This is a genomic window from Candidatus Enterococcus courvalinii, from assembly GCF_017315945.1.
GTDB lineage: Bacteria > Bacillota > Bacilli > Lactobacillales > Enterococcaceae > Enterococcus_B > Enterococcus_B courvalinii.
On sequence record NZ_JAFLWI010000015.1, the window covers coordinates 1 to 57671 of the forward strand.

Genomic DNA, 57671 nt, shown 5'->3' on the forward strand with positions numbered 1-57671 from the left:
CGACCTTTTCTTGTTGCTTTTGCTATATAATAAAAAAGAAGGATCCACAAAGATCCATTTCTCAGCGATGCAGGTGATGGGACTCGAACCCACACGAGCGAACGCTCATACGACCCTCAATCGTACTTGTCTGCCAATTCCAACACACCTGCCTAAGATAGAAATGCAAGACTACTAACGGTAAACGGCATGTCTGCCGTTCCATCACGTCTGCAAAATAAATAACAAAATAATCATAGCGATGATTGCATCAGATGTCAAGATAGAAAGTAGTGGAAAGCAAATGAAAAAATATGATGGTGAGTTTTCTGGACTAGGAATGATAGCCGGACTTTTAATTGGGCTAGCAAAAGGAAATCTTTTATTTGGCTTAATGCTTGGAGTTGTTTGTGGTGTGGCAATGGATTGGGGTGCTAATTTGTGGAATGATTATCAGCAAAATAAAAAGAAAGATGAGTAAAAGAATCAAAGTTTATAAAGTAGATTTCTTGAAATTTGCTGGTATATTTATACGTGATAGAGTATGATATTGGATAACTTGGTAAATAACTATCGATGATATAGTCAGAAGTTTCTAACTTTTTGAAATGAGGGATCGAAGAAGATGAGAGAATTTGAAAAGTCCAACAAATTAGAAGGTGTCAGCTATGATGTACGTGGCCCAGTTCTTGAAGAAGCAGACCGCATGCAAGAAGAAGGAATCAGCATCTTGAAATTGAATACGGGAAATCCTGCGCCATTTGGTTTTGAAGCACCCAATGAAGTAATTCGTGACTTGATTATGAATGTGCGTGAATCAGAAGGGTATTCTGATTCAAAAGGAATTTTTTCTGCAAGAAAAGCGATTCAACAATATTGTCAATTAAAAAAATTTCCTAATGTCACGATTAATGACATTTATACAGGTAATGGTGTTAGCGAATTGATTTCTATGTGTATGCAAGGACTGTTAGATAATGGTGACGAAGTGTTAGTACCAATGCCAGATTATCCTTTGTGGACAGCATCCATTGCACTTGCAGGAGGAAATCCAGTTCATTATATTTGTGATGAAGAAGCGGAATGGTATCCAGATATTGCAGACATCAAAGCCAAGATCACTAGCCGCACGAAAGCAATCGTAATTATCAATCCAAACAACCCAACAGGTGCTCTTTATCCTAAAGAGCTATTAGAAGAGATTGTTGAGATTGCTCGTCAAAATGATTTAATCATTTATTCAGATGAAATTTACGATCGTTTAGTAATGGATGGGTTAGAACATATCTCCATTGCGACTTTAGCGCCAGACTTATTTGTTGTGACGCTAAATGGTCTTTCAAAATCTCATCGAGTAGCAGGTTTCCGCGTAGGGTGGATGGTACTTAGCGGAGACAAGTCGCGAGTTCAAGGATATATTGAAGGCTTAAATATGTTGTCTTCAATGCGCTTGTGTTCCAATGTTTTGTCCCAGCAAATCGTTCAAACTGCTTTGGGTGGTTATCAAAGCGTAGATGAATTATTGCTACCTGGTGGTCGGATTTACGAACAAAGAGAATATGTCTACAATGCAATCAATGATATTCCGGGATTATCAGCAGTGAAACCTAAAGCAGCATTTTATATTTTTCCCAAAATTGATACAAAACGTTTTAATATTTTTGATGATGAAAAGTTTGTACTTGATTTCTTGCATGAGCACCATATTTTGCTTGTTCACGGTGGCGGATTCAATTGGCATCAACCTGACCATTTCCGAATCGTTTATTTACCAAAATTAGATGATTTGAAGGTCATGGCTGGGAAAATGCGAGAATTTTTGACGACTTATCAACAAAAATAATGACAATTCTTAGTGAATTGTTTTGCTAGCCAAACAGTTTAGAAAAGTCTGTGGCATTGAAAATGTCGCAGCTTTTTCTTTGTTGTGAAAAAAGTTAGCAAAAAATAAGTGAGTAATTTTCTTTCCCAAGAAAAGATGAAACAGCCCTTTTCTTGAAGTTTACTCATTCGTAAAGTAAAATACTGATATCATGCGAGTGCGCATATTTTTGGGAGGATACATAATGGAAACGTTTGTCGATTCCTTTGGGACAATTATCAAGACAATACGAAAAGAACGAAACATGACACAAAAAATGCTTTCTCAAGGTATTTGTTCTCAAAGTGTTTTAAGCAGAATTGAAAATAATGAAGAATTGCCAAATGTTCTGGTAATGGCACAAATTTGTCAACGGTTGGGTGTGACCATTGATCATGTGATGACACTGTCACATGGAGATATTCGTAAAAATTTACAACAGTTAGACTTATTGGATTTTTACTTTCAAAGGCGTGACTATCGCAAATTAGCACAGCTTTTGAAAAATAATGAAGTCAAAAGTAGTCTTTACTCAGACGCTGATTACCAACGTTACTATTACTATCTAGGTGTATGTGAATTTTATCTAGAAAAAAATATTTCCCAAGCAGTCTGCTACTTAAAAGAAGCATTGACTTATTCGAGTCATAGTGACCATGTGCATGTTTCTGATACGGAAGTTCAGTTGATTAGTGCAATTGGTAAGATCTATGGGGTTGCAGGAAGACCAACGGAAGCACGCTATTATTTGAGTAAAAGTATCCAACTTTTTCAACAATCAGTTGAGACACGCGTCAAAAGTGAATTGTCACAAATCTTTTATAACTATGGCACATTTTTATTTCAACAAGGAGAAATTGATGTGGCACTTGAGCATGTTAATCGAGGTATTCGTTGGACACAAGAAAAAAACAGTTATTACTTTTTAAATGATTTGTTTGCACTAAAAAGTTTGATTTATAAAAAGAAAGATGAACCACAAAAAGCAGCTTTTTATGAAGAATTGGCGCAAGCTGTTCGAAAGATTTCAAAAAACTCATAAATGGTGTAGACCATTATTGACTTTTGATAGAAATAAGAGTACCTTAAGGGTAGAAAATCAAAGGAGCGAGTTAGAATGAGAACTTTTATTTATGCTGACAAATTCTTTTTATCGTCAGGTGTAAAAAATGCCGGTTACCTAGAAATTACGGATGGACTATTTGGTGTGTATTCACAAGAATTACCAGATGGAGAAGCAAAAGTAATTGATCAAAGTGGTAAATGGATTGCACCTGGTTTAGTTGATACACACATTCATGGGTACATGAATCACGACGTAATGGATAATGATGCTGAAGGTATCAAAGTTATGTCTGAAGGATTATTATCTTGTGGAGTAACTTCTTTCTTACCAACAACCTTGACTTCAAGTAAAGAACGCTTGAAAGATGTAGCAGAAACAATCGGAAAAATGTACCAAGAAGCTCCAGGAGCAAAAATCAAAGGAATTTACTTTGAAGGACCTTTCTTTACAGAAGAACATAAAGGTGCCCAAAACCCTAGTTACTTTGGTGATCCAGACTTGAATACTTTCCATGAATGGCAAGAAGCTTCAGGTGGATTAATTAAAAAAATCGCTTTAGCGCCTGAACGTCATGGTGTAGAAGATTTCGTTAAACAAGTAACAGATGAAGGTGTTGTTGTCTCATTAGGACACAGTAACGCAACAATTGACGAAGCTCAAAAAGCAGTGGAAGCAGGAGCTAGTGTCTTCGTTCATGCTTACAACGGAATGCGCGGATTGAATCATCGTGAACCAGGTATGGTTGGTGCATTGTTATCATTAGAACATGTCTTCTCAGAACTAATTTGTGATGGGCATCATGTGCATCCGAATGCTGCTGAAATTTTGATGGAAAAAGCAGGTCACGACCATGTTGCGTTGATTACTGACTGTATGATGGCAGGCGGAATGCCAGATGGAAATTACAATCTAGGAGAATTCCCCGTAGTTGTGGCAGAAGGAACAGCTCGTTTAGAATCAGGTAACCTAGCTGGTAGTATTTTACGACTAAAAGAAGCAATCAAAAACGTTGTTGACTGGGGAATCGCAACACCAGAACAAGCAGTTATGATGGCTAGTTTAGTACCAGCAATCAGCTGTAAGATTGATGATTCTTGTGGGAAAATCGCTCAAGGACGCGATGCAGACTTTATCGTATTGAATCCTGATATGTCACTTGAAGCAACTTATTTAGATGGTGTGGAACGTTACCACGCATAAAAATCTTTTAAGAAAAAAAGGTGAAACAAAACGTACATGCGTTTTGTTTCACCTTTTTTGTTTTTATTTGGAATATTTATTTTTTGAAAAAAGTTTCAATCGAATTTTTAGAATTTGCATACTTTATTATGAGAGAAGAAAATGTGTTGTCATAATACAAAATATCTTCTTTGACATGAGAATGAGGAATCATGATTACCTCTTGCTCACTTGCTAAGAGATAGTCACCATCAATTGTGCGAGCAACTAATTCGTAATGGTCGAGCATCTGCTGATACTCAGTGGGAGTTATCGTTAAAACAGATGGCGTTGCGGCTAGACTTTTTTGCAGATAGTCTGTAGATGGGAAAAGCACTAATTCGCCAATCGTTTCGACTTTTTCTTCTTGAAGCCATGCGATCGTTTTAGTTAATGTTTGGTTACGCAGAATTTCAAACATAGAATCACCTACTTCTGATTTGGAATTTCAACTTTGAAGTTGATCGTTGTATTTGGACTCAGTCCTTGGGCTTCGAGCGTTACACTTTCTGGAATCAATTCATTTTTTGTGTAGTTTGGTGTGACACGATAGCGAATGGTTTCACCTTTGTTAAGTGCTTGTCGAATTTCTAATTCATAATAATTCATGTACGGATCATTAACTGGAAATTGATAAAGGGTGACTAAGTTCTTTTTTTCATCACCACTTCCACCAAACTGTTTAGCAATCAAGTGACCTCTTGAATGATCATATTTTGGACCAGAAACAAAACCCGGTGGACGAATTTCTCGGTTGGCACCAGTACCAGTATTGATCATTTTTTTCTTGATTAGTGCGTCCGCACCTGTAGGACGGTTAAGACGATCAAGAGAGTGGTAGGTAATCCAACCATTCTGGTTGTCTTTTAACTCATCTGCTGAAAAAGTCGCATGACCTAATTCTTTTGGACCAGAATTATTTCCAGTAGGAGCTAGATCTTCTTTAGTTGGTAATTCATTTTGTGTATGCTGTTGGGTTACCTGCTCTTGCGTAGCAGAAGAAGGTGTTGATGGATCATTTGAAGAAGTTAGATCCAATCCCAGCCAGCTAGCAACTCCTACGATCAATAAGGTAAGTAGTGTACCTAAAAGTTTGTTCATATTTTTCATTTTTTCACCTCGCTTTTCAGTATAGGTGAAATAGATTGTTTAGAACAGTAAAATTTATTACTAGTGACAGTGAAAAGTCGTAAAGTGCTGTCTTGAAGTCATAAAGTACCGATTTTCAGTCACAAAATATGGTGTACACACTTATTGATAATTGGTATGATAGGAGATAAAAGGAGGCGCTTTATGTTTGGGGGGATCGCATTAGAAACGATTTATTGGTATACGCTACTTATTTGTGCCGGAATCGCAGTTCTTTTAGTTGTTTTTGGCGATATTTTTGATTTTGATGGCCCGCTAGATCCAATGCTGTTAGTACCTTGGTTAGCATTTACAAGTCTATTTGGTTATTTAGGCGAAAGCTTAACTGAATGGTCGTCAGTTTTGATTTTTGTGATTAGTGCTGCCATTTCAAGCGTATTGGTATTTTTACTAAATTTTTATATTTTGATGCCAATGAAGAATGCAGAAGCAACATTATCTTCGTCCGAAAAAACATTAGAGGGACAAGTTGCACAAGTTGTTACACCAATTCCAATCACAGGAATGGGCGAAATACAAATTCAAAGTGTAACAGGGTCAATCAATCGACCAGCTTGTTTTTATACAGAACAGGAAACAATGGCTCAAAGAGGAACAAAAGTGTTGATTATCGAAGTGAAAGACAGAGTATGTTACGTCATACCTTATGACGGAATGCTAAAATCTTAAGGGAGTGTGTTGAATGGTTATATCAGGAGCTTTTTTATCAGTTGCAATTGTTATCTTTATTCTATTGATGCTTTTAATCGTTTTCGTATCAAAGTATCAGACAGCAAAACCCGATGAAGCGTTAATTATCAGTGGTAGCTATTTAGGAAAGAAAAATGTCCATACTGACGAAAGTAATAATAAAATCAAAATAGTCCGTGGTGGTGGGGCATTTGTTCTACCTGTTTTCCAACGTTCTAACCGAATTAGTTTACTTTCTAGTAAGTTGGATGTCTCTACACCAGAAGTATACACAGAACAAGGTGTACCTGTTATGTGTGATGGAACATCGATCATTAAAATCGGTTCATCTGTGGAGGAAATTGCCACAGCAGCAGAACAATTTTTAGGAAAAACAACCGACGAACTAGAAAATGAAGCGAGAGAAGTTCTTGAAGGTCATTTACGTTCAATCTTGGGTTCGATGACAGTAGAAGAAATTTATCAAAATCGTGACAAATTCAGTCAAAGTGTTCAAGAAGTTGCTTCTGTTGATTTAGCAAAAATGGGTCTGATCATTGTGTCATTTACGATCAAAGAAGTTCGCGACAAGAACGGCTATCTTGATTCATTAGGGAAGCCAAGAATTGCTCAAGTGAAGCGAGATGCAGAAATCGCAGAAGCCGAAGCATTGAAAGAAACACGAATCAAAAAAGCACAAGCTGAAAAAGAATCACAAGCTGCAGAATTACAACGACAAACAGAAATCGCTGAATCAGTAAAAGAAAAAGAATTAAAATTAGCAACCTACAAACAAGAACAAGATGTTGCTAAAGCGAAAGCAGACCAAGCATATAACTTAGAAAGTGCCCGTGCACAACAACAAGTTATTGAGCAAGAAATGCAAATGAAAGTTGTTGAAAGACAAAAACAAATTGAATTAGAAGAAAAAGAAATCATACGTCGAGAAAAACAATACGATTCTGAAGTGAAGAAAAAAGCAGACGCAGACCGTTATGCGAAGGAACAAGAAGCACAAGCACAGAAAGTAAAAGAAGTAACGGAAGCAGAGGCGGAACGCTTTAGAGTGGAAGCTTTAGCAGAGGCGCAAGCAAGTCAAACTCGTTTGGCTGGTCAAGCCGAAGCCGAAGCAATCTTAGCAAAAGGGAAAGCTGAAGCCGAAGCAAAACAAAAAATTGCTGATGCCTTTAAAGAATACGGTGAAGCTGCCGTGTTAAGCATGGTGATCGAAATGTTACCACAATTGATGCGTGAAGCAGCACAACCACTAGGAAATATTGAAAAAATTTCTGTTGTTGACACAGGAAGTGGATCTGGTGAAAATGGTGGAGCGAATCGAGTAACAGGATATGCAACAAACTTATTAGCATCCACGCAAGAAACATTGAAAGCAACAACAGGTTTGGATTTAAAAGAAATTATTGAAAACCTTTCAACAAAAGGGACTTCAAGTCAAGTAAATTTGTATGAAGGCGACTCAAAACCAACAAATAGTGACGAAATATAGTTAATTAATCAAAGGACCACTGCAAAATGTTCAATCATTTTACAGTGGTCTTTTTGTGGACGAGTGTTTATTTTTTTTGTTTCTCGATTTGTTTTTCAATTTCTACTAAGTTTTTTCGTAAAGTACGCTCCTTTTTTTGTAACTCGACTAAGTCTTCAGCCAATTCCTTTTTCTTCTCATCTTCTGGTGGTCGGAGAATAAAATTGATTCCTAGAGCGATAAAGGTTCCGATAAAGGTATCGAATACTCGTTGTAATGCGTAGAGCGTGGATTCACCTTGTGGAATACTTAAAGAAATCATTAACAAAGTAGAAATAGCCGAAATGATTCCAGAATTGTTGTCAATACCATCTGAAACGACAATGGTTACGATGACCAACACAGGTAACAAGAATAATTCAACTAAAAAATCATTGTGAAAGTAGTGTTTAATGAAGAAAAAGATGATAGCTAAAACACCGCCAATGGAATTCCCAATGACCCGAGAGCGGCCAAATGAAACAGTAGATGTTAAATCTTGACGTAAAGAAAAAACGGCTGACAGCGCAGCAATCAAAGGATTGCCTCGCTGAAAGAAGTGAAAAACTAACATACAGATGAAAACAGCTAGTGCACTTTTTATAGTCCGCATACCGAGGCGGAAACGACCGATTTGCATAACTTTTTCTCCTTTAATCCCTTTTTTTAATCATAACGAATCTTCTGCGTGTTTGCTAGTTTTTAGCGTAGAGGTTTAGTATAATTGGATGAAAAAAGGGGGAAATGTATGCGGATTGGTATGCGAACGATAAAAACGGTAATTAGTGCAACACTCGCGATGCTGCTTGCCAGCAGCTTGCCTTTACTTTATTGGCCTTCAGCCGGGATTATCGCCGTTTTGAGTGTTGGCAATACGAGAAGGTCGACGATAATGACGGGTGTCGATCGTTTCATTGCTTTCATTTTAGCGACGGTCGTTGCTTTTTTTAGCTTTAAGTTCCTTGGTTTTTCTCCAATTGGGTTCGGCTTATTTTTGCTTCTTTTTATTCCGCTAGCAGTTCAATTTAAGTTAACTGAGGGAATCGTAGTGAACTCTGTTTTGGTTACGCAGTATCTAGTTGAGCGAAGCATGGCGATACCACTAATTATAAATGCATTAGGATTGATGGTGATTGGCGTAGGCTTAGCTTTAATAGCAAATATTTACATGCCTAATGCCGAAAAGCGGCTCCAAGAAAATCAATTAGTGATTGAGGTTGAATTTCGCCAGCTGTTACAAGAAATGGCTGATTCATTATTAAAAGAAAAGAAAGAACGACATATCGAAGAAGATTGCCAACAATTATTAGCGTTTATTCGAACAAGTCAGTTAGAGGCTCGAAATCATCATGAAAATGATTGGGTCAGACAAGAAGGGTATTATGAAACGTATTTTTCAATGAGACGAGCACAATTGAATGTGCTAAATAATATGATCCAGAATTTAGAGCGAATTGAGTCACCAAATCCATATAGTGAGCAAATTTATGGCCTACTAATTTACACAGCTGAAACATTCGCTGAAGAAAACGATGGTACGCTCATTATGAAAAGAATCCATGAAGTCTATGCTGAATATCGACAAATGCCTTTACCACAAAAACGAGCAGAATTTGAGAACCGTGCAGAGCTATTTCAGTTTTTACAATCATTTAAAAGTTTTATTGAAATCAAAGCAGAATTTGCCCAGCAAAACCAACAAAGTAACATATAAAAAGGTCAAGACAACTCTGTCTTGACCTTTTTGAATTGTTAAGCTTTTTGCCAATGCATTTGCATTTGATCCAAAATGTCAATGACATCTTTGGTTAAATAAAGTGAGCGATTAGGTAATTCACCTTCGATCATCTGTATCATGTTGGCAATTTCATAATTTAAAGCTTGTGAAGTGCTGCCACTTTCGATAAATTCTTTTGTACCATCGACATAAGTGATTTCGGCACGATCTGCACGTGGATAATCTGTAATTGTAATGTAGCCATTTTCATAAGCCACGATCCCAACTTTAGGCATTTTTGCTCTGAAAGTTAGGCTAACAGTTGCTAATTCGTCCTGATCATTTCGTAAAATCGTAACGGATTGTTCATCAACACCTGTTTCAAAAGGAATCATAGTCGAAGCAATTACTTCTGGTTGAGCGGTTAAAAAGAAGCGTGCAAACGAAACCGCGTAAGTGCCAATATCAAGCAAAGCACCTCCGGCCAGATCTGGATTGAAAAAACGATTAGTAGGATCTGGTTCTTTTGCACTACCAAAAGGAGCCTGGATCATTTTTAACTTACCTAATTTTTTGCTATCTACTAGTGAATGAAGACGTTGATAAAGAGGCATGTTAAAGATGGTCATTGCTTCAGCAAGAATTAATCCTTTTTCCTCTGCTAGCTTCATTGCTTCAGATAACTCTGCAGTATTCATTGTAATTGCTTTTTCGCATAAAACATGTTTTCCTGCTTCTAACGCTGCTAAAATATGTGAAATGTGTTGACGATTTGGCACCGCTATATAGATGATATCAATCTCGTCATCTGCCAGAAGATCTTGATAACTTCCATAAGCTTTTTCAATCCCATAATCTGTTGCAAATGCTTGCGCTTTGGCTAGTGAACGAGAAGCAACTGCAGTTAATTTGCTTGAATTTTGATTAAAATTTTCAGCGAATTCTTTTGCAATCGTTCCTAAGCCGATAATTCCCCATTGATATTTTTTCATGAGAGATATCTCCTTTTTCGATAGTTAAATAGGTGCAGCTTACTTATTAAGTATAGCAAAGTTTGCTTTGATGTTAAGAAAAAGTGTTTAATCGATAAAAAAAGTTGAAGGCGCAGTGAAAAAGATGATTTTTTTTCTGAATTTAAGTAAAATAAAATGAGGAGGGGATTCGGATGCATCAAGTATATATTGACCTTATTATAAGTGTGTTATTAGAACAATTTGAATCAGAGCAATTTTTCTTAGACGAGTACCTACTAATCGATAAAAAAGAATGGGACGCATGGAAAAAAGGTGAAAAGAATTTACCATCTGAAGCGATGCAAAAAGTAAAAAACCTTTTTACGGATTATGAATGGATGTTGACTCAAAAAATTTTAAGACAAACAATTATTTTTCCAGAAAAAAGAACGATTGCTGTTGCAGAGTACAAACAAATCAAGACACGAATTGCCCAGAAGTGGTTACACAGTGGTGTTGCTGACGTTGAATTGATCCCGTTAAAAAATGAACAACATCCTAGCAGATACCTTGACTTGAAAGTGAGTATTCACTATGATGAATGGGGCTATGACGATATTTTGAATTTCCGATTGCCAGCGGATATTCAACAACAAATCGAAGGCGAGAAAGTGGAACTTTTAGACTGGGTGAATGAAAATCTTGAAGAAACCTATGTCCACGAAGGAAACGCTGAGTATTAAGGGGAATGAAAGGATTTTTTAAGTGAAGAAAATTTTAGGTTTTGCTTCAGTCATTATTATGATTGGCGCGATGGGCTACATTTTTATGTCAGACCATAATGCTGGCGAAGTTGAGGCGACAAGACAAACAGAAGTAAAAAAAGCTGCTAAAAGTCCTAAAAAAGGGCTTGCCAGTATTACCGATACGACTGAAAGTTCATCAACAACGGAAAAAAGTAAACAAAAGACAAAGACAAAGACGACAGCAGAATTACCTGATGTTAGTCCGGATGACTGGAAGTTAGTATTGGTTGGACCAGAAAATAAGTTGGAAACCGAAGTCGATGAATCAAGTCAATTAACAGCATTATCAAATGGTTATTTGATTGACAAGAGAATTGAATCTGATTATCAAGAATTTGCCCAGGCAGCTCAAGATGCTGGTTATCCACTTGTTATGGTTTCAGCATTTCGTTCAGTAACATCACAAGAGCAAGTATTCGCGCAACATGTCCAAGAAGTAATGGCACAACAAGGAATTACTGAAGACGCAGCAACAAAAATCACGAAACAAACGATTACTGAGCCAGGTTATAGTGAACACCACACGGGTTTAGCTGTCGACGTAGTGGATGAGGATTGGTACAACAATTATCCTTCAACTGTTTTGGAAGCAAGTTATGGTGATCAACCAGGAGCAAAATGGATTGCAGAAAATTGTGCTAAATATGGCTTTATTGTTCGATACCCAAAAAATCGTGAGGATATTACAAAAATCACTTATGAACCTTGGCACCTTCGTTATGTAGGGAAAGAAAGTGCTGAATATATCACGAAAAATCAGTTGACGTTAGAAGAATATTTGAACGAATTAAATGAAAAGTAGGAACATAGATGGCAATTAAAAAATTCAAAAGTCGTCGACGGAAAAAAGCACGCTTCATCGTTTTATTGGCAGGTAGTTTGCTCATCTTATTTGCCTTTTTTGCTTCTTTAAGAGGATTAATGACGCCCCTTGTCGATCATTCGGCCGAGCAAGAAGCACAATCTCATCAGGAATTTGTCCAACAACTTGTTCCTCATGCACAAGAATTACAAAATGCTTACGGGATCTTGCCAAGTATTATTCTAGGACAAGCGATTCTGGAATCGAATTGGGGAAAAAGTACGTTAGCGAGCGAATACAAAAATTTATTTGGAATCAAAGCATACGGTGATCAAAAAAAAGTTAGTCTTGAAACGAAAGAATATGTCAATGAAGCATGGATTACGATTCAAGGTGAATTCCGTGTATATGATACATGGGAAGAATCCATGGACGATCATACGCAACTGTTTGTCCAAGGAGTTGATTGGAATCCAGCTTTGTACGAAAAAGTGATCACAGCAAGTAATTACCAAGAAGCTTCGCAAGCCTTACAAGATGCGGGATATGCAACAGATCCTACCTATGCACAAAAGATTATTCAAGTAATTGAGACTTATCATCTTGATCAATATGATCGTAGATAACGATAACGCGGAGAGGAAGTGGCAGGATGGCAGAATTTGTTCCTGAAATCATGACAGAATTAAGGAAAGATATTGTTCGTGTACCAGAAGTTATTTTACAAGCAAGTGGAATTAAAGTTTTTGGTAAAAAAATTCGATCAATTATTTTTACAACGGATATTGCGATTATTAGAAACACGAATGCGAATGCAGTAATCGCCGTTTATCCTTTTACACCGCACCCAGCAATAACAAAAAGTATTATTGAAGCTGCGGACATTCCGGTATTTTCTGGTGTGGGTGGCGGTTTGACGCAAGGAGCTCGTTCTGCTTATATGAGTATGTTTGCTGAAGCGCAAGGTTCTTTAGGAGTTGTCTTAAACGGACCAACACCATTAGAAACGGTTCAAGAAGTTTGTCGAATCGTTGATATTCCTGTGGTCAGCACGGTGACCTCTAAATATACAGAGCTTGATGAAAAGTTAGAAGCAGGCATTTCAATCATCAACATTAGTGCTGGTAAGGAAACTGCAGAAACTGTTCGTTATTTCCGAGAAAAGTATCCAGAACTACCAATTATTGCAACAGGTGGTCCCACAGAAGAAAGTATCTTGGAAACAATCGAGGCTGGAGCGAACGCTATCACTTATACACCACCAACTAACGGTGAATTATTCAGTGCGAAAATGGATAAGTATCGTCAGCTTGAAAAAGAAAATCATCAAGAATAAAAGAAAACTTGTAAAACGCGTAGCAAATAAAATTGTTTCGCGTTTTTCTTTTTTTTTTAGATGAAAGTGACTAAAAAGACGAACAAACCATGAAAATGATGAAAAAAGATTAGATTTTAGAAAATTTTTATTGAAAGCACATTGTCAGTTTCAGTAAGTAGTGTTAGACTATTTTCAATCTTTAATCAATCGAATTTTGTTTAAAAGGAAAACTTTTAGAAAAAAATGATTGATTTACCTGAGGAACCTGTTAAAAAAACAACTCCTCTGGCTTCAAACATCTTATCAAGCTATTGTATATTACTGACTTGTCAGTTCTACATACCTACTTATATATCGTCATAATATGGATGACAGTTTCTAGCCAATACCGTAAAAATTGGACTATAAGTAAAAGAGTGGACAACACACCCTTTTTTGCTTATTTTAAAAAGTAGAAGGGTGTTTTTCTATATCAGAATTTTTTATGATAGAAGTGTGGATGAAGAAGCTATTAATTGAACAAAAAATTAAGGAAAAGGGGCAAAAAAAGTGAAAGAATTAGTTGAACGCATCAAAAATGATGGGCGTGTATTGGGTGAAGGTGTGTTAAAAGTTGATAGCTTTGTGACTCACCAAGTAGATCCAGTTTTGATGGAACAAATGGGTCAACGTTTTGCAGAAGTATTTAAAGACCAAGGAATTACTAAGGTGGTAACGATTGAAGCTTCTGGAATTGCTCCTGCTTTATATGCTGCAAAAGAATTGGGCGTACCAATGATTTTTGCTAGAAAAGCAAAAAGTTTAACAATGGACGAGGAACTCTTAACAGCTTCTGTCTATTCTTTCACCAAACAAGTAACAAGTACGATTTCAATTTCACGAAAATTTTTATCAGAAAATGATAAAGTCTTGATTATCGATGATTTCTTGGCGAATGGACAAGCTGCCAAAGGATTGATTGAGTTATGTCAACAAGCTGGAGCAGAAGTTGAAGGAATCGGAATTGTCATTGAAAAATCTTTCCAAGATGGACGAGAATTACTTGAACAAATGGGCTTGCGTGTTGTTTCATTAGCACGTATCGCTTCCTTATCAGATGGTCAAGTTGAGTTTCTTGAGGAGGATGCATAACATTGGAAAAAGAAACGCAAAATGGGAAAGCAGCAGTCTTAGGGTTACAGCATCTATTAGCGATGTATGCAGGAGCAGTTGCTGTACCATTACTGATAGGAACAGGTCTTGGCTTTAATCAAGAGCAAATGACTTACTTGATTTCAATTGATATTTTTATGTGTGGGTTAGCTACTTTACTGCAATTGACTGTCAATCGTTTCTTTGGAATTGGTCTGCCCGTTGTTTTAGGTTGTGCAATTCAAGCAGTAGCTCCATTGATTTTGATTGGCACGGACAAAGGTGTTGGTGCAATTTATGGTTCGATCATCGCATCTGGAATTTTTGTGGTTTTAGCTGCAGGGTTCTTTTCTAAAATCAAAAAGTTATTTCCACCACTTGTAACGGGAACAGTCATTACAGTCATTGGCTTGACTTTGATCCCTGTAGCCATTGAAAAAATGGGTGGCGGTAGCGCTGCGGCTACAAATTTTGGTGATAAAACCAATTTATTGTTGGCCTTTGTAACGATTGGCTTGATCGTTGGTGTCCAAATGCTTGGTAAAGGATTTATTCGCTCTATTGCTGTATTGATTGGCTTAGTTGGCGGGAGTTTATTAGCTGGCTTGATGGGAATGATTAACTTAGACGCAATTGGTCAAGCACCGTTGTTCCATGTACCACAACCATTTTATTTTGGAAAACCAACCTTTGATATCTGGTCAATTTTGTTAATGATTATTATCTCGATCGTAAGTATGGTTGAGTCAACAGGTGTTTATTTTGCACTTGGTGATATTACTGGCAAAAAAGTTGGTGAAGAAGAGCTGAAAAAAGGTTATCGTGCTGAAGGATTAGCAGTTATTTTAGGCGGGATCTTCAATACATTTCCTTATACTGGTTTTTCTCAAAATGTTGGGTTAGTTCAACTATCTGGAATCAAAACAAGAAAACCAATTTACTTTTCAGCTGCATTCTTAATTATCTTAGGTCTGTTTCCAAAAATTGGTGCGATTGCTCAAATCATTCCTGAACCTGTACTTGGTGGTGGGATGTTAGTAATGTTTGGAATGGTAGCGGTGCAAGGGATTCGTATGTTATTAGATGTCGATTTTGACAATGATAAGAATTTATTGATTGTTGCTGTTTCAATTGGTTTTGGATTAGGTTTCAACATCATGCCTTCTTTATTCGGACAGCTTCCTGAAACAATCCAAATGTTCACTGGTAACGGAATTGTTATGAGCAGTGTTACAGCGATTGTTTTGAATTTGGTTTTTAATGGTATTAAAAAAGATGAAGCAATTATTGAAGAGGCATTCGAAAAATAAAAATAAAAATAAAAGTAGCAAAAAAATTAGTTTTTGTTGCTTTTATTTTTTTACCTAAAAACAAACACGAACGTTTAATGTTTATACTTCTATAATATTCGATTTTTGTTTGACGTTAGAAAAGTCAGTTGTTAAAATATGAATGTATTGTAGCAGAGAGGGGAAAAAAATCGTGGAAGTTTCAGTCATTATGGGAAGTATTTCAGATTGGGAAACAATGAAATTTGCTTGTGATATGTTAGATGAATTTGGTGTTTCATATGAAAAAAAAGTTGTATCAGCCCACCGTACGCCAGATTTAATGTTTCAATTTGCGAAAGAAGCAAGAGGAAGAGGAGTTAAAGTAATTATTGCAGGTGCAGGAGGTGCAGCCCATCTACCAGGAATGGTTGCCTCACAGACGACATTACCAGTCATTGGTGTACCTGTCCAATCACGAACATTAAATGGCTTGGACTCGTTATTATCTATTGTTCAGATGCCAGGTGGTGTACCAGTAGCGACGACAGCAATTGGAAAAGCTGGCGCAATTAACGCTGGACTACTTGCGATACAGATGCTTTCAATGTATGATTTAGAATTGGAAGCTAAATTGGCTGAAAGACGTTCAATGATGGCTGAAACTGTTATAGAAAGTAGTGATCAACTTGGTTAAACCATTACTGCCTGGATCAACAATCGGGATTGTCGGCGGCGGTCAATTAGGTCGAATGATGACAATTAGTGCAAAAGAAATGGGCTTTAAAGTAGGCGTATTAGATCCTGTGAGTGGTTGCCCAGCAGCTCAGGTAGCTGATTGGCATATCGAAAGTTCCTATGATGATACTTTTGCGTTAGAAGAACTTGCTAGACGAACAGATGTCATTACCTATGAATTCGAGAATGTAAGTGTGGAAGCACTTAATGCTATTTTACCAAAATCATTTATTCCTCAAGGAACGGACTTGTTGGCAATTACTCAAGACCGACTCTTAGAAAAATCATTTTTAGAAACAAATAATATTGTGATCGCACCTTATGCAACAATTGTGAGCCCAACAGATATTCAAGATGCAATCGACGGGATTGGTTATCCTTGTGTCTTGAAAACAACGCGCGGTGGGTATGATGGAAAAGGTCAATGTGTATTGTATAGTCGTGCTGACTTAGCACCAGCAATGGATCTATTACGAAAAGGAACGTGTGTGTTGGAAGCGTGGATTCCTTTTGAAAAAGAAATTTCTGTTATGGTGGCTGGTAATGGTCAAGGAGAGTATACAACATTTCCTGTGGTGGAAAATGTCCACCGAAATAATATCTTGCATGAGACAATTGCGCCAGCTCGTGTGCCTGCTGAAGTAGTGGAGGAAGCTGAGCGAATCGCAAAAGTAGTTGCAAAAGCAGTGAATTTATCTGGTGTTTTAGGTGTCGAAATGTTTTTGACTAAGACTGGTGGCTTATATGTCAATGAGCTAGCGCCAAGGCCACATAATTCTGGACACTATTCAATTGAAGCTTGTTCAATGAGTCAATTTGATGCACACATTCGTGGTATTTGTGGTTGGCCATTAAGTAAGATTCGCTTACTAAGCGACGCTGTCATGGTCAATGTGTTGGGCGAACAGCTGTTAGAAAGTTATCGTTTGATTGAGAAAAAGCCAGATTGGCAATTTCATTTTTATGGAAAAAGCCAAGCGCAAAAAGGACGGAAAATGGGTCATATCACCATTTTGACTGAAGATACGCATGAAACGCTAGAAGAAATCTATCAAACCAACATTTGGGACTAAAGGAGAAAGTTAAATGTTAGAACGTTATACACGACCTGAGATGGGAAATATCTGGACAGAAACAAATAAATATCAAGCTTGGTTGGAGGTTGAGATTTTAGCAGATGAAGCTTGGGCTGAACTTGGGGATATTCCTAAAGAAGATGTGAAAAAAATTCGTGAACATGCTTCATTTGATATCAATCGAATTTTAGAGATTGAAAAATCAACACGTCATGATGTTGTAGCTTTCACGCGTGCAGTATCTGAAACACTTGGTGAAGAACGTAAATGGGTACATTATGGCTTAACAAGTACAGACGTTGTTGACACTGCTTATGGTTATTTAATCAAACAGGCAAATGATATTTTGCGAGAAGATTTGAAACGTTTTACGGCGATTATTGGTGAAAAAGCAAAAGAACATAAATACACAGTCATGATGGGCCGAACACATGGTGTTCATGCTGAACCAACAACATTTGGCTTAAAACTAGCTACTTGGTATTCTGAAATGAAACGGAATATTGAACGGTTTGAACATGCAGCTAAAGGTGTAGAAGCTGGTAAAATCTCTGGTGCAGTAGGAACATTTGCGAATATTCCACCATTTATTGAAGAGTACGTTTGCGAGAACTTAGGCATTCGCCCACAAGAAATCTCAACGCAAGTTTTACCACGCGATTTACACGCTGAATACTTTGCAACAATGGCATTGATTGCGACAAGTATTGAACGTTTCGCAACAGAAATTCGTGGGTTACAAAAATCAGAAACGCGTGAAGTGGAAGAATTTTTTGCTAAAGGGCAAAAAGGATCTTCTGCAATGCCACACAAACGCAATCCAATTGGGTCAGAAAATATGTCTGGTTTGGCGAGAGTAATTCGTGGTCATATGGTTACTGCGTACGAAAATGTTTCTTTATGGCATGAAAGAGATATTTCTCATTCATCTGCTGAACGAATCATTTTACCTGATACAACGATTCTTTTAGATTACATGTTGAATCGTTTTGGAAACATCGTGAAGAATCTGACGGTCTTCCCAGAAAATATGAAACGTAATATGGATGCCACATTTGGCCTGATTTATAGTCAACGAGTATTGTTGAAATTAATTGATAAAGGAATGACTCGCGAAGAAGCGTATGATTTAGTTCAACCAAAAACTGCGCAAGCGTGGGATGAACAAACAGCATTCCGTCCTTTATTAGAAAATGATTCGAAAATCACTTCTGTTTTATCCGCAGAAGACATTGAAGATGCGTTTGACTATCACTATCACTTAAAAAATGTGGACACGATTTTTGAACGTGTTGGTTTAGCTTGAGATGATGAAATGCTGTAGCAAAAAAATGCTGCAGCATTTTTTTGTGCAAAGAAAAAAGAGGTCTGCCACTAGTCTGGCAAACCTCTTTTGTTTTTTTTGTTAGTAGAACATATGCAGACTACTTACGCAAGTGCTTGTGCATTTGTAAAGTGAAGTGAGTGAAGCAAGTTGAGTAAATAATCAATGAAATCATAATTGTATTCCTGAGTGTTGAAAACGACTTGGATACGATATTGATTTTTGAAAACTTTTTGTTCATGTATTTGATTGATCAACAATTCGTGATTGGAATTCGTTTGATAGTGTGCAGTTTTTTTTCGACATTCAGCATGACGTTTTGTTGCACGGCGAATTTTTCGGAAAGTATAAAAGCTTGTGTCTTTATTACACAGATAAACGTCTTTGATACCTAATAAATCATTGTATAAGCGAGCACGTTCTTCTGGTGTTAGTTCAGTTAGGAATTGTTGTGCAGTATAAGTTGAATCTTCCATATGCTAGTGCCTCCTTGAATAAACATGCGTGATAATTACACATTTACTATACCATTAAGTTTTTTTGATGTAAACGTTTCGATTAATGGCATTTTATCCAGCAATCATCTAAAAACGAACATTAGATGATTCTAATGCTTATAATGTACAGTAGTTGGTTGATTTACATAAAAAGTGTTGTTAAAATCAAAAGTGAAAAGACGAACAAAAACGACAGTTTGTTAATCGAATGTAAGTTTATAAGGGGAGAGACTTGTGAGAAAAGCGGGATTGTTATATGAAGGAAAAGCAAAAAAAATGTTTGCAACAGTGGATGAACAAGTGGTTTGGGTCGAATATCTTGACCAAGCAACAGCATTGAATGGGATTATGAAAGATCAAATTCAAGGAAAAGGCGAATTAAATAATCAGATCACTAGCCGAATTTTCCAATACTTAACAAAAAAAGGAATTGACAATCATTTTATTGATATTTTATCAAAAAACGAACAATTGGTAAAAAAGGTTGAAGTGATTCCTTTAGAAGTGGTTGTTAGAAATTTTGCAGCAGGCAGCTTTTCTAAGCGACTAGCAGTACCCGAAGGAACCATTTTACCTGAACCAATCATTGAATTTTATTATAAAGATGATTCGCTAGATGACCCGTTTATCAATGAAGCGCACATTTCATTCTTACAGCTTGCAACACCAGCTGAAATTCAAGAAATCAAATCAATGGCATTACAAGTCAACCATGCTTTACAGGTATTATTTACAGAAATTGACTTGCAATTGATTGATTTTAAACTAGAGTTTGGTCGATTAGCAGATGGACAAATCTTACTTGCTGATGAGATTTCTCCTGATACCTGTCGTTTATGGGATAGTGAATCTCATGAACACATGGATAAAGATGTGTACCGTCGAAAAATTGGCAACCTGGTTCCAGTCTATCAAGAAGTGTTGGCTCGTTTGAACAATTATTCATTCTAATAATCATTGCTACTTAAAAAACTTACTTTTAAAGGAGAAAATCAAATGTATTTTGTAAAAGTTTATGTGACGTATAAAGATTCTGTTTTAGATCCACAAGGAGAAGCTGTAAAACATGCAGTGCATCGTATGGGCTATGAAGAGATTGCAGAAATCCGTATGGGAAAATACTTTGAAATTCAAGTTGCGCCATCACAGGCACCTGTTGAAGAAACAATTGAACAAATTTGCGACAAATTATTAGCGAATGTCAACATGGAAACATATCGTTACGAAATTGAGGAAATGGAGGAAGTTTAGCATGAAGTTTGCAGTGATTGTTTTTCCTGGCTCAAACTGTGATGCAGATATGCTATGGGCTGTGCAAGAAATTATGGGCGTGGAAGCCGCATATGTTCGTTACGATGAAGATTCTCTTTCAGGATTTGATGGTGTGCTACTTCCTGGTGGTTTTTCTTACGGTGATTATCTTCGTTGTGGCGCAATTGCTCGCTTCTCGACCATTATGCAAGAGGTGATTCGCTTTGCTGAAGAAGGTAAACCAGTATTTGGAACATGTAATGGGTTCCAAATTTTAACTGAAGCTGGCTTGCTCCCTGGTGTTTTACGTAGAAATGAGTCTTTACAATTTATTTGTAAGACAGTTCCGTTACGAGTTGTGAATAATCAAACTGCGTTTACCTCAGAATATCGTGAAGATGAAGTGATTCAGTTGCCCGTCGCTCATGGTGAAGGCAATTATTTTTGTGATGAAGAAACGTTGCGGGAGCTAAAGGAAAATAATCAAATTGTTTTTACGTATGAAGACGAAAATATTAATGGCAGTGTGGAACGCATTGCAGGAATTACGAATCAAGCTGGAAATGTTCTGGGAATGATGCCCCATCCTGAACGTGCGATGGAACAGTTATTAGGTTCAGAAGACGGAAAACGTTTCTTTCAATCAATGATCAAAAATTTCGGGAAGGTGACTGTTTAGATGAAAACAATGATGGAGCCAACAGCACAAGAAATCAAAGAACAGAAAATCTACAGTGAATGGGGTTTGTCTGATGAAGAATACCGTATGATCGAAGAAGATATCTTGGGTAGGATGCCTAATTATACTGAAACTGGGCTGTTTTCTGTTATGTGGAGTGAACATTGTTCTTATAAGAACTCCAAACCTGTTTTACGAAAATTCCCAATTACTGGACCAAATGTTTTGCAGGGGCCTGGTGAAGGAGCGGGAATTGTGGATATCGGTGATGGGCAAGCAGTCGTTTTTAAAGCAGAAAGTCATAATCATCCTTCTGCTTTAGAACCGTATGAAGGCGCAGCGACTGGAGTTGGCGGGATTATTCGTGATATTTTCAGTATGGGTGCACGACCAATTGCGTTGTTGGATTCTTTACGCTTTGGTGAGTTGGATAATTCTCGCACAAAATATTTACTTGATGAAGTAGTTGCTGGAATTGGAGGCTATGGTAATTGTATCGGTATACCAACAGTTGGTGGCGAGATTGCTTTTGATGCTTGTTATGAAGGAAATCCATTAGTAAATGCGATGTGTGTTGGATTGATCGACCATAAAGATATTCAAAAAGGTCAGGCATCAGGTGTTGGCAATTCCATTATGTATGTTGGAGCTAAAACAGGTCGTGATGGTATTCATGGTGCAACGTTTGCTTCGGAGGAATTTAGTCAAGAAGAAGAACAACAACGTTCTGCTGTTCAAGTTGGCGATCCTTTCATGGAAAAATTGTTGTTAGAAGCTTGCCTTGAGTTGATCCTGAACCATGCAGAAATTTTAGTAGGTATTCAAGACATGGGTGCTGCGGGATTGGTGTCATCAAGTTCAGAAATGGCTTCTAAAGCAGGATCAGGTTTGATTTTAACACTAGATGAGGTACCTCAACGAGAAACAGGTATGTCTCCTTATGAAATGATGTTATCTGAATCTCAAGAACGTATGTTAATTTGTGTCAAAGCTGGCGCAGAGGAAGAAGTAAAAGCGTTATTCAAAAAATATGATTTAGATGCTGTAACAATTGGTAAGGTAACAGATGATGGTCAATATCGTTTGTATCATCACGGAAATGAAGTGGCTAACTTGCCAGTTGATGCTTTGGCAGAAGATGCACCAGTTTACGATAAGCCAAGAAAAGAACCAGCGAGACTGGCGGAGTTTCGAGAAATGCCCGCATATTTACCTGTTATTGGGGAGCCAAATAAAACATTTTTAGCGTTACTAGCGCAGCCAACGATTGCTTCAAAGAAATCCATTTACGAAACGTACGACTCTCAAGTTCAGACAAATACCGTTGTTCGTCCGGGAAGTGATGCAGCTGTTTTACGAATCCGTGGAACGAAAAAAGCTTTAGCAATGACAACTGATTGTAATGCAAGATACCTTTATTTAAATCCAGAAATCGGTGGACAGATCGCAGTTGCTGAAGCAGCGCGAAATATTGTCGCTAGCGGTGGAAAACCTTTAGCAATTACCGATTGTTTGAACTATGGTTCACCAGATAAACCTGAAGTTTTTTGGGAACTTTGGCATTCAGCAGAGGGCATAGCAGAAGCTTGCCGTACCTTTGAAACACCAGTGATTTCTGGAAATGTGTCACTTTACAATGAAACAGATGGCAAGGCAATCTATCCAACTCCGATGATTGGGATGGTAGGTTTGATTGAATCCCATGAACAGATTACTACACAAGAATTTAAGCAAGCAGGCGATCAAATTTATGTCATTGGTCAAACAGACAATGATTTTAATGGGAGTGAGCTTCAAAAACTTTTGACGGGAACAATTCAAGGTCAGTTAACTAATTTTGATTTAGCCGTTGAAAAGAAAAATCAAGATTTAATGTTAACTGCTATTCAGCAAGGCTTAGTCGCTAGTTCTCATGATTGTTCTGAAGGTGGCTTGGCGGTTGCCATTGCAGAGGCTGCATTTACAAATGAGTTAGGTGTCAACATTCAGACTGAGTTAACTATTGCAGAACTTTTCTCGGAAACACAATCACGATTTGTGGTCTCAATCAATCCAGAAAAACAGGCAGCTTTTGAACAACTGGCAGGAGAACAGGCCTATTTTCTGGGTGAAGTAACAGCTGATTCTCAGTTTCGAATGCAAGCAGTTGATGGCGAAATCAATCTAGCAACTCAAAAGGCTAAAGCAAGCTGGGAGGAAGCTATTCCATGTCTTGTGAAGTAAAAAGTTTAAATGAAGAGTGTGGGATTTTTGGTGTCTGGGGGCATCAGGATGCAGCAAGTGTTACTTATTTTGGTTTGCATAGCCTACAACATCGTGGGCAAGAAGGTGCAGGGATTGTTTCGAATGACGAGGGCAAGCTAAATGGACATCGCGATCTTGGGTTATTATCAGAAGTATTCAAAGATCAACGGAAATTAACTCAATTAACAGGAAATGCAGCAATTGGTCATGTGCGTTACGCGACTGCAGGAAATGGAAGTGTCGATAATATTCAGCCGTTTTTATTCAAATTTTATGATGTTTCGGTTGGTTTAGCGCACAATGGTAATTTAACTAATGCTCGCTCTTTAAGAAGAGAATTAGAGCAAGATGGCGCAATTTTTCATTCAAATTCGGATACAGAAATTTTAATGCATTTGATACGCCGAAGCGATGAAGAAACATTTCTAGCAAAATTAAAAGCTTCTTTGAACAAGGTAAAAGGCGGTTTTGCGTATTTACTAATGACAGAAGATGCAATGATTGCGGCGCTTGATCCGAATGGGTTCCGCCCGCTAGCGATTGGACAGATGAAAAATGGCGCTTATGTCGTTACTTCTGAAACCTGTGCTTTAGAAGTAGTTGGTGCAGAATTTCTCCGTGATGTGCATCCCGGAGAAGTAGTGATAATCAACGATGAAGGGTTGAAAATTGAAACGTACACACAAGATACACAGCTAGCAATCTGCTCAATGGAGTATATTTATTTTGCACGACCAGATTCAAACATCAATGGGGTCAATGTTCACACCGCTCGAAAAAATATGGGGAAAAATCTAGCCAAAGAGGCGCCGATTGAGGCAGATATGGTGGTAGGGGTTCCTAATTCTTCTTTGTCAGCTGCTAGTGGGTATGCCGAGGCAAGTGGAATTCCTTATGAAATTGGTTTGGTGAAAAATCAATATATTGCGCGGACATTCATTCAACCCACACCAGAGTTGCGTGAACAAGGGGTGCGTATGAAATTATCGGCTGTTCGTGGAGTAGTAGAAGGTAAAAAAATCGTGATGGTAGATGACTCCATTGTCCGAGGTACGACAAGTCGGCGAATCGTCCGGTTATTAAAAGAAGCTGGTGCAAAAGAAGTACATGTGCGGATCGCTTCGCCACCTCTAAAATATCCTTGTTTTTACGGAATTGACATTCAAACGAGAAAAGAATTGATTGCTGCTAATCATAGTATTGAGGAAATTCGGCAATGTATTGGAGCAGACTCTTTAGAATTCCTTAGTGAGGAAGGTCTGATTACTGCCATTGGGTTACAAGAAGAGGTGCCTTATTCAGGACTATGTATGGCTTATTTTAATGGTGACTATCCAACTCCTTTATATGATTATGAGGAGAAATACCAAGCATCTCTAAAAGAAAAAGTTTCGTTTTTCTAATAATAAAGGAGTGAATCATCGCATGAAAAATGCATATGCAAAAGCTGGCGTGGATGTGGAAGCTGGTTATGAAGTTGTTGAACGAATCAAAAAACATGTTAAAAAAACGGAACGTCTTGGTGTAATGGGTGCGCTAGGAGGTTTTGGTGGTTGTTTTGATCTTTCTTTGTTTGATGTAAAAGAACCTGTTTTAGTTTCGGGAACGGATGGCGTTGGGACAAAATTAGCGGTAGCAATTGAAGCAGATCAACATGATACGATTGGGATTGATTGTGTTGCAATGTGTGTGAATGATATTTTAGCCCAAGGTGCAGAGCCTCTTTATTTCTTAGATTACTTAGCTACTGGAAAGAACCAACCGGAAAAATTAGAACAAGTAGTTGCAGGTGTAGCAAATGGTTGTGTTCAAGCGAATATGGCGCTGATTGGCGGAGAAACTGCTGAGATGCCAGGAATGTATCAAGGTGATGACTATGACTTAGCCGGCTTTGCCGTTGGAATTGCCGAAAAGTCACAACTGATTACTGGAGAGTCGATTGAACCAGGAGATATTTTATTAGGATTGCCTTCAAGTGGGATTCATTCCAATGGGTATTCACTAGTAAGAAAAATTTTCTTTGAAGAACATCAACTGACAACTGATAGTATTTTGCCAGAGTTAAATGAGACATTAGCTGATAGTCTATTAGTTCCAACGAGAATTTATGTTGCAAGTCTTTTACCATTGATCAGAAAAAATCAATTGAAAGGCTGTGCGCATATCACAGGTGGCGGTTTTGTAGAGAACATTCCTAGGATGCTACCCGCTGGAGTCAGTGCAAATATCCAATTAGGAAGCTGGCCGATTTTACCAATTTTTGATTGTCTACAAAGCTATGGAAAGTTATCTTCGGCAGAAATGTATGAAATTTTTAATATGGGTATCGGAATGGTCGTGGTGGTTTCGCCAGAACAAGTAGCTGAAGTCACGGCTAATTTTGCAGAGCAAGGAGATGCTATCTACCAAATCGGTGAAATCGTAGCAGAAGACACACAGAAAATTATTTTTACTGGAGAAATGGCATGAGATTAGCCATTTTTGCTTCGGGTAATGGGAGTAACTTCCAAGCTTTGGTAACGAATTTAAGAGAAAAAAAGCTAGCTGTTACAGTTGACTGGTTATTTTGTGATCAGCCAGAAGCGTACGTGTTACAAAGAGCAGAAGAATTGGAAGTTCCTGCTAGTCAGTTTTCACCAAAAGATTTTGCAAATAAAGTAGCGTATGAACAGGAGATACTACGACAGTTACATGAACGGAAAATTGATTTAGTCATTTTGGCTGGCTATATGCGAATTGTGGGACCAACGTTGCTCACCGCATTTGAAAATAAAATGGTGAATATCCACCCATCGTTATTGCCGGATTTTCCAGGATTGCACGGGATTCGTGATGCGTATGAAGCGGGAGTAGCAACCACAGGTGTGACCGTTCATTTAATTGATGCAGGTGTCGATACAGGTCCTATCATTCGTCAAGAAAAAGTCGAGATTGAACCAACAGATACATTGGAAATCCTTGAACAAAAAATCCATGCAGTTGAGCATCGAATTTATCCAGAAATCGTCGAAGAAATGATCAAAAATGGAGGCTATTTAAAATGACAAGAGCGTTGATTAGTGTATCAGACAAAACAGGAATCGTTGACTTTGCTAAAGGCTTGATTGCTAAGAATATCGAAATTGTTTCAACAGGTGGAACAAAAAAAGCATTGGATCAAGCAGGTATTAAAACGATTTCTATTGATGAGGTCACTGGTTTTCCAGAAATGATGGATGGCAGAGTAAAAACCTTACACCCGAAGATTCACGGGGGACTTTTAGGGCGTCGAGATGTCGTTGAACATATGGAGGACATGGAGCGCGGTGAGATCTTGCCAATTGATTTTGTTTGTGTGAATCTTTATCCATTTAAGGAAACCATTTTAAAACCAGAAGTAACGGAGCAAGAGGCGATTGAAAATATTGATATTGGTGGCCTAAGTATGTTGCGAAGTGGTGCTAAAAACCACGAATTTGTCACAGTAATCGTTGATCCCTCAGATTATTCATTAGTCCTCCAAGAGTTAGAAGACCACGGGGAAACACAGTTAACAACTCGAAAACATCTAGCAGCGAAAGTCTTTCGTCATACGGCCGCTTATGATGCGTTAATTGCTCAATATTTGACAGAGATGGTGGGTGAAAAAGAACCAGAAAAATTAACGTTGACTTACGAGCGAAAACAAGATTTGCGTTACGGTGAAAATAGTCATCAAGAAGCAGCCTTTTATCAAGCTGCTTTGCCGGAAGACTATTCGATTGCTGCAGCAAAACAACTACACGGAAAAGAACTTTCATTCAATAACATTCGGGATGCAGATGCAGCGCTAAGAATTGCCCGAGAATATGAGGAACCAACAGTCGTTGCATTGAAACATATGAATCCGTGTGGGATTGGAACGGCACCAACGATTTTTGAAGCTTGGAATTACGCGTTTGAAGCAGATCCAGTCTCGATTTTTGGTGGAATTATTGTTTTGAATCGTGAAGTGGATGTGGCTACTGCTGAAAAAATGCATGAACTATTTTTAGAAATCATTATTGCTCCAGGATTCACTGAAGCTGCATTAGAAGTTTTGAAGAAAAAGAAAAATCTGCGTATTTTAACGATCAGTTTTGAACAAAAAACAGCCAGTATAGCGGATGAAACAGTTTCTGTTTTAGGTGGTTTATTAGTTCAAAGTCAAGATCTTGCAATGGAACACGAAGAAGACTGGACTGTAGTAACCGAGAAGCAACCAACAGCAGAACAAACAGCGGCGTTAGCATTTGCTTGGAAAGCCGTGAAACATGTTAAATCCAATGCTATTGTTGTGGCGAATGAACATCAAACTGTTGGTGTAGGGGCCGGGCAGATGAATCGCGTGGGTTCCGTCAAGATAGCGATTGAACAAGCCGGCGAAAAGCTGGAAGGCACAGTACTGGCGAGTGACGCGTTTTTCCCAATGGATGATTCAGTTGAATACGCTGCTACGCATGGAATCAAGGCAATCATTCAGCCAGGTGGCAGTATCAAAGACCAGGCTTCCATTGATATGGCTAATCGTCATGGCATTGCGATGGTCTTTACGAATGTACGTCATTTTAGACATTAATCTTCAGTGGAAAAGGAGTAACGCATGAAAATTTTGATTATTGGTGCAGGCGGTCGAGAACACGCAATTGGGAAAAAACTGGTTGATAGTCCGCTGGTTGAAGCAGTTTACTGTGCGCCGGGAAACCCTGGAATGAAAAAAGATGGCATTCAACCAGTCGCAATTGCAGATACAGATCATGAGGCACTCATTTTATTTGCAAGAGAAAAATGTATTTCTTGGACATTTGTTGGCCCAGAAATTCCTTTGTTAAATGGAATTGTCGATGATTTTGTAGCAGCAGATTTGAAAATTTTTGGACCAACAAAGCGTGCAGCGTTGATTGAGGGGTCCAAAAGTTTTGCTAAACAATTGATGAGAGAGTGCCAGATTCCGACAGCTGAATCACAAACATTTGATGATTATGAGATGGCTATAGCTTATATCCGAGAAAAAGGTGCGCCAATCGTTGTGAAAGCAGATGGATTAGCTGCTGGTAAAGGCGTTGTCGTTGCAATGACGATTGGAGAAGCAATACAGGCTGCCAAAGACATGTTAAAGAGTCATCGATTTGGTGAAAGCGGAAATCAAATTGTTGTTGAAGAGTTTTTGGCTGGAGAAGAATTTTCGCTATTAGCATTTGTTCGTGGCACAGAAGTTTATCCAATGGTGATTTCACAAGATCATAAACGAGCATATGACTTAGACAAAGGACCAAATACTGGGGGAATGGGTGCTTATTCGCCAGTCCCACAAATTTCGCAAGGGATGGTTGATGAAGCGATTGAAATGATTTTGAAACCAGCAGCGCAAGGCATGGTTGAACAAGGACGTTCCTTCACAGGAATCTTGTACGCTGGATTGATTGCAACTGTTGACGGCCCAAAAGTGATTGAATTCAATGCTCGATTTGGTGACCCAGAAACACAAGTTGTTTTACCAAGATTAGTGAATGATTTTGCTCAAGTGATAGATGATTTACTAGGAAATCGTTCAATTGAATTAGAATGGTCACAAGATGAGTTTCATGTGGGGGTTGTTGTCGCTGCTGAAGGTTACCCGGCAACGTATGAAACAGAAATGATGTTGCCGGATTTTTCTGATGAACCACATGTTCAAGTGTATTATGCAGGTGTGGCAGAAAAAGAAGGACGTTTAGTTGGAAACGGTGGACGGGTCTATTTAGTCGAAGCCAAAGCGGAAACGTTAGAGCAAGCACAAAAATTGATTTATGAAGTTCTTGAAAGGAAAGACACGACCAAAACATTTTATCGTCATGATATTGGAAACAAGGCGTTGGAAGCAGTCGAAGGAAAAGTATTGTCTAAAAGATAAAATATTTGAGATTTGATAAAGCCTTTTCATAAAAATTGTGCTACACTTTTATTGTGTAAAAAAGGAGGAATTTTTTATGAAACAGGTTCAATTTGGAACAGTAAATCACGCAGTTTCCGCAGTCATTCTTGGCTGTATGCGCATCAATAGTGCGAAAGATCCAGTTAAGGCAATCGAAACTGCTTATGACAATGGTATCAATTTCTTTGATCATGCAGATATCTATGGAAATGGTGAGTGCGAATCAATTTTTGCAGATGCCTTGGCAAAGACTTCTTTAAAGCGTGAAGATTTATTTATTCAGACAAAATGTGGGATCGTTCCAGGAGTGATGTTTGATTTTTCAAAAGAACATATTATTGCATCTGTCGAAGGCAGTTTACAACGCTTAAAAATGGATTATGTAGATGCTTTATTGCTACATCGACCAGATACATTAGTCGAACCTGACGAGGTTGCTGCAGCTTTTGATGAATTAGAAAAAGCGGGGAAAGTCCGTTATTTTGGTGTAAGTAATCAAAAACCAATGCAAATTGAATTATTGAAAAAATCGGTGCGTCAACCTTTAGCGGCTAACCAATTACAGTTTGGCTTGAAGCATTCAGAAATGGTTGATCAAGGAATTCATGTGAATATGACAGATGATGCTAGTATCGATCATGATGGCAGTGTACTAGATTATTCAAGATTGCATGATATGACAATTCAAGCGTGGTCTCCTTATCAATATGGATTCTTTGAAGGTGTCTTTATCGGCAATGAAAAATTCCCAGAATTAAATCAAAAACTGAACGAAATGGCTGAAAAATACAATACAACGCCAACTGGTTTAGCTTCAGCCTGGATCTTACGTCATCCAGCAAACATGCAAGTGATTGCTGGAACGATGAACCTTAGCCGGATTGAAGAAATTGCAAAAGCTTCTGAAATTATGTTAACAAGAGAAGATTGGTATGATTTATACATGGCTGCAGGAAATATTTTGCCATAGAACTTGGCGAACGGTATCAGCTATCTGACAGTAAAAAACAGGGATTGCTACTTTTGTAGCAATCCCTGTTTTTTACCTTTTTCCGAACATTCCTCTTTTTAATGGAGTAGTTTATTGAAAAAAGAATAAGAAAACGAATTATTCGTAAAATGTTCATGGTTTTGGCTTGATTTTTTTATTTAGTTGAGTTAAATTACATAGGGCGCTAAAAAATGCCTGAATAAAACGAAAAATGTTCGTGTTTTGCTGAACTGAACATTAGGAGGACAATTTGATGAAAGTATTTGATTACGAAGATATCCAACTAATTCCGAATAAATGTATCGTAAATAGCCGATCAGAGTGTGACACAACAGTGACTTTAGGTAAGCACTCATTTAAAATGCCAGTAGTACCTGCAAATATGCAAACAATTATTGATGAGTCGATTGCAGAATTTTTAGCAAAAAATGGTTATTTTTATATTATGCATCGTTTTGATGAAGAAGCACGTATCCCGTTCGTTAAAAAAATGAAACAAGAAGGATATATCTCATCAATCAGCGTTGGCGTAAAAGAAAACGAATATGCTTTCGTTGAAGAATTAGCACAAAAAAATCTAGTACCAGATTACATCACAATTGATATTGCTCACGGGCATTCCAATTCAGTAATTAACATGATTCAACATATAAAAAAACATCTTCCCGAAACATTTGTGATCGCGGGAAATGTTGGAACGCCTGAAGCTGTTCGTGAATTGGAAAATGCTGGGGCTGATGCAACAAAGGTTGGCATCGGACCAGGAAAAGTTTGTATCACGAAAATCAAAACAGGTTTCGGAACAGGCGGCTGGCAGTTAGCTGCGTTAAGATGGTGTGCAAAAGCTGCTCGTAAACCAATTATTGCAGATGGTGGGATTCGAACACATGGCGATGTGGCCAAATCAGTTCGTTTTGGTGCAACAATGGTTATGATTGGTTCATTATTTGCTGGACATGAAGAATCACCAGGTGAAACGAAAGTTGAAAACGGAGTTGTTTATAAAGAATATTTTGGCTCCGCTTCAGAATTCCAAAAAGGTGAAAAGAAAAATGTTGAAGGAAAGAAAATTTGGATTCAACATAAAGGCTCACTAAAAGATACATTAGTTGAAATGCAACAAGATTTACAATCTTCGATTTCTTATGCAGGCGGTCGTGACTTAGAAGCGATTCGTAAAGTCGATTATGTAATTGTGAAAAACTCTATTTTTAATGGAGATACTATTTAAAATAGCAGAGTGTTTTCACTCTCAAATAGTAGTAGGAAGAGTGTCAGATGGATCTTTGTCTGGTGCTCTTTTTTATTGGACAAGAAAATAGACTATGCAAAAACTTGTTATTTTTATTTCTTTTTTGTCAAAAATTCAGCTACAATAGAAGACGGAATGAAAAGGAGACTTGAAGTTATGAAAAAAATAAAAGTTTTATCCGTTTTTGGTACTAGACCAGAAGCGATTAAAATGGCACCATTAGTTAAAGCCCTTGCAAAAGATGAACGCTTTATTGGAAAAGTTGCCGTTACGGCGCAACATCGTGAAATGCTTGATCAAGTGTTAGAAGTATTTGAAATCACTCCTGATTATGATTTGAATTTGATGAAAGGTGGACAAACTTTAGCAGGAATTACTTCAAGAATTCTTGATGACTTAACCCCTGTTTTATTGGAAGAACAACCAGACATCGTTTTAGTGCATGGAGATACGACAACGACTTATGCGAGCGCAACAGCAGCTTTCTATCAACAAATCAAAGTTGGTCACGTGGAAGCAGGTTTGCGAACTTGGAATAAGTGGTCGCCATTTCCTGAAGAGATGAATCGCCAATTAACAGATGTCTTAAGTGATATTTATTTTGCACCAACAAGTCAAAGTAAAGAAAACTTAGAAAAAGAAAATCATCCAACAGACGCTATTTTTGTAACTGGGAATACCGCAATTGATGCAATGGGATACACTGTTGATGAAGAGTATCAAAGTGAACATCTACCAGTATCAAAAGAGGAAAAAATGGTCTTGGTGACAATGCACCGTCGCGAAAATATTGGTCAACCAATGCGCCAAGTATTCCAAGCAATTGCGCGTGTTGCTAATGAACATCCTGAAGTGAAATTTGTTTTTCCAATGCATCGCAATCCAAAAGTACGTGAAGAAGCAATGGATATTCTAGGAAATTTAGCTAATGTATCATTGATTGAGCCTTTAGATGTTGTTGATTTCCATAATTTTGCAGCACGTAGTTATTTGATTTTGACGGATTCTGGTGGTGTTCAAGAAGAAGCGCCATCACTTGGAGTACCAGTACTTGTCTTGCGTGATACAACAGAACGTCCAGAAGGTGTTAAGGCAGGTACTTTGAAAATGGTCGGGACAGACGAAGAAACTGTCTATGACGAAACAACTCGTTTGCTTGAAAACAAAGAAGCTCATCAGGAAATGGCGCATGCTTCAAATCCTTATGGAGATGGTCAAGCGAGCCATCGTATTTTAGACGCAATGGCGTATTACTTTAATATAGAAGAAACCCGACCAACTGATTTTGAATAAAGTTTATTTTTTCGTAAGTTTATCTATTCTTTTTTAAAAGATAAAAAGTAAGTGAGGAGATCTCATGTGGCAAAAAATAGATAAGGCACAAGGACCTGCATATCGACAAATGATGGATCAAATCGTGCAGAAAATCGAGCGAGGAGAATTAAATCCAGGTGAAAGACTTGCCTCGGAACGAAAGTTAGCAGAAGCTTTTGGGGTGAATCGTTCCACCGTAGTTCACGCATTGGAAGAGTTACGCGCGCTTGGAGTTCTAACAAGCAAACAAGGTAGTGGTCGCTATGTCAATCAAATGGAATGGGGCAAGTTTTCCATTCCAAGAATTGATTGGCGTCAATTGATTGCTCACCGGTATGAGCAATCAATCAATCATTATGAAGAAAAAATCAATCGTGGAAAAAGGCAAATGAGTGTATTTCTTGATTTATACTCGAGTGAAATGCCGAATGAGTTATTACCTGATTTTCAATTTCCCTCTTATTCATTAGCAGATATCTTAATGGAAGAAAAGAGGATGAATCGCTATGGCTACTTGCCTTTGAAAGAAAAAATCACGGGATACTTGAAAGAAGAACTTCAATTGACCTTTTCTGCGGACCAGCTTTTAGTCACTGGTGGTGGTCAGCAAGCTATTTTTTTGATTTTACAAACCATTTTATCATCAGGAGATGCAATTGCGGTTGAATCGCCGTCCTTTTTCTATCGTCTTCCTTTGTTTAAAGCAGCGGGAATTCGCCTTTTTGGAGTGACAATGGATGAGGAAGGGATCGATTTAAAACAGCTAGAAGCATCGATTTTAAAAAATCAGGTGAAAGCCGTCTTAGTCAATCCTAATTTTCAGAATCCAACAGGGAAAGTTATGAGCCAGAAAAGACGTGAAGCGCTTGTACAATTATGTCGTCGCTACCAATTACCAATTATTGAAGATGATGTTTTTACTGATTTTTCTTTTTCAGAGATGAATGAGATCCAACCGCTCCGCTTGCTTGATCCAGACAATGTCTTATATATTGGTTCCTTGTCACGTGTTTTGGGTCGAACAACAAAAATTGGTTGGGTATTAGGACCAAAAACTTTAATTGCTCGATTGGCCAATGCACAAGAAATGATGGAGTTTTCATTAAGTATTGTTTCACAAATGTTAGCAACAAGTGTGTTTGATGAAGCTTTTCTTTCAAAAATGTCCTTGGTGCGAAAACAATTAGCTCAGCGAAGCCAACAATTAGTTGATTGGTCGAAGCAACAATCTTTTTTTGAGTTGCATCCAATTAGAGGTGGCTATTATGCTTGGTTGACTTGGGAAGGCAAGCAATTATCAACGGAAATAGCAGATGAATTAATTGCGCGGGGATTGGGAATTGCTCCGGCACAATTATTTGGCGAAGAAGTAAACGGGCTGCGTTTGAATTTTAGCCGGTTATCCGAAGAAGAATTACCTAAATTTAGTGAATTGATGAACCAAGCCGCAGAAATGTTAAAAAAATAAAGAAAATTGTAACAGCATAGAAATTTTTCTATGCTGTTTTTTTGTTGATGAAATTTTTTACAGAAGTTCGGTATAACAGCTTCATTAGTTGTTTGTAAAATTGTGCACGAGCCTAGAATGTGTCAAGAATAAACTTTTATAAAAGTTGTAACAACAAGGTTTGTAAATAGAAACAGTTCGATGTTTTGCTGTTAAAATACGGAGGGTTTTTTCAAGTAAAATGTAAACCGCTTTCTTGTTTGTGATTTAATTCACTATCGTTGATGTAGCAAGGATTATTTTTATAAAAAATTATCGTGAATTTATGGGCTTATAACTTGTATTTCTCCATGATACATGATAATTTATGTATGAAGCCGGTTAAATAGTGATACAGATTCTATTACTGTTTCAATCGTAGCTAGAAGAGAATTTCTTATAGACGAGAGAGGAATGTGTGACAAATGGCAAACAAAAAAGCACCAATCGACTTCCAGGCTTTACTTGATGAAGTCAATTCAGATTTTCCAGTTTATCAAGCACTTGATCAAGATGGAAAAGTTGTAAATGAAGATTTGATCCCTGATTTATCAGATGATGAATTAGTTGAATTAATGACAAAAATGGTTTGGTCACGTGTCTTGGATCAACGTTCAACAGCATTGAACCGTCAAGGACGTCTTGGATTCTTTGCGCCTACAGCTGGGCAAGAAGCAAGCCAACTTGCAAGTGCATTTGCTTTTGATAAAGAAGATGTTTTATTACCTGGTTATCGTGATGTTCCCCAACTTGTTCAACACGGCTTACCATTAACGCAAGCGTTTTTATGGTCTCGTGGACACGTTGCTGGTAATTTATATCCGGAAGAATTGAAAGCTCTACCACCACAAATTATTATTGGTGCACAGTACGTTCAAGCTGCTGGTGTAGCACTAGGACTGAAAAAACGTAACAAGAAAAATGTTGTCTTCACTTATACTGGTGATGGTGGTTCTTCACAAGGTGATTTCTACGAAGCAATTAACTTTGCGGGTGCTTACCATGCAAATGCTGTTTTCTATATTCAAAATAACGGTTTTGCGATCTCCACACCTCGTGAAAAACAAACAGCTGCTAAAACATTAGCACAAAAAGCTGTTGCGGCTGGAATACCTGGTATCCAAGTTGATGGAATGGATCCATTAGCTGTCTACACTGTTTCAAAAATGGCTCGTGATTGGGCAATTAGCGGAAAAGGTCCTGTATTGATTGAAACATTGACTTATCGTTATGGTCCACATACTTTATCAGGGGATGATCCAACACGTTATCGTTCAAAAGAGATGGACGGCGAGTGGCAAAAGAAAGATCCATTGATTCGTTTCCGCAACTATCTAGTTGAAAAAGGATTATGGTCTGAAGAAAAAGAAGAACAAGTTATTGAACAAACAAAAGAAGAAATCAAAGCAGCAATTGCAGAAGCTGATAAAGTACCAAAACAAAAAGTTTCAGATTTCTTGAAGAATATGTTTGAAGAAGCACCACAAACAATCAAAGAACAAATTGCAATCTATGAAGCGAAGGAGTCGAAATAATCATGGCACAAAAAACAATGATTCAAGCAATCACTGATGCTTTAGCACTTGAACTAGAACATGATGAAAATGTCGTCATTTTTGGTGAAGATGTTGGTAAAAACGGAGGGGTTTTCCGTGCAACAGAAGGATTGCAAGAAAAATTTGGTGAAGATCGTGTGTTCGATACGCCTTTAGCAGAATCAGGGATTGCAGGTCTTGGATTTGGTTTAGCTTTAGAAGGTTTCCGTCCAGTTCCCGAAATTCAATTCTTTGGTTTTATTTTTGAAGCGATGGACGAAGTTGTTGCGCAAATGGCGCGTACTCGTTACCGTATGGGTGGAACAAGAAACTTACCAATCACAATTCGTTCCCCATTTGGTGGCGGTGTGCATACACCAGAATTACACTCAGATAATTTGGAAGGATTGATTGCGCAATCACCTGGTATTCGTGTAGTAATTCCATCAAATCCTTATGATGCAAAAGGTTTATTGATTTCTTCCATCAGAAGTAACGATCCAGTTGTTTTCTTAGAGCATATGAAACTTTATCGTTCTTTCCGTGAGGAAGTGCCAGATGAAGCGTATGAAGTACCTTTGGATAAAGCAGCAGTAACTCGTGAAGGCTCAGATGTTTCAATCATCACTTATGGTGCGATGGTTCGTGAAGCAATCAAAGCTGCGGATAAATTAGCGCAAGAAAATATTTCGGTTGAAATTATCGATTTACGGACAGTTGCTCCTCTTGACATTGAAACAATCATTCAATCTGTCGAAAAAACAGGTCGTGTAGTTGTTGTTCAAGAAGCACAAAGACAAGCAGGCGTTGCCGCGCAAGTTGTTTCTGAAATTTCAGAACGCGCGATTCTTTCTTTAGAAGCACCAATCGGACGTGTTTCTGCACCGGATACTGTCTTCCCATTTGGTCAAGCAGAAAATGCTTGGTTACCAAACGCTTCGGACATTGAAGCAAAAGTCAAAGAAATCGCAGAATTCTAAGAAAAGAAGGGGAAAATTCATGGCTTATCAATTTAAATTACCGGATATCGGTGAAGGAATTGCAGAAGGCGAAATCGTAAAATGGTTCGTTAAAGCAGGCGACACGATCAATGAAGACGATACACTATTAGAAGTTCAAAATGACAAATCAGTTGAAGAAATCCCATCTCCTATTACAGGGACGGTTAAAAATGTATTAGTTCCAGAAGGTACTGTAGCAAACGTTGGTGATGTTTTAGTAGAAATCGATGCACCTGGTTATGAAGATGACTCGCCAGCTGCACCAGCTAAAGAACAAACGCCTGAATCACCTGCTGCAATTCCAACAGCAGAAGGTTCTGGGGAAGGTGTTTTTGAATTTAAATTACCAGATATCGGTGAAGGGATCGCAGAAGGCGAAATCGTAAAATGGTTCGTTAAAGCGGGCGATACAATCAACGAAGATGACACATTATTAGAAGTTCAAAATGACAAATCAGTTGAAGAAATTCCGTCACCTGTTACTGGAACAGTCAAAAACGTATTAGTTCCAGAAGGTACTGTAGCAAATGTTGGCGATGTTTTGGTAGAAATCGATGCACCAGGACATAACACAAGTCAATCTTCAGCACCAAGTGCACAAGCGCAAGTTGCGGCAGCTCCTCAAGAAACAAAAACGGCTACGTCAACGGTTGTTGCTACAGCCGATGAATCTAAACGCATTCTTGCAATGCCTTCTGTTCGCCAATATGCTCGCGAAAAAGATGTAGATATCTCACAAGTAACTGCTACTGGCAAAGGTGGCCGTATCACGAAAGAAGATATTGATCAATTTGCTTCGGGTGGCGCGCCTGTTCAAGCAACTGCACCAGAAGCAGCGCCAACAGCTGCAAAAGCAACGCCAGAAACACCAGCTGCTGCACCAAAAGCAGAACCAGCTGCATTCAAGTCTGGTCAAGCAGAACGTGAAACTCGTGAAGCATTAACGCCAACACGTAAAGCAATTGCAAAAGCGATGGTTAATAGCAAACACACAGCACCACATGTTACTTTACATGATGATGTTGAGGTTTCGAAACTTTGGGATCACCGTAAGAAGTTTAAAGATGTTGCTGCTGAAAACGGCACAAAATTAACTTTCTTACCATATGTTGTCAAAGCATTGACAGCAACTGCGAAGAAATTCCCAGTATTGAATGCGTCAATTGATGACAAAACACAAGAAATCGTGTATAAACATTACTACAATATCGGTATTGCAACTGATACGGATCACGGGTTGTATGTACCGAATATCAAAGATGCAAACATGAAGAGTATGTTTGCGATTGCTGATGAAATCAATGAAAAAGCAGCATTAGCGCATGATGGTAAACTTTCTGCCCAAGATATGCGTGACGGCTCCATTACAATCAGTAATATTGGTTCTGTTGGTGGTGGCTGGTTCACACCTGTTATCAATTATCCTGAAGTAGCTATTTTAGGTGTTGGTACAATTGCACAACAACCAGTCGTGAATAGCGAAGGTGAAATCGTTGTTGGTCGCGTGATGAAATTATCATTAAGCTTTGATCATCGAATCGTTGACGGTGCAACTGCACAGAAAGCAATGAATAACATCAAACGTTTATTAGCAGATCCAGAATTATTATTGATGGAAGGATGAGTGGAAAATGGTAGTAGGAGATTTCGCCATTGAGTTGGATACAGTTGTAATCGGTGCTGGACCTGGCGGCTATGTAGCTGCCATCCGTGCCGCAGAAATGGGACAAAAAGTTGCCATTATTGAGCGTGAGTATATCGGTGGAGTGTGTTTGAATGTAGGATGTATTCCTTCTAAAGCTTTGATTTCTGCCGGACATCACTATCAAGAGTCATTAGATTCATCTTTATTTGGTGTGACAAGTAAAGATGTGGAGTTAGACTTTACGAAAACACAAGATTGGAAAGACAATCAAGTTGTTAAAAGTTTGACAAGTGGTGTGGGTATGTTGCTTAAAAAACATAAAGTAGAAATCATCGAAGGAGAAGCTTTCTTTGTAGATGACCACACATTACGTGTTATTCATCCCGATTCTGCTCAAACATACTCATTTAATAATGCAATCGTTGCAACTGGTTCTCGTCCAATCGAAATTCCAGGATTTAAGTTTGGTGGACGTGTGTTAGATTCAACAGGTGGGTTAAACTTGAAAGAAGTTCCTAAGAAATTTGTGATTATCGGTGGCGGTGTCATCGGTGCTGAACTAGGTGGGGCGTATGCAAACCTTGGATCAGAAGTCACAATTTTGGAAGGTTCACCTTCCATTTTACCAACGTATGAAAAAGACATGGTTAAATTAGTTACCGATGATTTCAAAAAGAAAAATGTTACAGTGGTCACTTCAGCAATGGCGAAAGAAGCAATTGACAATGGCGATAGTGTAACAGTGAAATATGAAGTAGATGGCAAAGAACAATCAGTTGAAGCGGACTTTGTTATGGTTACAGTTGGTCGTCGTCCAAATACGGATGATCTTGGTTTGGAACAAGCTGGTGTTGAAATTGGCGAACGCGGGTTGATCCCAGTTGACAAACAAGGCCGAACAAATGTTGCAAATATTTTTGCAATTGGTGATATTGTTCCCGGTGCAGCACTTGCTCACAAAGCAAGCTATGAAGCGAAAATTGCTGCGGAAGCTATTTCTGGTAAAAAAGTAGCTGTTGATTACAAAGCAATGCCTGCTGTTGCATTTACTGATCCTGAACTTGCAAGTGTTGGGATGACGATTGCAGAAGCAAAAGAGGCTGGGATTGAAGCTAAATCGTTCAAATTCCCATTTGCAGGTAATGGACGTGCTATTTCACTAGGCAAAACAGAAGGATTCTTGCGTCTAGTAACAACAATCGAAGATCATGTGATTATTGGTGCGCAAATTGGTGGTGTAGGAGCAAGTGATATGGTTTCTGAACTTGCTTTAGCAATTGAATCAGGCATGAATGCTGAAGACATTGCTTTAACAATCCATCCACATCCATCTCTTGGTGAAATTACAATGGATACAGCGGAATTAGCCTTAGGTTTACCAATTCATATCTAAAAAATTGATTCATGAATTTTAAGATGTACGACATCAACTGTCGTACATCTTTTTTGTTGTAGAAGGAAATTAGAGAGTTTTGTTATACATAACGCTTTTTTTATCGTAGAATGAAGAAAGATTATAGTAAACGGAGCGATTGAAATGTTGAAAGAAGAACGTTGGAATGCGATTGTAGCTTTAGTAGATCAAAAAGGCACGATTAAAGTGAGTGAAATTGTCGAACGTCTCTCGGTTTCTGACATGACTGTCCGCCGAGATTTGACAGAATTGGAAGAAGCTGGACGTCTCAAACGTGTTCATGGTGGCGCGCGAAGTCTAAATGTTTATCAGCATGCGGAGCTTTCGCATCGTGACAAACAAATTATTAATAGTGAAGAGAAAAAGGAAATTGCGAAAAAGGCTGTGCAACTAATTAAAGAAGAGGAAACGATTTTTCTAGGACCTGGGACGACTATTGAGTTATTAGCGGAAATTATGGAATTTGAACGTTTACGGGTGGTAACGAATTGTTTGCCGGTATTCAACACGTTGAGTAAAAAAGAAGGAAATTTAAAAGTGTACTTAGTTGGTGGCGAAATGCGGGAGTTGACCAAATCATTTTTTGGCGAAATTTCCAACAAAACGTTACAAGATATGCATTTTCATAAGGCGTTTTTTAGTAGCAATGCAGTGAAAGATGATGAAGTGATGACTGCGACAATCGAAGAAGGACAAACCCAAGCGATCGCTCTAGATAATTCGATCGAGCGCTACTTATTGATTGATTCATCCAAGGTGGGCAAACAAGATTTTTATTCTTATTATCGATTAAAAGATATTACAGCAGTTGTGATGAATAAGGATGATTATGATACGTATCAAAAACTGGAAAAAGAAGTTCAGGTGATTATTTAATTTTTTGTGTAAAATTTTTTTGCTAGATGAAAGATAAAGAGATTGTTATTAAGTTGTTAAACATCATAAAAGGAGAAGAACTCAACATTGAGTTCTTCTCCTTTTTGTATTATCTGTCTTTTACATAGCAGCTTTTTCAGCAGCGTAAACAGCATTTCTCTTTTTCATTTGGCGCGCATACCAAACAAAAATCAATAGATAAGCGACAAGTGCTAGAATCGCATAGAGAATAAATTCGATTTGACCTTGAGAAGCGTTACCGACTAGATAGCCTAAGAATTTTTCTACGGGGCCTTCCATCGTAGTGTGGGAAATCAATGAATCAGCGCTTAAGCCAGCGGGGAATGCGCCAACTTTTTTGGCAGTTTCGGTAACAAATGGAGCAATCAAGGTACCTGACCATAGGAATAGAGGTAATTCGATTGCACCAATGACGATCATACGAATCAATTTCCCGCGTGTCACAACTAATAAAGCTGGAGTAACTCCCATAGCGATAATACCACCTAAAGGTAATAATTTATTTCCTGGCAAGACAATTGCTTCAAGTAGCATGATTGGAGCTAACACATTAGCAGCTGCCCAAATTTCTGCGCGACCAGCAATAAAAGGCCAGTCTAAACCAATATTGATGGTGCGACCTTTTAATTTGTTAGAAGCAAAGTCGGTAATTCCTTGTGATAAAGGCTCAACAGCGGCAATGAACCATGCGCCAATCAATGAAAATAGTTCTAAACAGACTGCAGCAGTGAATGCGAGTGAGAAGATTTCAGTTGGTGTTTGCCCAGCTAGTAAGCCAACGAAGATACCTAAGTAAATCCCGATAGCGAATTTTGATCCCCAAAAACCGATTTTACTATTTAATTTAGCAGCATCGAAATCGTATTTATCTAACCATGGGAAGACTTTATCAAAAATCTTATCGAAAACCATGATGATTGGATTCATCATATAGTTCATATGTGTGGTTGTCATTGGGTTTGTATCAGGTGCATTCAACAAATCATTGAAGGTTGGTTTCATCAAATCAGAATTGATGATTTTTAAGACACCGATAAAGATAACTAATAATGTAGCAATCAACAGATTTGCTCCACAGAAAATGGCGAATAGACCGACAATTGATAAATGCCAAATATCAAAAATATCAACATCTAATGTGTTTGTCTTATTTAAAAACAACATAACGACATTGACAATAACCATAATCAATAAGAAATATAAAGTGTAAGGGGAGCCCCAAGTAATAGTTGCTAGAGGAGCCCAACCGACATCTGTGATATTCAATGAAATTCCGGTACGTTCGACAAAATCAGTCATCGCACCTGAAAATGCGGTGGTCAAAATCCCGATGATTGCACCAATCCCTGTCAAGGCAATCCCTAATTTTAATCCACCTTCAAGTGCGCGAGTGGGCTTGACTTTAAAGCATAGCGCAATCAGTGTCAAAACAATGGTCATCAAAGGTGCAGCCCCTAAATTGATTAGAGGCTGGAAAATCGTATTTGCGATATCAATAATTGCATTCATTCTCTTTTCTCCTTTATATCAAGTTGAAACTCTTTTTTACGTATCATTTTTGAATAGATTGGATTGCTTGTTCCATTTGTGAATAAACAGGTTCAGCCATTGCAGGAATGCGATATAAAATTGCGCCTGCGTCGACAACTGGGATGTTGACTGGGAAGCCAAGGTCGGTATTTGCGATTTGGGCAAAAATATCATAATGAGACAACATTTCTTGATTGATATCTTTGATCATAACAGCGTCACAAGAGACTTGATAACCGCGTTTGCTTAGTTCATTTTCTAAAGCAGATTTGATTTGGTGACTTGAATTAACACCAGCACCACAAGCAGCTAAAATCTTAATCATTTGAAATTCCTCTTTTCTTATTTTTGGATAGATTGGATTGCTTGTTCCATTTGTGAATAAACAGGTTCAGCCATTGCAGGGATACGATATAAAATTGCGCCTGCATCGACAACTGGAATGTTGACTGGGAAGCCAAGGTCGGTATTTGCGATTTGGGCAAAAATATCATAATGAGACAACATTTCTTGATTGATATCTTTGATCATAACAGCGTCACAAGAGACTTGATAACCGCGTTTGCCTAGTTCATTTTCTAAAGCAGATTTGATTTGGTGACTTGAATTAACACCAGCACCACAAGCAGCTAAAATTTTTACCATTTCAAAACACTCCTCTAATTAAAATTCTTTTCTAAAAAAGTATAGATTTCTTTTGGTTCCTCGCATGAGAAAAATTTTTTTAACTCTTTTTTATCAACGGAATTGATAAAGTCCATGATGTCCGCTAACATCCCTGCTTGTTCAGCGCCATTTTCATTTAAGATCATAAATAAAAAGGAAGCGTCCAAAGTGTCTGATGGACGAATCATATGATGAAATAAAATTGGATGCGTTAATTTAATCGGGACGATTCGAGTTGTTTTGACGAATTCACTCTCGGTATGGGGGATTGCGATATCCGGCAAAGATGAATCGATGGGTGATAAGTCTAATCCCGTTGGATAATTGGCCTCTCTTTCTATTAAATTATCGAAAAAGTCTTCAGTGACTAATCCTTTTTCTACTAAATCTAGATAAATTTCCTCGAACACTTCTGTTTGAGTTTGTTTATTTGAAACATAAATTGTTTCGGGGAAAAAGAATGTAGTAGTTGTTGACATATTTCCTCCTCCTTTGTTTAAAAATGTTTGAATAACTCAATTACACCTACAGTATAACCGCTTACATAAGAAAGTCAAGCGTCTTTTTAAAAGAAAATAAACATTTTTTTGCTTTTTTGTGTTGATATTTGTTTGTAAATGTTTTATTATGTCGTTGGAAAGGTGGTGCCTATGTTGAAAAGTGAACGGCAACGTTCTATTTTAGAATTGTGTGAGCAGTTTGGTGTCATTACGGTGAAAATGATCCAAAAAAATTTACCAGTATCAGAAATGACGATTCGCCGTGATTTAGATGAGCTTGCCCAGCAAGGAAAAATCGAACGTGTGCATGGTGGTGCACAGAGTAAGGGATATGCCGAATCTGCGATAACGATAAAAGAACAGCCACTGACAGGGATCGAGTTATCCCATACTGAGAAAAAAGCAATCAGTATAGAAGAAAAAAAGTATATAGCCAAAAATGCTGCCAAAAAAATTTCGGCAGGGGATACGATTTTTTTAGGATCTGGGACAACAATCGAATTGATGACCCGATTTATTCAAGAAGGTCCATTACGAATTGTTACCAACAGCTTGCCAGTTTTTAATTTGTTAGAGAAAAAAGAAGATCTCGAGTTGTATTTAGTAGGTGGTTCTTTTCGAAAGAAAACAGGTGCATTTGTTGGTTCCATGGCAAACGAGACCATTCAAAAATTAAGTATTGAAAAAGCGTTTGTCGGCGTAAATGGAATTTTGGATGAGCACGTCTATACTTTCAGCATTGAGGAAGGTAAATTCCAGCAGTTAGTCTTGGAAAAAGCGCACAAAAAATATTTAGTAGGAGATGCGCATAAATTTGGTCATAGCGACTTTTATAATTTTTATTCGCTAAATGAAGTGGATGGTTTTTTTACGGATTACACGATCCCAGAGACAATAAAAACACAATATGAACAGTATACTCAAATTTTTAATTGATTAGAGGAGGAGTAAAAATGAAGATCATTATTGGATCAGATAAACAAGGAATGAAATTGAAAGAGCCGATCAAAGAATACTTACTTAAAGAAGGTTTTGAAGTAGTTGATAAAAGTGAAACTGCTTCGACTGATTTTATTGAGTCAACATTGGCTGTAGCAACGGAAGTTTTAGCCGAAGAAGGAAGCCTTGGGATTGCATTTGATGGCTATGGTGCAGGAAGTTTCATGACGGCGACGAAAGTCAAAGGCATGGTAGCAGCGGAAGTATCCGATGAACGTTCAGCTTACATGACTCGAGAACATAATAACGCGCGAATGATTACGATTGGCTCAGAAATCGTTGGTGAAGGATTAGCCAAAAATATTGTCAAAGAATTTTTAGCAGCTGGTTATGATGGTGGACGCCACCAAATCCGCGTGGATATGTTAAATAAAATGGCTTAAAAAAGAAAAGGATGGTAAGTACTCATGAAAATAGCTATTGGTTGTGATCACATTGTTACGGATGTAAAAATTGCCGTTTCAGATTTTTTAAAAGAAAAAGGACACGAAGTCATTGATATGGGAACCTATGATTTTACACGGACACATTACCCGATTTATGGCAAAAAAGTTGGTGAGGCAGTTGTTAGTCATGAAGCAGATTTAGGCGTGTGTATATGTGGAACTGGTGTGGGGATCAATAATGCAGTCAATAAAGTTCCAGGCGTTCGTTCCGCTTTAGTTCGAGATATGACAAGTGCGATTTATGCGAAAGAAGAATTGAATGCGAATGTGATTGGTTTTGGCGGAAAAATTACCGGAGAATTTTTGATATGTGATATCATTGAAGCTTTTATTCAAGCAGAATACCAAGAAACACCTGAGAACAAACGCTTAATTGCAAAAATCGATCACGTTGAAAAAAATCACCCGGAACAAGCAGACGAACATTTCTTTGATGAATTTTTAGAAAAATGGGATCGTGGTGAGTATCACGATTAATGTGGAGGTGAAAAAATGATTGTCACGATCACGATGAATCCCTCGATTGATATCTCTTATCCATTGGAACATTTTCAACTAGATACAGTCAATCGTGTCTCGAAAGTGCGAAAGACAGCTGGTGGAAAAGGATTGAATGTCACGCGAGTTTTAGAACAATTAGGCGCTGATGTCTTAGCAAGTGGTTTATTGGGTGGAGAACTAGGTGAGGCCATCCAACATGAATTGACTGACGCGAGAATCAAACACGCGTTTTCACCGATTAGTGGTAAGACGCGAAATTGTATTGCCATTTTGCATGAAGGGAAACAAACAGAAATTTTAGAACAAGGACCGGTCATCTCAGCTTCAGAAGCAGAAGACTTTTTAGTTCATTTTGAACAGTTAGTAGAAGATGCGACTATTCTGAGTTTCTCTGGAAGTTTACCAGCAGGATTACCCGTTGATTTTTATCGTGAAATGTTGTCGATTTGTCAGCAAAAGAACAAACCAGTCGTGTTGGATTGCTCAGGGAAAGCTTTGCAAGCTGTTTTGGAAAGCGAGTCAAAACCGACAGTGATCAAACCGAATCTGGAAGAGTTATCAGAGCTATTAGCATTGGACGTGACCAACGAGCCAATGATTTTAAAAGAAGCATTGAGTAATGAACGGTTCGCTGGAATCGAATGGATCATTGTTTCTCTGGGCGCACAAGGCGCTTTTGCCAAGCATGGAAATACTTTTTATCAGGTAAGTATTCCTAAAATCGACGTTGTGAATCCAGTTGGTTCGGGAGATGCGACCGTTGCTGGCATCACTTATGCATTACAACAGGGAAAAAATGCAGAAGAATTATTAAAAATAGCTAACGTTTTAGGGATGTTAAATGCGCAAGAAGCAGTAACTGGTCAAGTGAACTTAGTGAATTTCCCTCATTTATATAATCAAATCAAAGTCTCGAAAGTTTAACTACTTATTTTGATAAAACACAGCAGACATAAAGTGTTTGCTGATGAAACTTAACAAGGATGGTGCAAAATCAATGATCGAAACTAAAGGAAAACAAGCATATATCGCACAACTAATGGACAAACACAGAGTTATTAGTGCATTAGCCATTGACCAACGTGGTGCGTTGAAAAAAATGATTGCCAAATATCAAGAAATACCTGCAACAGATGAACAAATCGAAGACTTTAAAAAAATCGTTTCGGAAGAATTGACTCCGTATGCTTCTGCTATTTTGCTGGATCCTGAATATGGTTTGCCAGCAGCTCAAGCACGTGCAGAAAGTGCTGGGTTACTCTTGGCTTATGAAAAAACAGGCTATGATGCTTCAACTCCGGGACGATTACCAGACCTCTTAGCAGATTGGTCAGTCAAAAGGTTAAAAGAACAAGGTGCGGATGCATGTAAATTTTTATTGTATTATGACGTGGATGAAGCTGCCGAGATCAATCAACGAAAACAAGCATTTATCGAACGAATTGGATCAGAATGTGAAGCAGAAGAATTGCCATTTTTCTTAGAATTAGTTTCTTATGATGCTGAGAACGCAGATAGTGCATCTATGGAGTATGCCAAGGTCAAACCACATAAAGTAATTGAGATGATGAAGGAATTTTCTCGTGAACGTTATCAAGTGGATGTCTTGAAAGTAGAAGTCCCAGTTAATATGAATTACGTCGAAGGATATGCAACTGGAGAAGTCGTTTATACGCAGACAGAAGCAGCAACTTATTTCAAAGAGCAGACAGAAGCAACCTCGTTACCTTTTATCTTTTTGAGTGCAGGAGTCTCTGCTGAGTTGTTTCAAGAAACATTACGCTTTGCCAAAACAGCAGGATCAACGTTTAATGGTGTCCTATGTGGTCGAGCAACATGGGCGAATGGTGTGGAACCTTTCATTACTGAGGGGGAAGCGGCCGCACGTGAATGGTTAAAACAAACTGGTCGAGAAAATATCGAAGCATTGAATACCGTATTAAAAGAAACAGCTACGCCAGTCTCATTATAGGTAGCGTTTGACAATCAAAGTATTTGTAAAATTTTATCAAAAAACTGTAGGGATGACGACTGAGTGATCTGCTACAGTTTTTTATTTTTTGAAGTAACTTCTTTATGACAAAAATTTCCGTTATTTCGGAATCAATTTGTCCTTAATAAAAAGAAACCGTTTTTATATACTAAGTGAGTAGAAAGAAAGGTGGAAGAAAGATGAAAAAAATTGTTGCAATCACATCTTGTCCAGTTGGAATTGCCCATACATATATGGCTGCTGAAAATTTAGAAAAAGCTGGGAAAGAACTTGGTGTGGAAGTAAAAGTCGAAACACATGGGTCGATTGGTGTGGAGAATGAACTTACAGCAAGTGACATCAAAGAAGCAGCGGGTGTCATTATTGCTGCGGATACAAAAGTGGACAAATCACGTTTTGGTGGTAAACCACTAATCAATGTCGGCGTTCAAGATGGTATCCATCATGCGAATACATTAGTTGAAGATATCTTAACAGGAAAAGCGCCTATTTTTGAAAGCGCTCTGACAGATGTTTCTGCTGAAAACACCGGCGAAACAGAAGGATTAGGGAAAAAAGTTTATAAAAGTTTGATGAATGGTGTTTCTTATATGGTACCGTTCGTCGTGACCGGTGGGTTGTTGATTGCAATTTCATTGACTTTAGGTGGAACAGCAACGCCAGAAGGAATCAAAATTCCAGAAGGCACAATCTGGGCGACAATGAATAGTATTGGCGGAATCGCTATGGGATTGATGGTTCCTATTTTATCAGCGTTTATTGCTCAGAGTATCGCGGATCGTCCGGGCTTAGTCCCAGGGTTTGTTGGCGGAATGTTGGCAGCTAATGGCGCATTATATGGAAGTGATGCAAATGCTGGTTTCTTAGGCGGAATCATCACAGGATTTTTGGCTGGATTTATTGCGTTAGGAATCAAAAAAATTCCTGTGCCAAAAGCCTTACAATCTATTATGCCGATTATCGTCATTCCGATTTTAGGTTCGTTGGCAGTTGGTTTTGTCTTCATCTATGTTATTGGTGAACCAGTTGCACTTTTATTTAATTCATTGACACAATTCTTAGCAGGTATGCAAGGTGGTAGTGAAGTTGTTTTAGCTATGATTCTTGGTGCAATGATTGCTTTTGATATGGGTGGACCATTTAACAAGGTTGCGTTCTTATTTGGCTCAGGCTTGATTGCTGAAGGAAACTATTCAATCATGGGACCAATTGCAGTTGCGATTTGTATTCCTCCTTTAGCGTTAGGTTTAGCTTCATTGATCTTGAAAACGAAATTTACAAAAACTGAACGTGAAGCAGGAAAAGCTTCGTTAGCAATGGGGTTATTTGGTATCACAGAAGGTGCGATTCCATTTGCTTCAACAGACCCACTACGTGTTATTCCAAGTATTGTAGTCGGCGCGATGACGGGTAGTGTAATTGCAATGCTTTCAGGTGTAACTGACCATGTTGCACATGGTGGACCAATCGTGGCTGTGTTAGGTGCAGTTGATCATGTGGCAATGTTCTTTGCGGCAGTAATTGCTGGAATCGCAGTAACTGTTTTAATGTTAAGAATTTTGAAACCAACTTTACAAGCAACACCAGTTGTTGCGACACCAAATGGCGCAATGCGCCTGGACGAAGTAGAAGGCGAAGAAATGAAAACGCCAGTTGCTTCAACAAACTTTGATTCAATCACAGAAATTATGACAGATGAAACGATTGTTTTAGACACAACTGAAACAACAAAAGATACCGTTATTGAAGATCTGGTCCAACGTCTAGGTAAAACAGGTCACATGACAGATGCAGCTGGGTTTAAACAAGCAATCTATACTCGGGAAAATGAAAGCACAACTGGAATTGGGATGGGTATCGCGATCCCTCATGGTAAATCAGCCTATGTTACAAAACCAACACTTGCTTTTGCGAGAAGTCAGCAAGGAATCGATTGGCAATCGCTTGATGGGGAACCGGCACATTTGATTTTCATGATCGCTGTTCCGGAAAATAGCCAAGGAGATATGCACCTAAAAATTCTCCAACGTCTTTCACGTAAACTAATGGATGACGACTTCCGTCAAGCGCTAATGGAAGCACCAAATAAAGCGACTGTTAATCAATTATTAAGCGAAATGTAACATAAGATGAAAAATCGACTGTGATGAGACATAATAGATGTGTTATCATAGTCGATTTTTTTATTCAGGAAGGAGCTCCTTTTCTTAATGAATCAACGCCAGCAATCTTTAATTTACCAATTAATAAAAAGTAATAGTTATTTAACAACCAAAGAATTAGCAACGTGCTTCCAAGTTTCTGAGCGCACGATCCATAGTGATTTAAATAAAATCGAAGACTGGCTGAATGCACATCAGTTACCTTTGATTATTGAAAGAAAAAAGGGAACAGGTATTTTACTGGTTGGCTTACCTCATGAAAAAGATCAAGTCAAACGTCTGTTGAACGAAAATGATGAAACTGAGTTGGAAAGAAGTCAGTTACGCCAATTATTGATTTTTCATTTGCTAGTTGCAAAAGATGGTCTAAGTCTTGAAGAATTAGCGGAAAAGTTATTCGTTGGTCGCCGTACAATTAGAAAAGAATTAACAGATTTGCAAAGTTTTTTCCAACAGCATCATTTGTCCTTAGTGTCAAAAACTAAACTAGGTACATTTATCACGGGGGACGAGCAAGAAAAAAGACAATTACTGGTAAAAAACTTGCGTAATATGCAAAAGACAGATCCACAAAGTCCATCCTTAAAGGAATTTTTTGCGAAGGATACACTAAAAGTAATCCAACACACGTTGCGGGATGTTTTCTATGAAAATCAGTTAGAGGAACCCGCAGGCTTGTCTACGGTTGAGATCCATATTTACTTTATGTTGGAACGCATGAAGCAACTGCAAAAAGTCAAATTGAGTGAAGATGAAAATGAAGCAGTCAATCATACGCAAGCGCAAAAAATCAGTAGCCAAGTCTTAGCCAAGCTAGCAAACGTGTATCCCATTGAATTTTCACCGGATGAAATCAACTATTTAGCGTTAAGAATTGCTAATTTATTTTCTAAGTCGCAGTCTGCTGCACGTTTTCAAGGTGAAGCAGATGAACTAGCCATTCATTTAATTGATCAAGTGGAACAATTTTTAGATTATTCATTGAAAGAAGATCAACTTTTAGCACAAAATTTGAGTTCTCACTTATCTTCTACTTATTTTCGGTTGAATTATGGATTAACGATTTCCAATCCTTTAACGAAAAATGTTTTTAGCACGTATACGCAATTATTTTTAGTTCTTCAATTGATTTTGGAAGATTATTTTGATAAAGAACCTTTTTATGTGCCACAAGATGAGATTGCTTATTTGACGATCCATTTCCAAGCGGCAATTGAGCGTCACCAACATCAAAAAAGTCGGAGATATCAAACGATTTTAGTTAGTGAATATTCAAAAGCAATGGCAACTTTTCTTGAGGCAAGGCTGGATCGTGAACTTCCTGAATTGACGATTCTGGATTTAATTGAATATAGTCCTGAGCTGAAGCTTGAAGAATTTCCACCGGTTGATTTTATTTTGACAACATTACCTTTTCAACATGAAAGCATTCCGGTAATTGAAATCTCACCGATGATTACGGAAACCGATTTATCGAGATTAGCAAAATATATGTTAGAACATGTACCAAACAAACGAACAAAAACATTTGATTTGGCAAGCTTTACGAATCCGTTTTTGATTTTCTCGCATTTGGATCTGACAGATCCAACAGAAATCTTGTCCTTTATGGGAAATGTTCTAGTTGAAAATCAATATGTTTACCCGGAATTCATTGAATCTGTTTTAGAACGTGATCGGCATTCAAGTACAAGGGTTGCTTCGCTGGTAACACTTCCTCATGGCAATCCATTTTATGTCAAGCATTCAACGATTTCAATTGCGACGATGAAGCAGCCCATTACTTGGCACGGGGAACAGATTTGTGTTGTTCTGCTGTTGGCAGTCAAGAAAAATGATTTGAAACATCCAGAATTCAAAAAATTATTCTCTGTCATCCATTATTTGGAAAAACAACCTGAACGTATGAATCAACTATTGCAAACAGATCATCCGTTAGAAATCTTAACACTGTTGTCTAGTTATGAGTAAAAGGTAAGCAAAGTTAAGAATGATTGAACATATTTTTTGAAATAGTAGATGTTTTTTTATCGTTGGATTTGTTTCATCTGTTTCTTTTAGAAATATTCTGCTACTTCATTGACAAAATATTTGTATTATAAAAGAAGTATGGTATCATTAAGTTAGTTCGAATTATTAGATTTTCTTAAGGTAACACTGCCCGTTAGTGAAGTTTCAGGCAGTGTTACTTTTTTTGTTTATTTATGAAATAAAGTTAGTTAAAATGTTATTATAAGAATAACGATGTGTTTTTTTAGTAAAGAGTTCTTTTCTTAGTTACGGCAATCATTTTAACAAAAGGAATATGTTAAAACAGTCAAAACAGAGCTGGATGTTATTGTATCCATAAATAAGAAATAAATTTGGAAAAGTTAAGGAATATGGGTGAATAGAATGAACCATTTAGTTGACGGGATGTTTGAAATCTTATTTTTTGAATCAAACAGTCGAAATAAACTTCATTTATTTAAGTATTTGGTCATGCAAGAACAAAAAATTTCATTAAAAGATATAGCAAAACAATTTAGTATTTTCACAGATATGGAAGAAATGGTGGTTGGCAATCACACAATTGCACCATTAGATAAAAATGGAATTGGTTATTTAGTTGTGAAATAATTAATTGAATAAATGCTTAGAAAGCCACACACTCTTTTGTGAAAAGGAATGTGTGGCTTCTTTTTTGAGTGACAGGATTCTGTTGCAAACGCATGAGCTGTGATAAACTAGGGTGGAGTAGAAAAATGGAGGAATGAGTAAATGCAAGATTACCAATATCCAATTGATTTAGATTGGACAACGGATGAAATGGTGACCGTAATGAATATGTGGGAAGCCCTAGAAAAAGCAAACGAAGCTGGTATTAATAATGAAAATTTTTTAGCTGCTTATCAGCAGTTTAAGACAGTAGTGAAATCCATTGGAGAAGAAAAACGATTAGGTCGAGAGTTTGAAAAGGTATCGGGTTATTCGCTTTATCGAACAGTCCAAATGGCAAAAAAAAATCAGAAAAAAACTTTGAAGATGAATGGGTGAACCAAATGGAACCAATAATTCACGAAATCAAAAGTTGGTTGCTTGAAGCAGGCGAAAAAATCAAAGCGAGTGAAAGGCAACAACTAACAGTCTTTGAAAAAACAAATCGAAAAGACTTAGTCACGAATATGGATCAAAAAATTCAACAATTTTTAGTTCAAAAAATCATGGCATTTGATCCAGAAGCAAAAGTATTAGCTGAAGAAGATGGCTACAATGAATTAACTGATTTAACTGGACGGGTATTTATTATTGACCCCATTGACGGAACACTTAATTTTGTGATGGAAGGCGAAAATTTTTGTATCATGCTAGCTATGTATGAAAATGGCGTAGGGCTATTAGGATTTATTTACGACGTGATGCGAGATGAGTTGTATTGGGGCGGACATGGAATAGGCGTTTATCAAAATGATTTGCAACTTCTTAAGCCTGAAGATAAAACGTTAGAGGTTGGATTGTTAGGAATGAATGGCTATTTATTTGCCCATAATAAGTTTAATATTCGAACGATTGGCGAAGAAAGTATGGGTGTCAGAATCACTGGGTGTGCGGGTTTGGAAATGATTGCAATGCTCAAAGGAAATCATATTGGCTATTTGTCAAACTTGAGTCCATGGGATTATGCAGCTGGTTGTGTTTTGCTAAAGGAATTCGATTTCTTCTATAGTAATATGAGCGGAGAGCAGTTAGCTTTTCATGGACGCGAATTGTTTGTCGCAGCAACGCCTAAAGCGTTCCAGCAAATCCACTCATTATTAGAGATGTGACTAGTGGCAAATGAAACTTACAAACTGGAAAGTGGGATTTTTCGTGATGAAAATGAAAAAAAGTTGATAGTTTATTAAGTTTCGCGAAAAAATGAAAACATTTCACTATATTTCATGAAAAAAGTTTGCTATAATAAGCAGTCGAGTAAATTGCCCTGTCAGAAATAAACTGATAAAAGAAGGAGTTAGTTACATTGAATTATAGAAACGATATCCGTAACGTAGCAATTATTGCCCACGTCGATCACGGAAAAACAACATTAGTTGATGAGTTATTGAAACAATCAGATACATTAGACGCACATACACAATTACAAGAACGTGCGATGGATTCAAATGCTTTAGAAAAAGAACGTGGAATCACAATCTTAGCTAAAAATACAGCTGTTGATTATAAAGGTATCCGCGTAAACATCATGGATACACCTGGACACGCGGACTTCGGTGGAGAAGTTGAACGTATCATGAAAATGGTTGATGGCGTAGTTTTAGTTGTTGATGCTTACGAAGGTACAATGCCTCAAACACGTTTTGTTTTGAAAAAAGCTTTAGAACAACATATTACACCAATCGTTGTTGTGAACAAAATTGACAAACCATCTGCTCGCCCTGAACACGTTGTTGATGAAGTGCTTGAACTATTCATCGAATTAGGTGCGGATGATGACCAATTAGATTTCCCAGTTATTTATGCATCTGCATTAAACGGAACTTCAAGCTTGTCTGATGATCCTGCAGATCAAGAAGAAACAATGGCGCCAATTTTTGATACAATTGTTGAAAAAATTCCGGCACCAGTTGATAATAGTGACGAACCATTACAATTCCAAGTCTCATTGCTTGATTACAATGATTACGTTGGACGTATCGGTATTGGTCGTGTATTCCGTGGAACCATCAAGGTTGGTGACCAAGTAGCTTTGATGAAACTTGATGGAACAGTTAAAAAATTCCGTGTAACAAAATTATTTGGTTTCTTTGGACTAAAACGTTTAGAAATCGAAGAAGCAAAAGCTGGAGATTTGATTGCTGTATCTGGTATGGAAGATATCTTCGTTGGAGAAACTGTTACACCAGTTGACCATCAAGATGCTTTACCAATTTTACACATTGATGAACCAACTTTACAAATGACATTCTTAGTTAATAATTCACCATTCGCAGGTCGTGAAGGTAAATATGTAACAGCTAGAAAAATCGAAGAACGTCTAATGGCTGAATTGCAAACAGACGTGTCTCTACGTGTTGACCCAACAAATTCACCTGACGCTTGGACTGTTTCAGGACGTGGGGAATTACATTTGTCAATCTTGATTGAAACAATGCGTCGTGAAGGCTATGAATTACAAGTGTCACGTCCAGAAGTTATCGAAAAAGAAATCGATGGCGTGAAATGTGAACCTTTTGAACGTGTACAAATCGACACACCAGAAGAATACATGGGTAGCGTGATTGAATCATTAAGCTTGCGTAAAGGTGAAATGCAAGATATGGTTCATACTGGAAATGGCCAAATTCGTTTGACTTTCTTAACACCAGCACGTGGCTTGATTGGTTACTCAACAGAATTCCTTTCAATGACTCGTGGATATGGTATCATGAACCACACATTCGACCAATATTTACCAATGTTAGCTGGTCAAATTGGTGGACGTCACCAAGGTGCATTGGTTTCTATTGATACTGGTAAAGCAACTACTTACTCAATCATGAGTATTGAAGAACGCGGAACAGTCTTTGTAGAACCAGGTACAGATGTTTATGAAGGTATGATCATTGGCGAAAATAGCCGTGATAATGACTTAACAGTTAACATTACCAAAGCAAAACAAATGACTAATGTTCGTTCTGCTAATAAGGATCAAACTTCTGTCATCAAAAAGCCTAAGCAATTAACACTTGAAGAATCACTTGAATTCTTGAATGATGATGAGTACTGTGAAGTAACGCCAGAATCAATTCGTTTGAGAAAACATATCTTAAACAAAAATGCTCGTGAAAAAGCATCTAAAAAGAAAAAATAATTCATTGATGAATGAATAATCTTAAGGCCAGCTCGTTCAAAATGAGCTGGTCTTTTTTCATCTGTGGAGAAGTGAAAAAGAAAAAGAAGGAAAGTCTCGTTAAAACAGATAAGAACTTTTAAAAGTTCTTTAAAAGTTTCGAAATACGCACAAAAATGTTTCATATAGTTGGTTTGTTTCATGATAGACACTTGTACTGTATTGCATCTCGAAGTAAACTAAAAAAGAAAGGAGTCATAATATGTATGAAGTATTAAAAAAATATTTTGGCTATGAACAATTTCGTCCTGGGCAGCAAGAAATCATTCAAAAAATTTTTGATCAACAAGATGTATTAGGCATCATGCCGACTGGTAGTGGGAAATCAATTTGTTATCAGCTACCAGCAATTATGATGGATGGACTAACAATCGTTGTGTCACCTTTGATTTCCTTGATGAAAGATCAAGTCGACGCAGCAAACCAGCTAGGTATTCCTGCGACATTTATCAACAGTTCTTTAACAGGAAAAGAGACAGCTGAAAGATTTCATTTATTGAATCACAATCAATGTAAATTACTCTATGTTGCACCGGAACGTTTTATTATGCCTGATTTTCAGCAGGTAATGAGCGATTGGAAAGTTGAATTGATTGCAATCGATGAAGCACATTGTATTTCACAATGGGGGCACGATTTTCGTCCAAGCTATTTGCAAATGGCTGAAGTTTTGACCCAGTTACCGAGTCGTCCAGTCATCGTAGCATTGACAGCTACAGCAACTACTCAAGTGGCTACAGATATCAAAAGACTTTTAAAAATCCCTGACAACAATCATATTCAAACCGGTTTTGCTCGAGAAAATTTAACCTTTCAAGTAATCAAAGATCAAAAAAAGGAACAATACTTAATTGAATATTTAAAAATAAATAAAAATCAATCTGGAATTATTTATGCGGCAACACGAAAAGAAGTGGATCGTGTGTATCATTTGTTACAAAAGTTTGAGTTTTCAGTTGGACGCTATCATGGTGGATTAAATGAACGGGAGCGAACTGAAATGCAAGAAGCATTTTTATTTGACCGTATTCAGTTGATTGTAGCAACTAATGCTTTTGGTATGGGGATCAATAAAAGCAACGTTCGCTTCGTGATCCATTATCAAATTCCTGGATCGTTAGAAGCCTACTATCAAGAAGCAGGACGAGCAGGACGAGATGGATTGCCAAGTGAAGCAATTTTGTTGTTTGCTGCTCAAGATATTCAAGTCCAAAAATTTTTTATCCAACAATCACAGCGTGACGAAGGGCAAAAACAAAAAGAATACGAGAAATTAAAAGCAATGACTGAATATGCATATATTGAGTCATGTTTGCAACAATATATCTTAGCTTATTTTGGCGAAAAAAGTACGCCTTGTAATCGATGTGGGAACTGTCTAGATGATCGTGAGCTAATTGAAGTAACGACTGAAGCGCAAATGGTTCTGTCTTGTCTTAAAAGAATGGGCGAAGCTTACGGGAAACAGCTTTTGATGAAAGTCTTGGCGGGTTCTAAAGAACAGAAAGTAAAAACGTTAGGATTTCAACAGTTGTCGACCTATGGACTATTGAAGAAGCAATCTCAAAAAGATATTTTACAACTCATTGAATATTTGATTTCAAGTGGTTATCTGTTATCTGTGACAGGTGAGTTTCCAGTACTTAAAGTAACGGATAAAGGCATCCAAGTGTTGAAAAATGAACAGAAAGTTTATCGAAAAGAGGCGAAAAAAGTTCGGCAATTAGCAGAGAATGATACCTTGTTTGAACAGCTTCGTGAGTTACGAACAGACTTGGCTGCCGATGCTGGAGTGCCACCTTATGTCGTTTTCTCTGATTCAACATTGAAAGAATTAAGTCAAGTACGTCCAACAAATCGACTAGAAATGTTACAAATCAAAGGTGTTGGACAAAGCAAATTAGATAAATATGGTGAAGCATTTCTAAAAATTTTGAATGAAACGATGTAAAAAGAACATAGGATGATTTGTTTGATAAAACTGATTTTTATTTTTGAAAAAAGTTTGTAAGCTGAAAAAAATCTGTGTCTATTTAAGAAAAAAATGGATAAAAAAAGCGAGGAATCCCTTGATTTTACTATTCGTTAAAAAATCAAGTATGTTATAATGAGTAAATTAGAATAGGGGGTAGACATAGATGGATTCTCTAACCAAAGAATTCGCTGTTCACGTGTTAAAAGAAGATGCAAATCGGATTAAACGATTGATTCGTAATCAAAAAAACAGTCTGTGTATTTCACAATGTAAAGCATTTGAGGAAGTGGTTGATACGCAGATGTATGGTTTT

At 37.7% G+C, this 57671-nt stretch carries 56 protein-coding genes, 1 tRNA gene and 1 riboswitch (1 of these 58 running past the window's edge); of the genes, 47 read left to right on the plus strand and 10 right to left on the minus strand.

The features are described 5' to 3' along the window. Window positions 1–68: 68 nt before the first annotated feature. Window positions 69–152 (minus strand) — tRNA-Leu (locus JZO71_RS09315). A 131-nt stretch (window positions 153–283) separates the two neighbouring features. On the opposite strand from JZO71_RS09315, the gene JZO71_RS09320 reads away from it, so the two are divergent. The 4 genes from JZO71_RS09320 (at window position 284) to nagA (ending at window position 4106) form a co-directional block, all read left to right on the plus strand. Beyond that, the gene (locus JZO71_RS09320) at window positions 284–460 is read left to right on the plus strand and encodes a hypothetical protein (protein ID WP_206899224.1); all 177 of its coding nucleotides are present in this window, start codon (window positions 284–286) and stop codon (window positions 458–460) included. Between the two features lie 144 nt (window positions 461–604). Next, on the plus strand, window positions 605–1822 hold the full coding sequence (locus JZO71_RS09325; RefSeq protein WP_206899225.1) for a pyridoxal phosphate-dependent aminotransferase: 1218 nt from the start codon (window positions 605–607) through the stop codon (window positions 1820–1822). Window positions 1823–2045: 223 nt separating this feature from the next. Next, complete coding sequence (locus JZO71_RS09330) at window positions 2046–2882, plus strand: helix-turn-helix domain-containing protein (protein WP_206899226.1); 837 nt, start codon at window positions 2046–2048, stop codon at window positions 2880–2882. 75 nt (window positions 2883–2957) lie between these two features. Continuing rightward, window positions 2958–4106 carry an N-acetylglucosamine-6-phosphate deacetylase gene (gene nagA, locus JZO71_RS09335; protein ID WP_206899227.1) on the plus strand — a complete coding sequence of 383 codons (1149 nt, stop codon included), beginning with the start codon at window positions 2958–2960 and terminating at the stop codon, window positions 4104–4106. Between the two features lie 76 nt (window positions 4107–4182). Here the strand turns inward: nagA and JZO71_RS09340 are convergent, their stop codons facing one another. Both JZO71_RS09340 and JZO71_RS09345 read right to left on the minus strand, forming a co-directional pair. After that, window positions 4183–4545, minus strand: coding sequence for a hypothetical protein (locus JZO71_RS09340; protein ID WP_206899228.1), 363 nt, complete (start codon window positions 4543–4545; stop codon window positions 4183–4185). Window positions 4546–4553: 8 nt separating this feature from the next. After that, window positions 4554–5234 (minus strand): DNA/RNA non-specific endonuclease, encoded by a 681-nt coding sequence (locus JZO71_RS09345; protein ID WP_206899229.1) that lies wholly within the window; start codon window positions 5232–5234, stop codon window positions 4554–4556. A gap of 183 nt (window positions 5235–5417) precedes the next feature. On the opposite strand from JZO71_RS09345, the gene JZO71_RS09350 reads away from it, so the two are divergent. Together JZO71_RS09350 and floT are read left to right on the plus strand one after the other, a co-directional pair. Beyond that, window positions 5418–5942, plus strand: a complete 525-nt coding sequence (locus JZO71_RS09350) for an NfeD family protein (protein ID WP_206899230.1) — start codon at window positions 5418–5420, stop codon at window positions 5940–5942. A gap of 13 nt (window positions 5943–5955) precedes the next feature. Continuing rightward, entirely contained in the window at window positions 5956–7449 is a 1494-nt protein-coding gene (floT, locus tag JZO71_RS09355; RefSeq protein WP_206899231.1) for a flotillin lipid rafts scaffold protein FloT, read from the plus strand. Window positions 7450–7516: 67 nt separating this feature from the next. On the opposite strand, the gene JZO71_RS09360 is transcribed toward floT, so the two are convergent. Continuing rightward, window positions 7517–8107: an FUSC family protein gene (locus tag JZO71_RS09360; protein ID WP_206899232.1), complete on the minus strand. Its 591-nt coding sequence runs from the start codon at window positions 8105–8107 to the stop codon at window positions 7517–7519. Window positions 8108–8215: 108 nt separating this feature from the next. On the opposite strand from JZO71_RS09360, the gene JZO71_RS09365 reads away from it, so the two are divergent. Further along, a complete protein-coding gene (locus JZO71_RS09365) occupies window positions 8216–9181 on the plus strand; it encodes an aromatic acid exporter family protein (RefSeq protein ID WP_206899233.1) in 966 nt (321 codons plus the stop codon). Between the two features lie 38 nt (window positions 9182–9219). On the opposite strand, the gene JZO71_RS09370 is transcribed toward JZO71_RS09365, so the two are convergent. Then, entirely contained in the window at window positions 9220–10185 is a 966-nt protein-coding gene (locus JZO71_RS09370) for a Gfo/Idh/MocA family protein (protein WP_347401344.1), read from the minus strand. 164 nt (window positions 10186–10349) lie between these two features. Between JZO71_RS09370 and JZO71_RS09375 the strand changes: the two genes are divergently transcribed. The 9 genes from JZO71_RS09375 to purB all read left to right on the plus strand — a co-directional run bounded on the left by JZO71_RS09375 (window position 10350) and on the right by purB (window position 18582). Continuing rightward, a complete protein-coding gene (locus JZO71_RS09375) occupies window positions 10350–10880 on the plus strand; it encodes a hypothetical protein (protein WP_206899235.1) in 531 nt (176 codons plus the stop codon). Window positions 10881–10902: 22 nt separating this feature from the next. Further along, a complete protein-coding gene (locus JZO71_RS09380) occupies window positions 10903–11745 on the plus strand; it encodes a D-alanyl-D-alanine carboxypeptidase family protein (protein WP_206899236.1) in 843 nt (280 codons plus the stop codon). A gap of 8 nt (window positions 11746–11753) precedes the next feature. Further along, on the plus strand, window positions 11754–12371 hold the full coding sequence (locus JZO71_RS09385; protein ID WP_206899237.1) for a glycoside hydrolase family 73 protein: 618 nt from the start codon (window positions 11754–11756) through the stop codon (window positions 12369–12371). 26 nt (window positions 12372–12397) lie between these two features. Continuing rightward, window positions 12398–13081 carry a beta/alpha barrel domain-containing protein gene (locus JZO71_RS09390; RefSeq protein WP_206899238.1) on the plus strand — a complete coding sequence of 228 codons (684 nt, stop codon included), beginning with the start codon at window positions 12398–12400 and terminating at the stop codon, window positions 13079–13081. 309 nt (window positions 13082–13390) lie between these two features. After that, window positions 13391–13488: riboswitch (purine riboswitch) on the plus strand. 124 nt (window positions 13489–13612) lie between these two features. Then, entirely contained in the window at window positions 13613–14194 is a 582-nt protein-coding gene (locus tag JZO71_RS09395; protein WP_206899239.1) for a xanthine phosphoribosyltransferase, read from the plus strand. 2 nt (window positions 14195–14196) lie between these two features. Then, complete coding sequence (locus tag JZO71_RS09400) at window positions 14197–15504, plus strand: nucleobase:cation symporter-2 family protein (RefSeq protein WP_206899240.1); 1308 nt, start codon at window positions 14197–14199, stop codon at window positions 15502–15504. Window positions 15505–15646: 142 nt separating this feature from the next. Further along, the gene (gene purE, locus JZO71_RS09405; RefSeq protein WP_206899241.1) at window positions 15647–16159 is read left to right on the plus strand and encodes a 5-(carboxyamino)imidazole ribonucleotide mutase; all 513 of its coding nucleotides are present in this window, start codon (window positions 15647–15649) and stop codon (window positions 16157–16159) included. Beyond that, on the plus strand, window positions 16152–17273 hold the full coding sequence (purK, locus tag JZO71_RS09410) for a 5-(carboxyamino)imidazole ribonucleotide synthase (RefSeq protein WP_176694876.1): 1122 nt from the start codon (window positions 16152–16154) through the stop codon (window positions 17271–17273). Before purE ends, purK begins: the two co-directional genes overlap by 8 nt. A gap of 13 nt (window positions 17274–17286) precedes the next feature. Continuing rightward, window positions 17287–18582, plus strand: a complete 1296-nt coding sequence (gene purB / locus JZO71_RS09415) for an adenylosuccinate lyase (protein ID WP_206899242.1) — start codon at window positions 17287–17289, stop codon at window positions 18580–18582. Between the two features lie 122 nt (window positions 18583–18704). On the opposite strand, the gene JZO71_RS09420 is transcribed toward purB, so the two are convergent. After that, the gene (locus JZO71_RS09420; RefSeq protein ID WP_206899243.1) at window positions 18705–19076 is read right to left on the minus strand and encodes a hypothetical protein; all 372 of its coding nucleotides are present in this window, start codon (window positions 19074–19076) and stop codon (window positions 18705–18707) included. Between the two features lie 255 nt (window positions 19077–19331). Between JZO71_RS09420 and purC the strand changes: the two genes are divergently transcribed. From purC to JZO71_RS09510, 18 genes are all read left to right on the plus strand, one after another. Beyond that, on the plus strand, window positions 19332–20048 hold the full coding sequence (purC, locus tag JZO71_RS09425) for a phosphoribosylaminoimidazolesuccinocarboxamide synthase (RefSeq protein ID WP_206899244.1): 717 nt from the start codon (window positions 19332–19334) through the stop codon (window positions 20046–20048). A 45-nt stretch (window positions 20049–20093) separates the two neighbouring features. Then, a complete protein-coding gene (gene purS, locus JZO71_RS09430; protein ID WP_206899245.1) occupies window positions 20094–20348 on the plus strand; it encodes a phosphoribosylformylglycinamidine synthase subunit PurS in 255 nt (84 codons plus the stop codon). 1 nt (window position 20349) lies between these two features. After that, complete coding sequence (purQ, locus tag JZO71_RS09435; RefSeq protein WP_206899246.1) at window positions 20350–21027, plus strand: phosphoribosylformylglycinamidine synthase subunit PurQ; 678 nt, start codon at window positions 20350–20352, stop codon at window positions 21025–21027. Beyond that, on the plus strand, window positions 21028–23250 hold the full coding sequence (purL, locus tag JZO71_RS09440; RefSeq protein WP_206899247.1) for a phosphoribosylformylglycinamidine synthase subunit PurL: 2223 nt from the start codon (window positions 21028–21030) through the stop codon (window positions 23248–23250). Beyond that, on the plus strand, window positions 23235–24674 hold the full coding sequence (purF, locus tag JZO71_RS09445; protein ID WP_206899248.1) for an amidophosphoribosyltransferase: 1440 nt from the start codon (window positions 23235–23237) through the stop codon (window positions 24672–24674). Before purL ends, purF begins: the two co-directional genes overlap by 16 nt. 22 nt (window positions 24675–24696) lie before the next feature. Beyond that, window positions 24697–25740 (plus strand): phosphoribosylformylglycinamidine cyclo-ligase, encoded by a 1044-nt coding sequence (gene purM, locus JZO71_RS09450; protein WP_206899249.1) that lies wholly within the window; start codon window positions 24697–24699, stop codon window positions 25738–25740. Next, the gene (gene purN / locus JZO71_RS09455; RefSeq protein WP_206899250.1) at window positions 25737–26315 is read left to right on the plus strand and encodes a phosphoribosylglycinamide formyltransferase; all 579 of its coding nucleotides are present in this window, start codon (window positions 25737–25739) and stop codon (window positions 26313–26315) included. The genes purM and purN overlap by 4 nt, the downstream gene beginning before the upstream one ends. Then, the gene (gene purH, locus JZO71_RS09460; RefSeq protein ID WP_206899251.1) at window positions 26312–27847 is read left to right on the plus strand and encodes a bifunctional phosphoribosylaminoimidazolecarboxamide formyltransferase/IMP cyclohydrolase; all 1536 of its coding nucleotides are present in this window, start codon (window positions 26312–26314) and stop codon (window positions 27845–27847) included. Before purN ends, purH begins: the two co-directional genes overlap by 4 nt. Window positions 27848–27871: 24 nt before the next feature. After that, the gene (purD, locus tag JZO71_RS09465; RefSeq protein ID WP_206899252.1) at window positions 27872–29161 is read left to right on the plus strand and encodes a phosphoribosylamine--glycine ligase; all 1290 of its coding nucleotides are present in this window, start codon (window positions 27872–27874) and stop codon (window positions 29159–29161) included. A 76-nt stretch (window positions 29162–29237) separates the two neighbouring features. Next, on the plus strand, window positions 29238–30152 hold the full coding sequence (locus tag JZO71_RS09470; RefSeq protein WP_206899253.1) for an aldo/keto reductase: 915 nt from the start codon (window positions 29238–29240) through the stop codon (window positions 30150–30152). 274 nt (window positions 30153–30426) lie between these two features. Next, on the plus strand, window positions 30427–31404 hold the full coding sequence (guaC, locus tag JZO71_RS09475) for a GMP reductase (protein WP_206899254.1): 978 nt from the start codon (window positions 30427–30429) through the stop codon (window positions 31402–31404). Window positions 31405–31581: 177 nt separating this feature from the next. Continuing rightward, on the plus strand, window positions 31582–32718 hold the full coding sequence (gene wecB, locus JZO71_RS09480; RefSeq protein WP_206899255.1) for a non-hydrolyzing UDP-N-acetylglucosamine 2-epimerase: 1137 nt from the start codon (window positions 31582–31584) through the stop codon (window positions 32716–32718). A 64-nt stretch (window positions 32719–32782) separates the two neighbouring features. Further along, entirely contained in the window at window positions 32783–34207 is a 1425-nt protein-coding gene (locus JZO71_RS09485) for an aminotransferase-like domain-containing protein (RefSeq protein WP_206899256.1), read from the plus strand. Between the two features lie 443 nt (window positions 34208–34650). Continuing rightward, window positions 34651–35760: a pyruvate dehydrogenase (acetyl-transferring) E1 component subunit alpha gene (gene pdhA, locus JZO71_RS09490; RefSeq protein WP_206899257.1), complete on the plus strand. Its 1110-nt coding sequence runs from the start codon at window positions 34651–34653 to the stop codon at window positions 35758–35760. 2 nt (window positions 35761–35762) lie between these two features. After that, window positions 35763–36740 (plus strand): alpha-ketoacid dehydrogenase subunit beta, encoded by a 978-nt coding sequence (locus JZO71_RS09495; protein ID WP_071869279.1) that lies wholly within the window; start codon window positions 35763–35765, stop codon window positions 36738–36740. Window positions 36741–36759: 19 nt separating this feature from the next. Then, window positions 36760–38385, plus strand: a complete 1626-nt coding sequence (locus tag JZO71_RS09500; RefSeq protein ID WP_206899258.1) for a dihydrolipoyllysine-residue acetyltransferase — start codon at window positions 36760–36762, stop codon at window positions 38383–38385. A 7-nt stretch (window positions 38386–38392) separates the two neighbouring features. Beyond that, window positions 38393–39799 (plus strand): dihydrolipoyl dehydrogenase, encoded by a 1407-nt coding sequence (gene lpdA, locus JZO71_RS09505; protein WP_206899259.1) that lies wholly within the window; start codon window positions 38393–38395, stop codon window positions 39797–39799. 144 nt (window positions 39800–39943) lie between these two features. Beyond that, window positions 39944–40696: a DeoR/GlpR family DNA-binding transcription regulator gene (locus JZO71_RS09510; RefSeq protein WP_206899260.1), complete on the plus strand. Its 753-nt coding sequence runs from the start codon at window positions 39944–39946 to the stop codon at window positions 40694–40696. A gap of 120 nt (window positions 40697–40816) precedes the next feature. Here the strand turns inward: JZO71_RS09510 and JZO71_RS09515 are convergent, their stop codons facing one another. The 4 genes from JZO71_RS09515 to JZO71_RS09530 are packed head-to-tail and all read right to left on the minus strand — an operon-like array spanning window position 40817 to window position 43392. Beyond that, window positions 40817–42226: a PTS galactitol transporter subunit IIC gene (locus JZO71_RS09515; protein ID WP_206899261.1), complete on the minus strand. Its 1410-nt coding sequence runs from the start codon at window positions 42224–42226 to the stop codon at window positions 40817–40819. A 43-nt stretch (window positions 42227–42269) separates the two neighbouring features. Continuing rightward, complete coding sequence (locus tag JZO71_RS09520) at window positions 42270–42572, minus strand: PTS sugar transporter subunit IIB (protein ID WP_206899262.1); 303 nt, start codon at window positions 42570–42572, stop codon at window positions 42270–42272. Between the two features lie 17 nt (window positions 42573–42589). Then, window positions 42590–42892, minus strand: a complete 303-nt coding sequence (locus tag JZO71_RS09525) for a PTS sugar transporter subunit IIB (RefSeq protein ID WP_206899263.1) — start codon at window positions 42890–42892, stop codon at window positions 42590–42592. A gap of 14 nt (window positions 42893–42906) precedes the next feature. Further along, the gene (locus JZO71_RS09530) at window positions 42907–43392 is read right to left on the minus strand and encodes a PTS sugar transporter subunit IIA (RefSeq protein WP_206899264.1); all 486 of its coding nucleotides are present in this window, start codon (window positions 43390–43392) and stop codon (window positions 42907–42909) included. Between the two features lie 171 nt (window positions 43393–43563). On the opposite strand from JZO71_RS09530, the gene JZO71_RS09535 reads away from it, so the two are divergent. The 13 genes from JZO71_RS09535 to JZO71_RS09595 all read left to right on the plus strand — a co-directional run. Then, window positions 43564–44349 carry a DeoR/GlpR family DNA-binding transcription regulator gene (locus JZO71_RS09535; protein ID WP_206899265.1) on the plus strand — a complete coding sequence of 262 codons (786 nt, stop codon included), beginning with the start codon at window positions 43564–43566 and terminating at the stop codon, window positions 44347–44349. 17 nt (window positions 44350–44366) lie between these two features. Beyond that, window positions 44367–44795, plus strand: coding sequence for a galactose-6-phosphate isomerase subunit LacA (gene lacA / locus JZO71_RS09540; protein ID WP_206899266.1), 429 nt, complete (start codon window positions 44367–44369; stop codon window positions 44793–44795). 24 nt (window positions 44796–44819) lie between these two features. Further along, window positions 44820–45335 (plus strand): galactose-6-phosphate isomerase subunit LacB, encoded by a 516-nt coding sequence (gene lacB, locus JZO71_RS09545; RefSeq protein ID WP_206899267.1) that lies wholly within the window; start codon window positions 44820–44822, stop codon window positions 45333–45335. A 15-nt stretch (window positions 45336–45350) separates the two neighbouring features. After that, entirely contained in the window at window positions 45351–46283 is a 933-nt protein-coding gene (locus tag JZO71_RS09550; protein WP_206899268.1) for a tagatose-6-phosphate kinase, read from the plus strand. Window positions 46284–46326: 43 nt separating this feature from the next. Further along, complete coding sequence (gene lacD / locus JZO71_RS09555) at window positions 46327–47331, plus strand: tagatose-bisphosphate aldolase (RefSeq protein WP_430733287.1); 1005 nt, start codon at window positions 46327–46329, stop codon at window positions 47329–47331. Between the two features lie 200 nt (window positions 47332–47531). After that, entirely contained in the window at window positions 47532–49475 is a 1944-nt protein-coding gene (locus tag JZO71_RS09560) for a PTS fructose transporter subunit IIABC (RefSeq protein WP_206899269.1), read from the plus strand. An 87-nt stretch (window positions 49476–49562) separates the two neighbouring features. Then, window positions 49563–51485 (plus strand): BglG family transcription antiterminator, encoded by a 1923-nt coding sequence (locus JZO71_RS09565; RefSeq protein WP_206899270.1) that lies wholly within the window; start codon window positions 49563–49565, stop codon window positions 51483–51485. Between the two features lie 423 nt (window positions 51486–51908). Next, on the plus strand, window positions 51909–52133 hold the full coding sequence (locus JZO71_RS09570) for a hypothetical protein (RefSeq protein ID WP_206899271.1): 225 nt from the start codon (window positions 51909–51911) through the stop codon (window positions 52131–52133). 141 nt (window positions 52134–52274) lie between these two features. After that, the gene (locus tag JZO71_RS09575; RefSeq protein WP_206899272.1) at window positions 52275–52550 is read left to right on the plus strand and encodes a UPF0223 family protein; all 276 of its coding nucleotides are present in this window, start codon (window positions 52275–52277) and stop codon (window positions 52548–52550) included. 5 nt (window positions 52551–52555) lie between these two features. After that, window positions 52556–53320 (plus strand): inositol monophosphatase family protein, encoded by a 765-nt coding sequence (locus JZO71_RS09580; protein WP_206899273.1) that lies wholly within the window; start codon window positions 52556–52558, stop codon window positions 53318–53320. A 194-nt stretch (window positions 53321–53514) separates the two neighbouring features. Next, window positions 53515–55344: a translational GTPase TypA gene (gene typA, locus JZO71_RS09585; RefSeq protein WP_206899274.1), complete on the plus strand. Its 1830-nt coding sequence runs from the start codon at window positions 53515–53517 to the stop codon at window positions 55342–55344. A gap of 241 nt (window positions 55345–55585) precedes the next feature. Then, window positions 55586–57334 (plus strand): DNA helicase RecQ, encoded by a 1749-nt coding sequence (recQ, locus tag JZO71_RS09590; RefSeq protein ID WP_206899275.1) that lies wholly within the window; start codon window positions 55586–55588, stop codon window positions 57332–57334. 187 nt (window positions 57335–57521) lie between these two features. Continuing rightward, a protein-coding gene (locus tag JZO71_RS09595) for an Fpa/YlaN family protein (RefSeq protein WP_206899276.1) crosses the window boundary here: on the plus strand, window positions 57522–57671 show its 5' end (the start). Its footprint extends 153 nt past the window's final position; the window shows 150 of its 303 coding nt (coding positions 1–150); its start codon is at window positions 57522–57524; its stop codon lies beyond the right edge, outside the window.

Coding starts and splice junctions, on each gene's coding strand:
- JZO71_RS09320 (WP_206899224.1), top strand. CDS start 284: ATGAAAAAATATGATGGTGAGTTTTCTGGACTAGGAATGATAGCCGGA.
- JZO71_RS09325 (WP_206899225.1), top strand. CDS start 605: ATGAGAGAATTTGAAAAGTCCAACAAATTAGAAGGTGTCAGCTATGAT.
- JZO71_RS09330 (WP_206899226.1), top strand. CDS start 2,046: ATGGAAACGTTTGTCGATTCCTTTGGGACAATTATCAAGACAATACGA.
- nagA (WP_206899227.1), top strand. CDS start 2,958: ATGAGAACTTTTATTTATGCTGACAAATTCTTTTTATCGTCAGGTGTA.
- JZO71_RS09340 (WP_206899228.1), bottom strand. CDS start 4,545: ATGTTTGAAATTCTGCGTAACCAAACATTAACTAAAACGATCGCATGG.
- JZO71_RS09345 (WP_206899229.1), bottom strand. CDS start 5,234: ATGAAAAATATGAACAAACTTTTAGGTACACTACTTACCTTATTGATC.
- JZO71_RS09350 (WP_206899230.1), top strand. CDS start 5,418: ATGTTTGGGGGGATCGCATTAGAAACGATTTATTGGTATACGCTACTT.
- floT (WP_206899231.1), top strand. CDS start 5,956: ATGGTTATATCAGGAGCTTTTTTATCAGTTGCAATTGTTATCTTTATT.
- JZO71_RS09360 (WP_206899232.1), bottom strand. CDS start 8,107: ATGCAAATCGGTCGTTTCCGCCTCGGTATGCGGACTATAAAAAGTGCA.
- JZO71_RS09365 (WP_206899233.1), top strand. CDS start 8,216: ATGCGGATTGGTATGCGAACGATAAAAACGGTAATTAGTGCAACACTC.
- JZO71_RS09375 (WP_206899235.1), top strand. CDS start 10,350: ATGCATCAAGTATATATTGACCTTATTATAAGTGTGTTATTAGAACAA.
- JZO71_RS09385 (WP_206899237.1), top strand. CDS start 11,754: ATGGCAATTAAAAAATTCAAAAGTCGTCGACGGAAAAAAGCACGCTTC.
- JZO71_RS09390 (WP_206899238.1), top strand. CDS start 12,398: ATGGCAGAATTTGTTCCTGAAATCATGACAGAATTAAGGAAAGATATT.
- purE (WP_206899241.1), top strand. CDS start 15,647: ATGTATTGTAGCAGAGAGGGGAAAAAAATCGTGGAAGTTTCAGTCATT.
- purB (WP_206899242.1), top strand. CDS start 17,287: ATGTTAGAACGTTATACACGACCTGAGATGGGAAATATCTGGACAGAA.
- JZO71_RS09420 (WP_206899243.1), bottom strand. CDS start 19,076: ATGGAAGATTCAACTTATACTGCACAACAATTCCTAACTGAACTAACA.
- purS (WP_206899245.1), top strand. CDS start 20,094: ATGTATTTTGTAAAAGTTTATGTGACGTATAAAGATTCTGTTTTAGAT.
- purQ (WP_206899246.1), top strand. CDS start 20,350: ATGAAGTTTGCAGTGATTGTTTTTCCTGGCTCAAACTGTGATGCAGAT.
- purL (WP_206899247.1), top strand. CDS start 21,028: ATGAAAACAATGATGGAGCCAACAGCACAAGAAATCAAAGAACAGAAA.
- purF (WP_206899248.1), top strand. CDS start 23,235: ATGTCTTGTGAAGTAAAAAGTTTAAATGAAGAGTGTGGGATTTTTGGT.
- purM (WP_206899249.1), top strand. CDS start 24,697: ATGAAAAATGCATATGCAAAAGCTGGCGTGGATGTGGAAGCTGGTTAT.
- purN (WP_206899250.1), top strand. CDS start 25,737: ATGAGATTAGCCATTTTTGCTTCGGGTAATGGGAGTAACTTCCAAGCT.
- purH (WP_206899251.1), top strand. CDS start 26,312: ATGACAAGAGCGTTGATTAGTGTATCAGACAAAACAGGAATCGTTGAC.
- purD (WP_206899252.1), top strand. CDS start 27,872: ATGAAAATTTTGATTATTGGTGCAGGCGGTCGAGAACACGCAATTGGG.
- JZO71_RS09470 (WP_206899253.1), top strand. CDS start 29,238: ATGAAACAGGTTCAATTTGGAACAGTAAATCACGCAGTTTCCGCAGTC.
- guaC (WP_206899254.1), top strand. CDS start 30,427: ATGAAAGTATTTGATTACGAAGATATCCAACTAATTCCGAATAAATGT.
- wecB (WP_206899255.1), top strand. CDS start 31,582: ATGAAAAAAATAAAAGTTTTATCCGTTTTTGGTACTAGACCAGAAGCG.
- JZO71_RS09485 (WP_206899256.1), top strand. CDS start 32,783: ATGTGGCAAAAAATAGATAAGGCACAAGGACCTGCATATCGACAAATG.
- pdhA (WP_206899257.1), top strand. CDS start 34,651: ATGGCAAACAAAAAAGCACCAATCGACTTCCAGGCTTTACTTGATGAA.
- JZO71_RS09495 (WP_071869279.1), top strand. CDS start 35,763: ATGGCACAAAAAACAATGATTCAAGCAATCACTGATGCTTTAGCACTT.
- JZO71_RS09500 (WP_206899258.1), top strand. CDS start 36,760: ATGGCTTATCAATTTAAATTACCGGATATCGGTGAAGGAATTGCAGAA.
- lpdA (WP_206899259.1), top strand. CDS start 38,393: ATGGTAGTAGGAGATTTCGCCATTGAGTTGGATACAGTTGTAATCGGT.
- JZO71_RS09510 (WP_206899260.1), top strand. CDS start 39,944: ATGTTGAAAGAAGAACGTTGGAATGCGATTGTAGCTTTAGTAGATCAA.
- JZO71_RS09515 (WP_206899261.1), bottom strand. CDS start 42,226: ATGAATGCAATTATTGATATCGCAAATACGATTTTCCAGCCTCTAATC.
- JZO71_RS09520 (WP_206899262.1), bottom strand. CDS start 42,572: ATGATTAAGATTTTAGCTGCTTGTGGTGCTGGTGTTAATTCAAGTCAC.
- JZO71_RS09525 (WP_206899263.1), bottom strand. CDS start 42,892: ATGGTAAAAATTTTAGCTGCTTGTGGTGCTGGTGTTAATTCAAGTCAC.
- JZO71_RS09530 (WP_206899264.1), bottom strand. CDS start 43,392: ATGTCAACAACTACTACATTCTTTTTCCCCGAAACAATTTATGTTTCA.
- JZO71_RS09535 (WP_206899265.1), top strand. CDS start 43,564: ATGTTGAAAAGTGAACGGCAACGTTCTATTTTAGAATTGTGTGAGCAG.
- lacA (WP_206899266.1), top strand. CDS start 44,367: ATGAAGATCATTATTGGATCAGATAAACAAGGAATGAAATTGAAAGAG.
- lacB (WP_206899267.1), top strand. CDS start 44,820: ATGAAAATAGCTATTGGTTGTGATCACATTGTTACGGATGTAAAAATT.
- JZO71_RS09550 (WP_206899268.1), top strand. CDS start 45,351: ATGATTGTCACGATCACGATGAATCCCTCGATTGATATCTCTTATCCA.
- lacD (WP_430733287.1), top strand. CDS start 46,327: ATGAAACTTAACAAGGATGGTGCAAAATCAATGATCGAAACTAAAGGA.
- JZO71_RS09560 (WP_206899269.1), top strand. CDS start 47,532: ATGAAAAAAATTGTTGCAATCACATCTTGTCCAGTTGGAATTGCCCAT.
- JZO71_RS09565 (WP_206899270.1), top strand. CDS start 49,563: ATGAATCAACGCCAGCAATCTTTAATTTACCAATTAATAAAAAGTAAT.
- JZO71_RS09570 (WP_206899271.1), top strand. CDS start 51,909: ATGAACCATTTAGTTGACGGGATGTTTGAAATCTTATTTTTTGAATCA.
- JZO71_RS09575 (WP_206899272.1), top strand. CDS start 52,275: ATGCAAGATTACCAATATCCAATTGATTTAGATTGGACAACGGATGAA.
- JZO71_RS09580 (WP_206899273.1), top strand. CDS start 52,556: ATGGAACCAATAATTCACGAAATCAAAAGTTGGTTGCTTGAAGCAGGC.
- recQ (WP_206899275.1), top strand. CDS start 55,586: ATGTATGAAGTATTAAAAAAATATTTTGGCTATGAACAATTTCGTCCT.